Here is a 41,715-nt window from a genome sequence, read left to right on the forward strand (position 1 = left end):
GATAAAAAGATAGCGAGCGCTTACAACTATAAGTTAATCGAATTGAGTATGAGAGGCAGATCACTGACCTAAATGAGAGTAAAAATCAAACCAAAGATGGTAAATTGACGTTTATAACGATCACTTTCTACAAATTGACGTTTTTAACGGGAATTCAAATTGATAATTTTCTCTCCAAGGTGTCTTCTTACTCCTGCCAAAGGTCTACAGGCCACTCATGTTGACCAACTCCTCCGGTTTGTTAACACGCAATGAGGTAGGCCTTGGAGAGTGTTTATCAATTGATGACATTCATATCCATTAGTGAAATGAAAGCAAATAGTAAGGAACAGCTATGCTTGCCAATATTAAAAAAACAGCGCTAGCCGCTGCAGTAATCGCCGCCGCAGCGAGCCTTTCAGCTCCAGCAGCCGCACGCAGTGAGCTAACGATCGTACCTGATTTCTACCCTACAATGGTACGTAACTTTAACCCGTATCTAGCAACAAACCTACGTACGACCACTGATTTCATCTATGAACCACTGGTCATCTTCAACGAAATGCATGGTAATACACCCGTTATGCGTTTGGCTGAAGGCTTTAAAATGTCTGATGACCTAATGAGTGTTACTTTTGATATCCGTAAAGGTGTTAAATGGTCAGATGGTCAAGCATTTACAGCGGATGATGTCGTGTTCTCTTATGGCTTATTGAAAAATAAACCTGAACTCGACCAACGCGGTATCAACAAGTGGGTAACGAGCGTAGAAAAACTGAACGACTACCAAATCCGTTTCCGTTTAAGTGAAGCTAACTCAAACGTACCTTATGAAATCTCGTTAGTTCCTATCGTTGCTGAGCATGTATGGAAAGATGTGAAAGATCCAGCGACTTTCACCAACGAGAACCCTGTAGGTACTGGTCCGTTTACTGAAATCGACACCTTCACTCCACAGCTATACATCCAATGCCGTAACCCGAATTACTGGGATGCTGCAAACCTTGAGGTTGACTGTTTGCGTGTACCTCAAATTGCAAACAATGACCAATTGCTAGGTAAAATTGTTAACTCTGAACTCGATTGGACCTCTTCATTTGTTCCGGATATTGACCGTACTTATGCCGCTGCAAGCCCTAGCCACCACTACTGGTATCCGCCATCAGGCACACAAGCATTTATGGTTAACTTCAAAAACCCAGATGCAGTAAAAAATGAAGCGCTAAGCAACGTTGATTTCCGTCGCGCATTCTCTATGGCTCTTGACCGTCAAACTATTATCGATATCGCTTTCTATGGCGGCGGTACCGTTAATGACTTCGCTTCAGGCTTAGGTTATGCATTCCAAGCTTGGTCTGATGAAAACATCCACAATAAGTACAAAGGCTACAACACGTACAACGTTGAAGGCGCGAAAAAACTGCTTGCTAAAGCGGGCTTCAAAGACGTGAACAAAGACGGTTTTGTTGATACTCCATCAGGTAAATCTTTTGAGCTACTTGTTCAATCACCAAATGGCTGGACTGACTTCAACAACACAGTACAACTTGCCGTTGAACAGCTTGCCGAAGTAGGCATCAAAGCACGTGCTCGTACTCCAGAGTTTGCGGTTTATAACCAAGCAATGCTTGAAGGTACTTATGACGTCGCTTACACCAACTACTTCCACGGTGCGGACCCACATCTATACTGGAACAGTGCATACAACTCTGCACTACAGAAAGGTGAAGGTATGCCTCGTTTTGCTATGCACTTCTACAAAAACGATAAGCTAGATACTTTGCTAGACAGCTTCTACAAAACAGCGGATAAAAATGAGCAGCTAGAAATCGCTCACGGAATTCAGAAAATCATTGCTGAAAACCAAGTGACCATCCCTGTAATGTCAGGTGCTTACATGTACCAATACAACACAGCACGCTTTAGCGGCTGGTGGAACGAAGAAAATCCTAAGGGTCGTCCAAACATTTGGGCTGGTATCCCTGAGCGTCTATTACACGTACTGGACCTAAAACCAGTTAAGTAAGTAGAAGTTCATTCCTTGCGGCGTACTTCGTGCGCCGCTAAATAAAATCCCCTAAATACCTAGCAAATGTATAACGCTCGTCGTTAGGGGATTTTTCGCTCTAAATTTCGCTAGGAGCGACCTGAAACCAGGTACAGGATAAAACTGGGTGAGTAAGGTGTGAGTTATGGGTTATTTTTTAAGACGTTTGTCATTTTATTTTATCGCGTTGCTGGTTGCAGCAACATTGAACTTCATTATTCCGCGAGCCATGCCTGGAGACCCAGTGACCATGATGTTCGCAAACGCAACAACGCAAGTAACGCCAGAACGAATCGAAGCGATGAAACAGCTTCTCGGTTTCGTTGATGGTCCGTTACCCGTACAGTATTTGACCTATTTAAAAAGCATTCTAAGTTGGGAATTAGGCACGTCGATTAAGTTCTATCCGTTAAGTGTCAATGAATTACTGGGTAGTGCATTTGGTTGGTCGTTATTTCTAGCGGGTACTGCGGTTGTGATCTCGTTCTCAATCGGTTCTCTACTGGGCATTTTTGCCGCATGGAAACGAGGCAGTCGTTACGATACGTTTATTACCCCAGGGATGTTGGTTATACAAGCCGTTCCGCAAGTGGTTATTGCGATGATCGCTATGTTTACTTTTGCTATCGGCTTGCAATGGTTCCCTACGGGTTATGCCTACACTGCTGGTACGATGCCAGATTGGACAAGTTGGACATTTATTAAAGATGTGGCTTACCACGCTTTCTTGCCTCTTGTCTGTGCATCTCTAGTACAAATCGGTGGGTTTCTCGTCAACATGCGTAACAACATGATTAACCTGCTCGCTGAAGACTACATCACGATGGCGAAAGGGAAAGGGCTCAGCGAAAACCGCGTGGTTTTCCAGTACGCCGCTCGTAATGCTTTATTGCCAAGTGTCACCGCTCTATCAATGTCTTTGGGTATGGCTATCGGTGGCCAGCTCATCATTGAAATTATCTTTAACTATCCTGGCCTTGGCAGTGTTTTATTTAATGCGATCAACGCTCGTGATTACCAAGTTCTGCAAGGGCAGCTACTGATTATGACGCTCTTTATGCTGTTCTTTAACCTGTTGGCGGACATGCTTTATGTCGTACTAGACCCTCGCCTACGCAAGGGAGGTAAATAATCATGAAAGATCTCATTAAACTCATTCGCGGCAATACCGTTGCCATGGTCGGTGTCATTATTTTGGGCCTATTTTTATTCATCGCCCTTGCTGCGCCACTGATCACCAAACATGCGCCAGATAAACGTACCGGAAATCCACACGAGTACCCATCGTTCGTCGTCAAAGCCGCTAAAGCAGATCCGAATGGCTGGATTGCTGAAAACTTGGCAACTGACCGCCGTACCTTACTACTCTCAAAAGGTGAAGACCATGTGCTAGGCACCTCTCGTATGGGACGCGATGTTTGGTCACAAGTGGTGTATGGCGCACGAGTCTCACTCGCCGTGGGTTTTGGCGCAGGAATGACCGTCTGTTTTCTTGCGACTGTGATTGGTGTTTCTGCCGGTTACTTTGGCGGTAAGGTCGATGACATTCTAACCGCCGCTATGAATATCATGCTGGTGATACCGCAATATCCTCTTTTATTCGTGGTCGCGGCATTTATTGGAGAGGCCGGCCCATTAACCATTGCACTCATCATTGGCTGCACCTCCTGGGCTTGGGGCGCTAGGGTCGTACGCTCACAAACCCTCGCACTGCGTGAAAAAGAATTTGTCAGAGCGGCGGAAGTCTTGGGTGAATCATCATGGCGCATCATTTTCGTTGAGATTCTACCTAACCTCATCTCCATCGTTGGCGCTAGCTTCATCGGTTCAGTGATGTACGCCATCATGATGGAAGCCACTATCTCCTTCCTTGGTCTTGGCGATCCAAACACCATCAGTTGGGGCATCATGTTGTACAACGTTCAAACGTCCTCTTCTATGCTGATTGGCGCTTGGTGGGAACTGCTTGCTCCTTGTATTGCTTTGACTCTACTCGTTACTGGTTTGGCTTTACTGAACTTTGCGGTCGATGAAATTGCCAACCCACAACTGCGTTCACACAAAGGAATGAAGCGTTGGAAAAAACTCGCAGAGCAAGACAAGAAAGAGCGTCAGCCTGACCTGCCACCACAAAATGCACTTTGGAGCGGAGATAAATAATCATGACAAACCCACTTATTTCAATCCGTAACCTATGCGTTGACTACATCACCGACGCAGGTGATGTTCGAGCATGCAGCAACGTCAGTTTTGACATTGCACCTGGCGAAGTATTTGGCCTTGCTGGTGAATCTGGCTGTGGTAAATCAACTATCGCATTTTCACTGATGCGTCTGCATAAGCCGCCCGCGTTTATTACTGGCGGAGAAGTAATTTTTAATGGTGAAAATATCATTAAATACAGCGATGAACGCATGCAATCCTTTCGCTGGAGCCAAATGTCGATGGTGTTTCAAAGTGCGATGAACGCTTTGAACCCAGTATTGACGATGGAAGAGCAATTTTGTGACGTGATCATGCGCCATACCAACATGACTCGTGAACAAGCTAAACGCCGCGCTGAAGGTTTGTTAGAAATTGTCGATATTCACCCAAGTCGCTTAAACGATTACCCACACCAATTCTCTGGGGGTATGCGTCAACGCTTGGTGATTGCAATTGCTCTCGCGCTCAATCCTAAAATGATCATTATGGATGAGCCTACTACGGCACTTGATGTGGTTGTCCAGCGTGAAATATTGCAAAAAATCTATGCGCTGAAAGAAGAGTTTGGCTTCTCTATCTTGTTCATCACCCATGATTTGTCGTTGATGGTCGAGTTCTCCGATCGGATTGGCATCATGTATTCCGGTGAATTAATTGAAGTGGCTCCTTCTAAACAGATTCTGGAAAGCCCTTTCCACCCTTACACCAAAGGGCTGGGTAGTTCTTTCCCTCCACTGACAGGCCCTAAAACGAAGTTAACTGGAATACCAGGTAACCCGTTGAACTTATTGGATATACCTCAAGGTTGTCGTTTCCAAGCTCGTTGCGATCGCGTACATGAAGCTTGCACCAAAATTCCAACGAGTTTGCGCCAAATAGAGCTTGGACGCTTCTCCAGTTGCCACCTTTACGGTGACCCAATTGCTCAAGTGAAACTGTAGAGCACAAGCTGTATTACCAAAATTTCTGGAGACAATTATGAGCAAAAATTTCGGTGAATTACTGGTTGAGGGGAAAAATCTAGTTAAAGATTTTCCAATCAACAGTAACACCCTAAAACAACCTATGATGCGAGCGATCAACGACGTATCGTTCAAAATGTTCAAAAGCCGCGGCTTGGCTGTCGTGGGTGAATCAGGCTCTGGCAAATCAACGACCGCTAAAATGATTGCCAAAATGTACGCCCCAACATCCGGTGTAATTGAATACAAAGGACGCGATATTTTAGACATCACTTCACGCAGTGACCTGATGCACTATCGCGAAGGCGTCCAGATGGTATGGCAAGATCCGTTTGGCTCACTCAACCCAACTCATACCATTTTTCATCATATTGCTCGTCCACTGCTTATCCATAAAAAAGTGACGTCAGGTAATAAGAGAGAGTTAGAAGAACGCGTTCACGATTTACTGGAACAAGTCGGCCTTATTCCACCAAAAGAAACAGCCGAGAAATATCCGCACCAGTTGTCTGGTGGACAGCGCCAACGTGTCAACTTAGCGCGTAATATCGCGGTTGGTGCCGAAGTGGTACTGGCTGATGAACCAACCTCCATGTTGGATGTGTCGATTCGTGCGGGTGTTCTCAACCTGATGGAAGAGATGAAGTTTGAAAAGCAGATGTCGCTGCTTTATATCACGCATGACATCGCCACCGCACGCTACATCGCCGAAGACTTAGCCGTCATGTACGTCGGACATATGGTGGAATGGGGCGATACCGAAGAGATCATTCACGATCCTCAGCACCCATATACTCAACTATTGGTTTCCGCAGTACCCGATCCTAGTAAATCGATACACGAGAAGCTCAAAGGGAACAAAGGCGAAATTCCACTTTGGACCCCGGTATCAACAGGCTGTCCTTTTGCTGGTCGATGCATGCAGGCGAGTGACAAATGTCGTGAACAACTTCCAGCGGTGACTCAGTTGTCTGATAACCACTTTGTTCGTTGTTACTTATTTGAATAATCACTAACGCACACCTTAATGTATTGAAGCCGCTGACATAACCTCATCGGTTTCAATGCCTTAGGTAAAAATATAAAACAAAGTCAGCACTCGCCCCCGACGGGTTGAGTGCTGACGAGAAATCAAAGATCTGGCTTGGAGATGTTTAATGCTGCTACTGATTAACCATATTGGTTATGAGCCACAAGGGCCAAAACAGGCGATACTAATGAGTAACACGCTCCGTGTTTCTTCCGATATCGCCCTGCTTGTTTGTGCAAACAGCCATCAAACGGTGTCGACTTTCGTTGTTGAACCACAAGCTAAAGTCGCACATTGGCATTTAGGTAGCTTTTATACGATCGACTTTTCTCAATACACCACTTCAGGACAGTATTACCTGCGTTTTGAAAATACCCACTCCCCTATTTTTGAAATTGGTGAAGGGATACTGATGAAAAAAACGTTTTCTGATGTATTGCACTACTTCAAATCACAACGTTGTGGTGGCATTTTCGACCAGCAAGATAAGCTCGTACCACTGCTTGGTACATCAACCACTGCCGATGTACACGGTGGCTGGTACGACGCTTCCGGTGACGTCAGTAAGTATCTGAGTCACCTTTCTTACGCCAACTATTTAAACCCTCAACAAACCCCAATGGTGGTTTGGAATATGCTAAAGGGATTGGCACAACTAGAACACCACTCGAGTTTTGCTGCATTTTCTCGCACTCGCCTTAAGGAAGAGGCGTTATTTGGTGCTGATTTTCTGATCCGCATGCAAAACTCCGAGGGGTTCTTTTATACAACGGTCTTTGACAAATGGAGCAAGGACATTAAGCAGCGAGAGATCTGCGCCTATGCCACTCAATCTGGCCACAAGTCTGACGATTATCAAGCCGGATTTCGTCAAGGGGGAGGTGTTGCGATTGCCGCTCTTGCGGTGGCAGCACGTTTAGATGTTCACGGTGATTTCACCTCAGAACACTATTTAACAGCGGCGGAGCATGGTTACTGGCATTTAAAAGAAAATAACACGCGCTATCTCGACGATGGTCAAGAAAACATCATTGATGCCTATTGCGCTCTGCTTGCATCGGTTGAGCTCTACCGCTCAACTCATCAAGCAAATTATCTACTTGAGTGTCGTCTTTGGGCACAAAGGTTATGCGCTTATCAACACAGCGACACTAACATCGCTCATTATTGGGCAGCCAATAGTGATGCCACTCGTCCTTATTATCACGCCGCCGAAGCTGGGCTACCAGTGATTGCACTGTGCGAATATCTCGAGATTGAAACAGAAGAACACCGCAAACAATCAGTCGTTCAAGTGATTGAGAATGCTTGCCGCTTTGAGCTCACCATCACTCATCAAGTCAGTAACCCATTTGGCTACCCACGCCAATATGTAAAACCTGTGAATGGCGACAAACGCTGCGCATTTTTTGTCGCTCACGACAATGAATCCGGCTACTGGTGGCAAGGCGAAAATGCGCGTTTAGGATCGCTCGCGTGTATGGCTTATCGCGCCCAAGCGTTCGTCAACGCGGATCTGCATGCCCCTTTAACCACCTTTGCACAAAACGCATTGAACTGGATTGTCGGATTAAATCCATACGATATGTGCATGCTCGATGGGCACGGTCGCAACAATCCAGACTACCTCCCCCACCTAGGCTTTTTTAATGCCAAAGGGGGAGTGTGTAATGGCATTACAGGCGGTTTTGAAGATGAAGAAGATATCGCTTTCAACCCAGCGAAACAGAAGGATGACATGATGCAAAACTGGCGTTGGGCTGAGCAATGGATTCCTCATGGTGCTTGGTATCTGCTGGCCATCACAACCCAGTTTTGCCACTTATCAACACCAGACTTAGAGAGGCAATCATGACTTTTTATTATGTCGGTATTGATGGAGGTGGCACATCATGTCGCGCACGCATCCGCAACGAGCAAGGCGCGCTGTTAGGTGAAGCGAAAAGCGGTAGCGCCAATATTTTATTGGGTGTGGAACTTGCCATGCAGGCAATCATTGATGCAATTACTCAAGCGGCGCACCAAAGCGGGCTGACGAAAGAGAATTTTGCTCAGATGCACGTGGGTCTTGCTCTGGCTGGTGCAGAACAAAAATCCGCATGGCATGCGTTTATGTCTCAGACACATCCTTTTGCTTCACTAACGCTCAACACAGATGCTTACGGTGCCTGTATTGGTGCTCATAATGGCGACGATGGCGCAATTATGATCGCGGGAACGGGCTCTTGTGGCCTATTTTTACACGCAGGGCAGCAGCATGTGGTCGGTGGACGTGAGTTTCCCATATCCGATCAAGGCAGCGGTGCCATCATGGGGTTACGCCTAATCCAGCGCGTGTTGCTCATTGCAGATGGTATCGGCGAGCCTTCATTATTAAGCGCTCATGTGATGCAACATTTTAACCACGATGTTGATCAGATTGTCGAATGGTCAAAAACCGCACTCCCACGCGACTATGGCCAGTTCTCTCCCGTTATTTTTTCTCTAGCGCAACAAGGTGATGCGCTGGCGATCGAGCTTCTCAAACAAACTGCGGCAGACATCGAAATGTTTCTTGTCGCTCTTCATAACAAAGGAGCCAAGCGGATCTGCCTCATGGGTAGCATTGCAGAGCGTATCTTGTATTGGCTTTCTCCACCAGTACAACAGTGGATTGTTCAACCTCAATTCGACGCTATCGAAGGCGCGATTATGTTTGCCGGCAAAGCCGAGCATAATTTGTATTAAGGAATCACTATGAGCTATCGAATTGACTTTGCGGTACTCTCAGAACAGAAGCAATTTTGCCGTTTTGGTTTAACGTTCCATAACTTAAGCGATCAAGACCTACAAGACTGGTCGTTACATTTTGTGATTGATCGCTTCATTCAGCCAGACAGCATCACCCATGGCAACGTAGTGCAAATAGGCAGTTTCTGCTCATTAACGCCAGATATGACCGTGCTTGCTGCAAACTCACATTTTTACTGTGAATTTAGCATCAAAACCGCCCCTTTCCATTTTTACACTGATGGCGTAAAGCACGCTTTTGTTCAATGCAATGGTGAGCAACCGATCGAACGTCATGATGTGATCGTAACTCCGATTGCTCTCGCCTCGCCTTATCGTGAGCGCAGTGAAATACCCGCAACAGAAGCCGCGAGCCTCAGCCTCATTCCATTACCAAACAAGATTGAATCCGGCACAGGGCATTGCACCTTAACGACTTCGAGCCAGATTACCTTGCAATCCACATGCGCTGAGCAAGCTGCGACTTGGTTACAACAGGAACTCAACCGTATATTTGATTTTCAGCCCAAACCCATTGGCAGCGCTGATATTATCTACCGCACTAACCCGACCTTTGACGAGGGCGCGTATCAACTCAACGTCGATCGTACCGGCATTCGCTTAGAGGCGAGTGGTCATCAAGGCTTTATGTATGCTAGCGCGACCCTGTTGCAGTTGATTCAAGTTCAAGATCAATCGTGGTTAGTCCCCTGCGTCAAAATCAGTGATGCGCCACGCTTTAAGTACCGAGGCATGATGCTCGACTGTGCGCGCCATTTTCATGGAATCGAGACAGTTAAGCGGCTTATTAACCAATTAGCGCATTACAAATTCAATACGTTCCATTGGCATTTGACCGATGACGAAGGATGGCGTATCGAAATTAAAGCACTGCCACAACTCACCGACATCGGTGCATGGCGAGGGGTTGATGAAGTGCTCGAACCTCAATACAGCTTGTTAACGCAGCGCCACGGTGGTTTCTATACACAACAAGAGATCAAAGAGGTTATCGCATACGCTCAAGAGCGTGGTATCACAGTGATCCCTGAAATTGATGTTCCCGGACATTGCCGCGCCGCGATCAAATCTCTGCCTCATCTGCTGGCCGATGAAGAGGATCAATCACACTATCGCAGCATTCAATATTACAACGATAACGTCCTCTCCCCCGCCCTTGAAGGAACGTATGAGTTCTTAGATATCGTCTTGCAAGAAGTCTCTGAGCTATTTCCATCCCCCTTTATCCATATTGGTGCCGACGAAGTGCCCGATGGGGTCTGGATTAACAGCCCTAAATGTCAACAACTGATGGCTGATAATGGCTATACCGAGGCCAAAGAATTACAAGGACACTTACTACGTTATGCCGAACAAAAACTGCGTACGCTTGGCAAACGCATGGTCGGCTGGGAAGAAGCGCATCATGGCAATAAGGTCAGTAAAGATACTGTTATCTACTCTTGGCTTTCTGAAGCGGCGGCATTGAACTGCGCGAAACAGGGGTTTGATGTGATTTTACAACCCGGTCAGTACACGTATCTGGATATTGCTCAAGATTATGCACCAGAAGAACCGGGCGTTGACTGGGCTGGTGTCACCCCATTAGAAAAAGCCTATCGCTATGAACCCTTAGCCGAAGTGCCCGAAAACGATCCACTCCGTAAGCGAATTCTCGGTATTCAGTGCGCTTTATGGTGTGAATTAATCAATAACCCACAGCGTATGGAATACATGATTTACCCACGCTTAACTGCACTCGCCGAAGCAGGATGGACCCATAAAGTGCATCGTGATTGGCAAGATTATCTGTCACGGCTCAAAGGACATCTGCCTATGTTGGACAAGCAAGGCATCCGTTACCGAGCACCATGGAAATAAACACAACACTTGGAGTCGGCATTACCTCTCCTTGGTTTTCACTAGCATAATTTTTGGCTGCAAAAGACGCAGTTTGTTTAAAAGGAAATGACAATGAAATACGGCTATTTCGATAACGACAATCGTGAATATGTCATCACACGCCCTGACGTTCCAGCGCCTTGGACCAACTACTTAGGGACAGAAAAATTCTGCACCGTGATCTCTCATAACGCGGGCGGTTACTCTTTTTACAATTCACCAGAATATAACCGTGTTACCAAATTTCGCCCGAACGCTTCTTTTGATCGCCCGGGGCACTATGTTTACTTACGTGACGATGCAACTGGCGACTATTGGTCTATTTCTTGGCAACCCGTAGCAAAAAGCTTAGAAGAAGCGAAGTATGAAGTCCGCCACGGCCTCTCTTACTCCAAATTCAAATGTGAATACAGCGGCATTACTGCCACTAAAACTCTCTTTGTACCGAAAGGCGAAGATGCTGAAATTTGGGATGTCGTCATTAAAAACGATTCCACAGAGACTCGCACTATCAGCGCTTTTTCGTTTGTTGAATTCTCTTTTAGTCACATTCAATCCGATAACCAAAACCATCAGATGTCGCTTTACTCTGCAGGTACCGCTTATCACGCGGGTGTGATTGAGTACGATCTTTACTACAACACCAATGATTTCGAAGGCTTTTACTACTTAGCCTCGACGTTTGATCCAGACTCTTATGATGGACAACGCGATACCTTCCTTGGCTTGTATCGTGACGAAGCCAATCCCATTGCAGTAGAACGTGGTCACTGCTCGAACAGCGCGCAAACCTGCTACAACCATTGCGGTTCGCTGCACAAACAATTTGTGATCCAACCGGGTGAAGAAGTTCGCTTTGCTTATATTTTGGGAATTGGTAAAGGCAATGGCGCGCGTTTGCGTGCTAAGTACCAAGACTTGGCTAATGTCGATGCCGCTTTTGCTGGGATCAAAGCGCATTGGGATGAACGTTGTGCGAAATTCCAAGTAAAATCACCGAATGAAGGCCTTGATACCATGATCAACACTTGGACGCTTTATCAAGCGGAAACGTGTGTGGTGTGGTCTCGCTTTGCCTCTTTCATTGAAGTGGGCGGTCGTACTGGCCTTGGTTACCGTGATACGGCGCAAGATGCCATTTCAGTACCGCACGCAAACCCGAAGATGACCCGTAAACGCTTGGTTGATCTGCTTCGTGGTCAAGTCAAAGCGGGCTATGGCCTACACCTATTTGATCCTGACTGGTTTGATCCAGAAAAAGCGGATGTCAAACCATCAAAATCGCCAACCGTTGTACCAACACCAAGTGATGAAGATAAGATCCACGGCATTGAAGATACGTGTTCTGACGATCATCTCTGGCTCGTTCCAACCATCTGTAAATACGTGATGGAAACAGGTGAAACATCCTTCTTTGATGAAGTGATCCCTTACGCCGATGGTGGCAATGCAACGGTTTACGAACACATGAAGGCGGCGCTTAACTTCTCGGCAGAATACGTGGGGCAAACAGGTATCTGCAAAGGCTTACGCGCTGACTGGAACGATTGCTTGAACTTAGGTGGTGGCGAATCATCTATGGTTTCTTTCCTCCACTTTTGGGCACTGCAAGAGTTTATTGACCTTGCAAAATACCGTGACAATGCAGAGGACGTTGCGAAATACACCGAAATGGCGGCGAACGTACGTGAAGCTTGTGAAACTCACCTTTGGGATGAAGAAGGTGGCTGGTATATCCGTGGCCTAACGAAAAATGGCGACAAGATAGGAACTGCTCAGCAAACTGAAGGTCGAGTTCACCTTGAATCAAACACACTCGCCGTCTTATCGGGCGCAGTGTCGCAAGAGCGTGGTGAAAAAGCGATGGATGCCGTTGATGAGAATCTATTCTCCGAATACGGTCTACATCTGAACGCACCTTCCTTCTCAACCCCTAATGATGACATCGGTTTCGTTACTCGTGTTTATCAAGGTGTTAAAGAAAATGGCGCTATTTTCTCACATCCAAACCCTTGGGCATGGGTTGCAGAAACGAAGCTTGGCCGTGGTGATCGAGCCATGAAGTTCTACGACGCATTAAACCCTTATAACCAAAACGACATCATTGAAAAGCGCGTTGCCGAACCTTACTCATACGTGCAGTTCATTATGGGACGAGATCACCAAGATCACGGCCGTGCGAACCATCCATGGTTAACAGGTACGTCTGGTTGGGCCTACTTTGCCGTCACCAACTTCATTTTGGGTGTTCGTGTCGGTTTTGATGGCCTCGTCGTCGACCCATGCATTCCTACCAATTGGCCTGGTTTTGAAGTCACTCGCCAATGGCGCGGCGCGACTTACAACATCACAGTGCAAAACCCGAACTCCGTCAGTAAAGGGGTGAAAACAATCACAGTGAATGGCGAAGCAGTAGAAGGCGTGATTCCTGTCATGGCACAAGGCAGTGTCAACGATGTAGTGGTTATTCTCGGTTAACGCGATTTGAGCCTCAGCGCGAAGGAGCTGAGGCTCAACATTAGTCCCACAAGGATTTTATTATGATCAAATTTGGTACAGGTGGCTGGCGCGCCTTTATTGGTGAAGAGTTTACCAAAGACAACGTCTGTCTAGTGGCTCAATCACTTGCCAACATCATTAACCACGAAAATGTGGCTAACAACGGGTTCGTTATCGGCTACGACCGCCGCTTTCTTTCTGACAAAGCCGCACGTTGGTTTGCGCAAGTCTTAGCAGCGAATGGCGTGGTGGTAAGCTTTATCGATAAGTTTGTTCCCACCCCTATTGTGATGTTCAAGGCCAAAGAGATGAATTGCGCCTATTCGGCGTGTATTACGGCATCCCACAACCCTGCGGACTACAACGGCATTAAAGTGTTCATTGAAGGTGGACGAGACGCTGATGAGGTGATCACACAAAAGATTGAACAGCAAATCGCGTCACTGACGCTTGCCGATGTAAAACACGTCGAATTTGAACAAGCGCTGCAAGATAAATCGATTGTCATCATAAATCCAATGAATGAGTTTGTGGATTCAATCATCAATTTTATCGATATTGAAGCGATCAAAAAAGCCAACCTGCGTGTGTTGATTGACCCCATGTTTGGCGTCGCGAAAAATGCATTGCAGACGGTTCTGATCAATGGCCGCTGCGATGTGGATGTGATCAATGATGGCAAAAACCCCGATTTTGGCGGTTTAATGCCTTCCCCTAATGCAGCGACTCTTTATCGTCTCAAACATTTAGTGGCCGCAGAAGGTTACGATATTGGGATAGGTACCGATGGCGATGCAGACCGACTTGGTATTATTGATGAGAAAGGCAACTTCATCCATCCTAATGAAGTACTGATCCTGCTTTACTACTACCTGCTTGAATATAAGGGTTGGAAAGGATCCGTGGTGCGTAATATCGCCACCACCCACCTGCTGGATAAAATTGCCGCTGACCACGATGAGAAAAGTTTTGAAGTCCCCGTTGGCTTTAAACACATCAGCTCACAAATGGAAGCGGATGATTCACTGATTGGTGGTGAGAGCTCCGGCGGTTTAACCATTCGTGGACACATCAAAGGTAAAGATGGGGTTTTTGCATCGAGTTTGTTGGTTGAAATGATCAGCGTGACAGGTAAAAAACTCTCCGAATTACTGGGGGAAATTTACGCGAAATACGGTTACGCCTACACCGCAGAAGGTGACTGTAAATTTAAAGCCGCACAAAAAGAGTCGTTGTATAACAAAATCTACGTTGAGAAACAGTTGCCTCAATTTGAGTATGAGATTGAGAAAGTCAGTTACGAAGACGGAGCCAAAGTCTACTTTAAAAACGGCGGCTGGGTTATTGCTCGTTTCTCTGGCACTGAACCATTGCTACGCATTTTTGCCGAAATGGCGGATAAAGACACTGCAGAACGTGTTCTTCAACAGGTGAAAGATTTTCTATCGTTATAGCTTTTACCCACTTCGACTCAAATTTGAGTCGCTATACCCGCACAGTATGAAGAGGTTGTAGGTATATCGATGAAGAACACTTGCCCGGCGTCACGCCGGGCTTTTTTTAAAAAGCCAACACACCTTGCGTATCAATGCTGACTGCAACATTTTGCCCAACGCTCAACGGCTGTGAAGAACTCGCCAGCAACTTACTGCCATACGCATCAATCACATAACGGCAGTGATCGCCCATGAATTGCTGCTCTAACACGCGGACTTTGCTCTCTTGCTGCGCACTAATTTGAATGTGTTGTGGCCGCAGTAGTAATTCGCATTTGGCTTCAAGCTCAATAGGTTGCTGAGCTTTGGCGTCTACTACACCTAAATCGGTCTCAAATTGCCATTCTGAAATTCGTTTGGCGCTTAAATAACTTCCACCACCTAAGAAATCGGCCACAAATTTACTCGACGGTTGGTAGTACAGCTCTGATGCGGTGCCATATTGCTCAATCACACCGTGGTTCATTACCGCCATTTTATCAGCAAAAGCAAAAGCTTCTTCGCGGCTATGGGTCACAAAAATAGCCGTCACACCCTGCTTTTTAAAAATGTTGCGAATTTCGCCAATCAACTCATGACGAACTTGGGTATCGATATTGGAAAACGGCTCATCAAGCAGCAGTAGATCCGGTTTATACGCCAAGGAGCGAGCAATCGCCACTCGCTGCTGCTGCCCACCCGATAGTTGATGAGGATAACGATCCCCCAGCCCCGCTAAGTGCACTAATGCCAACATCTCTTCGACTTTCGCTTTGCGCTCGGTTTGAGAGAGTTGACGCAATCCAAACGCGATATTTTCCGCAACAGTTAAGTGAGGAAACAGCGCATAATCTTGGAAAATCATCCCTATGTTTCGCGCTTCCGGTGGCAACCAATGTTGACCATCATCAATCGTCACACAATTAAGGCTCATCACCCCAGAGCTGAGTGGCAACAAACCCGCAACGGCTTTCAATAAGGTCGTTTTACCACAACCACTTGCTCCTAATAAACAGACGATTTCTCCCTGTTTTACTTCCAGCGACAGTGATTGTAAAACCGTTTGGTTTTCATATTTGCAAGTCAAATCATGAATAGACAGCGCACAACTCATCAGTGATTTTGCTCCAGTGAACGGTTAACAACGATAAGCGGAATTAAACCAACCGCGACCAAGAGTATCGCAGGCAAAGCAGCCACTTCTAATTGTTCATCCGATGCGTAGTTATAAACATAGGTCGCCAAGGTTTCGAAATTGAACGGACGCAATAATAAAGCGGCATTCAGCTCTTTCATTGACTCAATAAACACCAACAACCCAGCGATAAGCGTACCACGGCGGATCAATGGCAGATGAACTCGCCACAGCATAGCGTTCGATCGATAACCCATAGTTCGAGCCGCCATATCCAAAGAAGGTGAGACTTTATTAAGACTACTTTCTATGCTACCAATCGCCACGGCCGAAAAACGCACCACTAAAGCAAAAATAATAGCAAACATCGAACCAGAAAAGATAAGACCCGGTCGCCCCCACTGCATCGCTTTAGCAACATCATTGACCCAATGATCCATAAACAGCACCGGAACCATCACACCAATCGCTAACACGGTTCCGGGAACCGCATACCCCATAGAAGACAAGCGCATAAAGGCTAAAGTCACCCCGTTGGCGTTCAACCGATGGCAAAAATTCACGACCAAAGCAATCAACACCGCCACCAGCGCGGCCGTCAACGAAACCGTTAAGCTATTGATCGCAAAGTCTTGGAACTCCGAAGTCCAACTTTTCGCAAAATAGTGATAAGCGAATGAGACCAACTGCAATAAAGGCAGCAGAAACGCGAGCGCAACTAGCCCCCAACACCAACACAAAGCGGCCCATTTTTTCCACCCTTGCAACTGATAGCGAAAATCTTCATGGCTGTTAAATTGACTTTGAAATAATTTCTGTTTACGACGGCTATAGCGCTCTGCGCTCAGTAGTAATAATACAATCACCAACATGATGGCGGATATTTTCGCTGCCGCATTCAAATTAGAATAACCGAGCCAAGTGTCATACACCGCAGTCGTTAGGGTATTAACGGCAAAGTAACTCACCGTACCAAAATCTCCCACCGTTTCCATCGCCACTAAGGAGAGGCCAACCGCCATCGCGGGCCGTGCAAGCGGCAGTGAAATAAGACGAAAACTCTGCCACGGAGAGCATTTTAATAGACGAGCGGATTGCAATAAGGAGACGTTTTGTTCCATGAATGCTGCACGGCACAGTAGGTAAACATATGGGTACAGCACCAGCGCAAGCACAATGCTTGCCCCGCCCAAACTGCGAATGTCGGGAAACCAGTAATCACCTGCGCCCCAACCCGTAATATCTCTAAGTAACACTTGCACTGGGCCTGCGTAGTCAAACCAACTGGTAAAGATGTAACCGATAATGTAGCCGGGCATCGCAAGTGGTAACACCAAAGCCCATTGTAAAATGCGTTCGGTAGGCAGCTTACACATCGCCATTAACCAAGCACTGGGAATGCCAAATAGCAAAGAAAGCCCCATCACACAGAACGTCAATACGACGGTATTAAAGGTATAGGTGGGCATCACGGTTGACATGAGATGAGCAAAAACCTCATCACTTTGTCCCGCAGCGGTAATAAAGATGGCTAAGATCGGCAAAACCAGTAGCACAGTGACACTGGCACTACTGGTTTTCCATAATGTATTTTTTTCTTTCATTGCCTAATTACAATAAGGCTTACTGACACATAAATGCGTTTGCAAATACATCTCATGCCCCTTCAATAGAATAGGGGCACTGTTATACCCCTAGAACCGATTAAAGGTCAAATTTCACTTCATCAAGCAGCTTAATTGCCGCGGCATGATTGTCGGCAATTTTTTCGAGCGGCAGTGGATCTGCTTTAAAATCGCCCCATGAAGCGACTAGTGCAGAACGCTCAACACCTGCTTTTACTGGGTATTCAAAGTTGACGTCAGCGTACATGTGCTGTGCTTTATCGCTGGTCAAAAACTCCATCAGCTTAACTGCGTTTTCTTTGTTAGGCGCGTACTTCGCCATCGCCATACCACTCACGTTAACGTGCGTGCCTTGCGCATTCTGGCCGGGGAAGTTGATGTAGACGGCTTCAGCCCATGATTTTTGCTTATCATCAGCTAACATTTTCCCTAAATAATAGCTATTACCCAATGAGACATCACACAAACCTTCTTTAATCGCTTTAACTTGGTCACGATCGTTACCTTGAGGCTTACGTGCTAAATTTGCTTTGACACCTTCAAGCCAAACTTTAGTGCTCGCTTCGCCTTGCTCTGCAATCATGGATGCAACCAGCGCCACGTTGTAAGGGTGCTTACCACTACGAGTACAGATTTTGCCTTTAAATTCAGGCTTCGCGAGGTCAGCGTAATTGAAGTCATCACCCAGCTTGCCTACGCGATCGCGTGATGAGTAGACGCTACGGGTACGTATTGTTAGTGCAAACCACTCATCTGCGCTATCGCGATATTGGGCGGGAATGTTAGTTTCAATGGTTTTGTTATCCACCGCTTGGACTAAACCTTTTTCAGATAACTCAAAAAGACGGCTAAATTCTGAGGTTAAAATCACATCAGCAGGGCTGTACTCACCCTCTTGTACCAATTTCTCAGCAATCCCTTCTTTCGCAAACTTCACATTCACTTTAATGCCCGTTTGTTGAGTGAACTCTTTAAACATCGGCTCAATCAAAAATGGTTGGCGGTATGAGTAAACGTTAACCTCCTCTGCCGCCATCGCGCTCGGAGCCATCACACTACATGCCATCGCAGACAGAGTAAGCAGTTTCTTCATTTCTAGTTCCCTTTAAAATTGGTAATGATAATGTTTATCAGTTTCGTTATTATATTGATGATAGATTGAAAAACAATTCAATCAATAAAAAAACCTGCCTTAATCGGCAGGTTTTTAGGTAGGTTATCTGTAAGGAAATATTACTTTATTGTCACGAATTCTGGGTAGGCCCCCACCCCACAGTCGTGCATATCCATCCCTTCTAATTCTTCTTCTTCCGAAACTCGAATGCCTATCGTTGCCTTCAGGATGCCCCAAACCACAAGGCTTGCACCAAATACCCAAGCGAAAATCACTGCGGCTCCAAGTAGTTGAGCGCCAAAGCTCGCATCAGTATTGCTGATTGGCACAACCATTAAACCGAACAAACCACATACGCCATGTACTGAAATTGCGCCCACAGGATCGTCAATTTTCACTTTATCAAGGGCTATAATGCTAAACACAACCAACACACCCGCTACAGCACCAATCGCTACCGCATACAGTGGTGATGGAGAGAGAGGATCAGCGGTAATAGCCACTAACCCGGCCAACGCACCGTTGAGTACCATGGTTAAATCCGCTTTACCCCAAGTGGTTTTACACACTAATAGAGCCGCGATAGAACCCGCTGCTGCAGCGGCATTGGTGTTGAGGAAAATCTGACCAACCGCTGTTGCGTTTTCAAAATCAGACAGCATTAGTTGTGAACCACCGTTAAAACCAAACCAGCCAAACCACAGGATAAATGTACCCAAAGTCGCAAGTGGCATGTTGGAGCCCGGAATAGGGTAAATTTCACCATTTTTACCGTATTTACCTTTACGTGCTCCCAACAAGATGACCCCAGCTAGCGCCGCCGATGCACCCGCTAAGTGAACAATACCAGAGCCGGCAAAATCACTGAAACCGGCAGCTGAAAGAAAGCCACCACCCCAAGTCCAATAGCCTTCCATTGGGTAAATGAATGCGGTCAAAATGACGGAAAAAATAAGGAACGACCACAATTTCATTCGCTCAGCGACAGCGCCAGAAACCACCGACATCGCGGTTGCCACAAACACCACTTGGAAGAAAAAGTCTGATTCAAGGGAGTGATCCGCGCCTTCTGCTTGGCTACCTATCAAGGAGCCGAATGAAGGCAGCCAGCCTGCTTCTGCGTTATCAACATACATAATGTTGTAACCAACCACTAAATACGTGGTACAGGCAATCGCGTACAAACAAAAGTTTTTGGTTAAAATTTCAGTGGTGTTTTTAGAACGAACTAAACCCGCCTCTAGCATGGCAAAGCCAGCCGCCATCCACATCACCAACGCACCCGAAATCAAGAAAAAAAACGTATCGAGTGCGTAACGTAGCTCTGTTACCGTTGCTGCTAATTCCATAATGGTTATCTCCAATCCTTTGAATCTTTACAGTGCTTCACTGTCCATTTCGCCAGTACGAATACGCACAGCTTGGCTGAGGTCATACACAAAAATTTTTCCGTCACCAATTTTTCCGGTGTGCGCCGCTTTGATAATCGCCTCTATCACGCGATCGACATTTTCAGCTTGTGTCGCTATTTCTAATTTCACTTTAGGCAGAAAATCGACTTGATATTCCGCGCCTCGGTAGAGCTCGGTGTGCCCTTTTTGGCGACCAAAGCCTTTCACTTCGGAAACCGTCATCCCTTCGATGCCGACATCGGCCAAAGCTTCACGCACATCGTCTAACTTAAATGGTTTAATTATCGCGTTGATCAGTTTCATTGCATCCTCTCACAAGCAGTAGTCCGTTTACGATCAATACAATCCAAGCCGCGTGCCAACTTTTTAACTTAATGATTTTAAAAGATTTGCAACCATTTCTTATGCCAAAAAGAAAAGGGTTGCACAAATAAGGTGCAACCCTTTCCCACAAATAAAGCGAAGTGTTTAATCTTCACCAGTTTTGTGCAGCGCTAAGTGAAGTCCGCAGGTGAGTAACGTACAAATTCGCACCACTGCTTGATCATCAAAGCAAAATCATCAATGCCGCAGCTTGCAGTGCTTTCACAATCGTAAAAATCAAACTCACTGTCACTATCAAGCGCTTCACCATGCGTCAAAACATTGGCCTGAACCGTGACCTCATCGGCAAGAATCATCACGCTGATTTCCTGCCCCTCAAGCGTCTGCTCTTGATTAAATGCACGTTTCGATGCTGCCATTAGCGCAATAACTTGATCTATTTTGGGAAGATCGTTGCTGATCTCCTCTTGTAGCCAACGGCCAATAATTTCGTGCCCCATCGAAAAAGAGCAGTAATAGCTCCCATCTAGGGTGTTTTTTTTAAATTCGTAGTCCATCGGGTTCTCGATATTGGTGCTTGGGGATACGGATAACTTTGTTATTATCGGTGATTATGGCTAACGAAACCACTTGAGATTATGCAGATCACAGAAACCACCGCACGCCAGATTGTAGAAAGAGCGATGAAGATCATCACTTATTCAGTCAACGTAATGGATGAAAAGGGACGCATTATTGGCTCAGGTGATCCCACTCGTTTGCACCAGAAACACGAAGGGGCGATTTTAGCCATCAATGAAAATCGAGTGGTTGAAATTGATCATGCCACCGCCAGTTACCTAAAAGGCGTTAAACCCGGCATCAATTTCCCCATCATTTATCAACAACGAGTGATCGGCGTGGTTGGAATTTCCGGTAACCCAACGGAGGTTCACCGTTATGGCGAGCTGGTCAAAATGACGGCGGAGCTTATCGTTGAACAAGCCGCACTGATGGCACAAGTACAGTGGAATAAGCGCCACCGTGAAGAGCTGCTATTACAACTAATTCAAGGTGCCACTCTCAACGAAACACAGCTCAATTCAATCGCCGAGCGATTAGGGCTCGACCTTTCCCAGCCGCGTATCGCTGCCGTGGTCAAATTGATCCCAGATAACGATACCGCCTTATCGCTAGAACACTTACAGCAGTTGGTGCATCTGCTGGAATACCCTGAACGGGACAATTTGGTGGGGATCATTTCAGTTTCTCACAACGAAGTAGTGGTTTTAAAACCCATCTCACTCACCGAAAAAGGTTGGTCACAAGAGGCCGAAACTAAACGAGTCAATCAACTGTTGAAGCGAGTGAAAAAAGAGGGCAAATTCACCATCAAAATTGCACTAGGTGATTATTTTCCAACGCTCTCTGGGCTGGCTCAATCTTATCAAACCGCCAAGTTGACGATGCAAGCCTCCCACCATAAACAGGGAGACGTCTTCTTTTATCAAGATGATAAGTTACCTGTACTGCTCAATAGCGTACAGCATGAGCCATGGAGCCGCGAGCAGTTACGCCAACCTTATACCCTGCTGGAACGGTATGATACTAAGGGAATATTAATTAAAACCCTCCGCCATTATTTTGAGCAAAACTGCGATGTTCATCAAACTTGCCAAGCACTGCATATTCACCGTAATACCTTGCGCTATAGGCTTGAAAAAATTGAGCAAGTAACCGCTTTAAAATTCAATCAGTTAAATGACATTACTCACCTTTATTTGGCTTTATCTTGCTTCAAATAAAAACATAAAATTGTGCATTTGCACAATTAATCAGTCGCGTCAAAGCCAGTAATCTGTGCAATAGACCGAAGACTCTTTTATTTTTGCTCCCTATATTGCAGCCAATCACTGATAAAAAATATGGATATAGAAGATGATTGAAGTTTCAACTCTCGGAGCTCTGGCCGCATTAGTCGTAGCTATCACGCTCATTCTAAAAAAAGTACCACCCGCCTATGGCATGATCATCGGCGCGTTGGTCGGTGGCGTGATCGGCGGTGTATCGCTGACCGACACCGTTGCTCTGATGATTGGTGGCGCACAAGGCATTGTGACCGCAGTACTACGCATTCTTGCAGCAGGTATTTTGGCTGGTGTATTGATTGAATCAGGCGCTGCCACTTCCATTGCAGAAACCATAGTGAAAAAGGTTGGAGAAACTCGCGCTTTATTTGCCTTGGCCTTAGCAACCTTAATTTTGACTGCGGTCGGCGTGTTTGTCGACGTAGCAGTAATCACCGTATCTCCTATCGCTCTGGCGATCGCTCGCCGTGCCGATCTCTCCAAGGCGGCCATTCTGCTAGCGATGATTGGCGGCGGTAAAGCGGGTAACGTAATGTCACCTAACCCTAATGCGATTGCCGCAGCCGACGCGTTTAACGTGCCACTTACTTCTGTAATGGCGGCGGGTATTATTCCTGGGATCTGCGGGCTTATTGTGGCTTACTTGATTGCCAAACGTTTAGTCAATAAAGGAAGTAAAGTCTCCGCCAGTGAAGTCGTTGCGGTGGATCATTCTAGGCTACCCCGCTTTAGCTCAGCGATCATCGCACCATTAGTGGCGATTGTGTTACTCGCACTACGCCCTATCGCTGGCATCAATGTGGATCCTTTAATTGCACTCCCATTAGGCGGGTTAGTCGGTGCGGTCGTGATGGGACGATTTGCAGACACTAACCACTTCGCGGTTTCAGGTTTAACACGCATGGCTCCGGTTGCGGTTATGCTGCTTGGTACTGGTACTTTAGCCGGCATCATCGCCAATTCAGGTCTTAAAGGCGGTTTAATCGAAGTACTGACCGCTTCTGGGTTACCTTCTTACCTGCTTGCACCGATCTCAGGTGCAATGATGTCACTGGCAACCGCTTCAACCACCGCAGGTACAGCCGTTGCCTCCAGCGTCTTTAGCTCCACTATACTCGAGCTAGGCGTACCCGCGCTGGCAGGGGCTGCCATGATCCATTCAGGTGCGACCGTACTTGATCATATGCCACACGGTAGTTTCTTCCACGCCACGGGCGGAGCGGTACATATGGACATTCGTGAGCGTCTCACCTTAATTCCTTATGAATCGGCAGTAGGTTTAGTGATTGCCTTCATTTCTGTGATGATTTTTGGCGTATTTGGTCTGTTTGTTTAACGCAGTTAAGGTGTTAAAAAATGAAAATTGTTATTGCTCCAGATTCTTATAAAGAGAGCCTAACGGCAATGGAAGTCGCCACCGCGATAGAGAATGGATTCAAACAAGTGTTACCCGATGCGCACTACATTAAGTTACCGATGGCCGATGGCGGCGAAGGGACGGTCCAATCACTGGTTGATGCCACTAATGGATCGATTGTTACCACAACGGTGACGGCGCCGCTAGGTGAGCAAGTCGAGGCTTTTTATGGCTTAATGGGTGATGGTAAAACAGCGATCATTGAGATGGCGGCCGCATCGGGCTTACACCTGGTGCCGCCAGAGCAACGCAACCCAATGAACACCACCAGCTACGGTACTGGTGAGCTGATTAAAACCGTGCTTGATCAAGGTGTTGAACACATCATCATCGGCATTGGTGGCAGTGCAACCAACGATGGTGGCCTCGGCATGGCGCAAGCCCTCGGCATTAAACTGCTTGATTCAGATGGTAATCCATTAGGCTTTGGTGGCGGTGAATTGTCAAAACTGGCCTCGATTGATCTCACACTACTGGACCCACGTTTAGCCCGCATCAAACTGGAGGTCGCCTGCGATGTCGATAATCCACTGTGCGGCGTACAAGGCGCTTCGCACGTCTTTGGCCCACAAAAAGGAGCAACACCCGAGATGGTCGCGCAACTTGATGCCAACCTTGCGCATTATGCAAACATCATCAAAACGCAATTAGGTCGTGATGTTAAAGAGATGCCGGGTGCTGGCGCGGCAGGCGGTTTAGGTGCGGCGCTGGTTGGTCTACTAGGAGCGAGCCTTCGTCCGGGCATTGAAATTGTGATGGATGCCGTGAACCTTAGCGATGTGGTAAAGGATGCCGATTTAGTCATCACTGGGGAAGGACGCATTGATAGCCAAACCATTCACGGTAAAACGCCAATCGGTGTTGCGCGCACTGCCAAACTTTTTTCCGTGCCAGTGATCGGCATTGCAGGCTGCTTGTCAGCAGACTGCGCCGTTGTTCACCCACATGGCATTGATGCGGTATTCAGTGTCGTTCCACGCTCGGTCGACTTGCCTACAGCCCTTGCCGAAGCGGCGCAAAATGTAGAAATGACCGCGCGTAATGTCGCGTGTGTTTTTAGCTTGTCTCACAGGCAATAACTATTTCGCTGAATACCATATGACGTTCACACTCATTTTAACTCCATTGACAGAACAACGTTATGAATTATGGGTCAAGTCATTGTTGGCGGAGCATTGCAGCCACCAATCGAACTTAATCTAATGTTATTTCAGCATTGAGTGAGAAGCTAGAATGGTAAAAAGCCACCGAATCGGTGGCTTTTTTATTAGGAGGTTAGCTTGGATAGCTCTTACACCGTTTGCTGGACAATCACACTGTCCGCTTTTTTAGTGTATTGCGTCATACGATGGAAGTTGAGGTAGCGATAGGTATCAGCTGCAGTTGCGTTGATCTGCTTCGCGTACTCTAGGTACTCTTCCAGTGTTGGAATGCGGCCTAAAATGGCACCCACGGCCGACAACTCTGCCGAAGCAAGGTAAACATTCGCGCCAGTCCCTAAACGGTTCGGGAAGTTACGGGTCGAAGTCGACATGACGGTCGCTTTATCGGCAACACGCGCTTGGTTACCCATGCATAACGAACATCCTGGAGTTTCAATGCGTACCCCAGCGCGGCCAAAGATGCCGTAATAGCCCTCTTCGATAAGCTGATCTTTGTCCATCTTAGTCGGTGGCGCAACCCACAAACGTGTGTCTAACTGACCATTGAACTTCTCAAGCAATTTACCTGCCGCACGGAAGTGACCAATGTTGGTCATACAAGAACCGATGAAGACTTCATCAATAGGCGTACCTTGTACATCAGAAAGTAAGCGCGCATCGTCTGGGTCATTTGGCGCACATAAAATCGGCTCTTTAATCTCAGCAAGATCAATCTCAATCACATGTGCGTATTCTGCATCACTATCCGCTTGCATCAACTCAGGATTGGCTAGCCACGCTTCCATCGCCGTAATGCGACGCTCGATAGTACGGCGGTCACCATAACCTTCGGCGATCATCCACTTCAACATAGTGATGTTAGAGTTGAGGTACTCTTCAATTGAGGCTTGTGACAATTTAACCGTACAACCCGCCGCACTGCGTTCTGCCGAGGCATCAGAAAGTTCAAACGCTTGCTCAACCGTTAAGTGCTCAACCCCTTCGATTTCTAGCACACGGCCAGAGAATTCGTTAATTTTCCCCGCTTTCGCCACTGTAAGCAGGCCTTGCTTAATCCCGTAATAAGGAATCGCGTGCACTAGATCGCGCAGCGTGATGCCCGGCTGCATTTCACCTTTGAAACGCACCAAGACAGATTCTGGCATATCCAGTGGCATCACACCCGTTGCGGCCGCAAAAGCAACCAAGCCAGAACCGGCTGGGAATGAAATGCCAAGCGGGAAGCGTGTATGCGAGTCACCACCAGTACCGACGGTATCAGGTAACAACATGCGGTTTAGCCATGAGTGAATAACGCCATCACCCGGACGCAGTGAAACACCGCCACGGTTCATGATGAAATCAGGCAAGGTATGATGGGTATTCACATCAACAGGCTTTGGATAAGCCGAGGTATGACAGAAAGATTGCATGACTAAATCAGCAGAGAAACCAAGACACGCCAAATCTTTCAATTCATCACGTGTCATCGGGCCAGTGGTATCTTGCGATCCAACCGTGGTCATTTTAGGTTCGCAGTAAGTCCCCGGGCGAACACCCGTCACGCCGCATGCTTTACCAACCATTTTCTGAGCCAGTGTATAACCTTTACCTGTATCAGCCACTGCAACTGGGCGACGAAATACTGTTGACGCTTCTAAGCCTAGTGCTTCGCGTGCTTTATCCGTTAAACCACGACCAACGATCAGTGGAATACGGCCGCCAGCGCGCACTTCATCAATCAATACGTCGGTTTTAAGCTTGAACGTAGCAAGCACTTCGCCAGTGTCGTGGTTACACACTTTGCCTTCAAATGGGTAAACATCAATCACATCACCCATGTTGAGTTTGGTAACGTCAACTTCAATCGGCAACGCGCCGGCATCTTCCATGGTGTTGAAGAAGATAGGTGCAATTTTACCGCCGAGCACGTAGCCACCCGCGCGTTTATTAGGCACAAATGGGATGTCGTCACCCATAAACCACAAAACAGAGTTAGTCGCGGATTTACGAGACGAGCCTGTACCGACCACATCACCCACATAGACTAGCTGATGGCCTTTCTCTTTTAGAGCTTCGATTTGAGTGATAGGGCCAATGCTGCCTGCTTTATCGGGTTGAATGCCTTCACGTTCATTTTTCAACATAGCCAGTGCATGCACTGGAATATCTGGGCGTGACCATGCATCTGGCGCTGGTGACAAATCATCAGTATTGGTTTCACCAGTAACTTTAAATACGGTTAGCGTGATCTTCTCTTGAAGCGCCGGTTTTGAAAGGAACCATTCCGCGTCTGCCCATGATTGCAGCACTTTTTGTGCATGTGCATTACCCGCTTTTGCTTTCTCTTCTACGTCATAGAACGCATCAAACATCAGTAGAGTACGCGATAGTGCATCAGCCGCAATCGGTGCCAGCTCAGCATCATCAAGCAATGAGACTAGCGGCTCGATGTTATAACCACCTTGCATAGTTCCGAGTAGTTGCGCAGCTTTTGCGCGGCTCACTAACGGTGAAGAGACCTCACCTTTAGTGATGGCGGTTAAAAAGCCCGCTTTAACATAAGCGGCCTCATCCACACCGGGAGGAATTCGATTTTCAAGGAGATCAAGCATGAACGCTTCTTCACCTTGAGGGGGATTTTTCAACAGTTCAACAAGTCCTGCGACTTGTTCAGCATTTAGGGGTCTAGGAACAACTCCTTCGGCAGCACGCTCTGCGACGTGTTTACGGTAGGCTTCAAGCACGACTTTTTCCTCTCATTGCGGTTTACCCCATTATTATTGACATGATGGGCAAACATCCTTGGAAACTTGGCTCTCCATTGCCAGATATTTTTATGTAATCAGCGGCAGAGAGGCCAAACTGTGGGACGAAGAATAGCAAATTTAACTTTAAATTAAAATCTTATCATTTTGACCAACATAGCAACTTAAGACTAAAGTTCTATGATTTTTGAGTCACTTACCGCCCACTTTTCAGCTCAATTCTCGCTAAAAGGTAGTGCCAATACTCAAGTATATCGAATCAAAATTATCTTCGGTTCGACCATAAGCAAACATAATAGGTCCAATCGGAGAATCAACACCGGCAAACACCGATCCCGCACCGTATAATGGGGCGGTATCAAAGCTTAGATCAGGATCAGACCATACACCGCCGTATTCTATTGATGCTCCGACATAAAATGGGGAACTGAACAGGCCAAAGTCATTATCAAACCAGCGATAACGATACACCAAACTGGTGAACGCTTTATTCTGTCCAATCAAGCTGTTACGAGGGATACCCGATAAATTTAAGAAACCACCAATGGATTTAGGGTTTATCGGCTCACTAGAATTTTTACTTTGTACCACACCGTAATCAAGATTACCGACCAAAGTATGCCTGCCAAGGCTATAAGCAGCGATCAATTCACCGGAAAATTCATACACCGTATCGTTTGATTCAAGATCGGAAGAGACGCCAGAAACTTTATCGTGCGATGCAAGATACTCAAGATCAAGATAAACACCGCGGGTAGGCAAGCTGAAGTCATCTAAGGTATCAATGCGGTAGTTAGCAAACACACCAGCACGGGTGTAATCCATATTTCCCATGGATGGCCAATTTGAGACTTCAGCCTCCCCGTCGGTATAGCGGATCCCTACCTTAAACTCTCGCCATAATTTATCTTGATAACCAAGCGACAATTCTCCAATCCATTCTAAATACGCGATCGGTAAATAATCTTTACTGGCTTCTAGACTGGTGTCATCAAACCCTTGCATTGGCTTATTACGTTTATCATTGCTAAACGTGACCAAGGCAGAGGTAAACGCTTTTTGCCCTGAGAACAGAGGAGAAAAAAGCTCCGCTTCGATGATCTTATCGGTGCCCATTTCTAGATTGAAACGTAATTCAGAACCAAACGAATTTAAGTTAGTGAAATTGGAAGAGATACCCAGCGCATACTGACTATCCGTATGAAAATCATCTTCTAAGAAAAAGCGAAAATTGAGGTAATTTGGCCCCCAAGATTTCTCTTTTACATCGATGACCAATTGGTTCTTTCCTTCAAATTCTCGGTATTCATAGGTCACTAACTCAAAGCGATCCAATGCATAGAGATTTTCGACCGTCGCTTCAATCTGCTCGGTTGATAGCGGCTGTCCTGTCTTTAAATGTAAACGGTTTTTTAACAATTGATCGCTGTAATGACTGCGGTTGTTGAGTACGATTTCATCAACCTTTACATCATCGCCATAAATTAAAGCCCTGCGGCGAGCTTGTTTTGCTTCCACATAGCGTTGATAACTAGCACTCGATAATGACAACGAAGCCAATACCGATTGGTTCGCCATTGCGATATCGTACCCTTTCCTATAAGCCGTAGGCATTTTATCAAATTCAGTGGTTTCCATACTGCCGACATCAGGGCGTAAAAATACATCTCGCTCATTCAATAAACGTGCTTGTTTTTGAGTGCTTCTTTGTACGAGATAGTTGGAAAGCTGATCGGCTACCGTCAAAAAGGTGGTGAAAGCTTCTTGGTTTTTGTAATCGGTACTGATATCTATCGCGATAACAATATCAGCCCCTAAGGCACGTGCAACATCAACAGGCATGTTATTGGTCACACCGCCATCGACTAACCAACGACCATTAACTTCGTAAGGTGGCAGTGCTCCGGGTACTGACATACTCGCCATCATCGCATCCACTAAATAGCCACGATCCAACACTACTTCCTCAAGAGCAATGATATCAGTGGCTACCGCGCGATAAGGGATAGGCAGTTGGTCAAAGGACTGAAATTCAGAGAGATTGCCCGACGTTTCTCGCAAAATACGCAACATATTCTGCCCTTGCACCACACCGCGTGGTGCGCGGATCTCCCCCCAACGCAGTCCAAGGTCGGTGGTCAGTTGATAGCGGTCTTCGTACTCTTTATCCCGAACACGACGTTGGCTACGGTTGACCCGGTCACGATAACCTTCATTCCAATCTACGCTGTAAATTAAACTTTCAATTTCATCGGCGCTCATACCACTGGCATAGAGGCCGCCCACATAAGCGCCCATGCTGGTACCAGTAATGAAATCAACGGGGATGCGCATCTCTTCCAGCGCTTTGAGAACGCCAATGTGCGCTGCACCTTTTGCTCCGCCACCAGCAAGTACCACAGCAATCTTGGGGCGCGCAGCACTGTCCAGCATAGGTTTTTCAGCTTGTGGCTCATCAGCCACCGCGAAAGTCGCAGGAAACATGAATACCAAGAACAATAAGTTACTTAAAAACTGTTTCACGACTCTTCCTTAAATCCCTTTGAAATCAATTTAATATAAACTCCCCCAGCTACCACTGAAAGAGATTTTTTAACCATTGTCCTGGTTGTTTATCACAGCTCTGTTTCAATGCGCCGCTTTTATCCCACATAGGCAGTTTAAATTCGTTGTGACAATCTTGGACTAATTCACCCTCGGCACTGGTTTTAAAGCCAATCGTGGTAATGCCTTGCGGCCAAGGAAGAAGTAATTTTTCTGGGATCCGATGTTGTAAATATTCCGCGTACACCCGTAATGCACCACTCGAACCCGTAAGTTTGATCGGCTGATTATCATCGCGGCCAAGCCAAACCGTGGTGACTTCACGACCATCCACCCCGACAAACCAACTGTCGCGGCTATCGTTAGTGGTACCAGTTTTCCCCGCCAATGCCGCCCAAGCGAACTGATTATTGAGATAGCGCCCGGTCCCTTCAAGTACTCCTCGCTTCATCGCATAAGTTGTAAGCCACGCCGCTTGCTGCTCAACGGCTTGGGATACTTTGGGAATTGATTGATAGAGCACATTGCCCTCTAAATCCAATACCGAGCGCAGCGCCGATAAGGGCGCTTTTTTACCCGAGTTGGTTAAGGTTTGGTACATCTGCGCCACTTGATAAGGCGTCAGAGAGAACGCGCCAAGAAACATCGACGGTACAGGACGGATCTCCTCTTTGTTGACACCAAGCCGCACCAAAGTGTCAGAAACTTGTTCAATCCCAAGCTGCATGCCCAATTGTACCGTGGGCACATTCAGTGATTTAGCTAACGCGAGATACAACGGCACTTCACCACGGAACTGACGATCAAAATTGCGTGGTGACCACACTTCGCCTTTATTCCCTTTGAGTGTGATGGGTTTATCGATAAGCGTGCTGGCTAAGTTATATTTATCTGGCTGTGCGAGTGCGGTGAGATAGACCGCTGGTTTGACTAACGAGCCGATAGGACGGCTTGCATTTAAAGCTCGGTTAAAGCCGTCATAACCGGTCTGTTTACCGCCAACCATGGCACGGATTTCACCACTGGTTCGATCAACAGCGATTGCTGCGGCTTCTAAGTTTTTCCCCGCCGTTTTGGAAAGCACTGGAATTTGTCGATCAATCGCCAGCTCCAATTTGACTTGCGAAACAGGATCGAGCGAGGTAAAAACGCGCAAGCCAGTATCCGCTTTGAAGGCGTCGCCCACTTTCTCTTTCAGTTCAATTTTTAACTGCTGAAAATACGCTGGCTGCCGGCTGGCAATGTGAGGATGCTTTTGCACATCTAACGGTCGACTGGCCGCTTGTTCAAACTGTTTAGCCGTCAAAATATCTTGCTGCATCATCAGCTTTAAAACCAAGTCGCGACGCTCTTTAGCACGTTCAGGGTAACGCGTAGGGTTATAATAAGAAGGCCCTTTAACCATGCCCACCAACAACGCTAATTGATCAATGCGCAATTCTTGCAATGGTTGACCGAAATAAAGCCGTGAGGCGAGGCCGAAACCGTGAATCGCCTCACCGCCACTTTGCCCCAAATAAACCTCGTTTAGGTAGGCTTCTAAAATGCGATCTTTACTGTAGCGATAGTCGATGATAAGCGCCATATAGGCTTCGCGAACTTTACGCCATAAGGTTCGATCACTGGATAAGAAAATATTTTTTGCCAGCTGTTGAGTTAACGTGCTGCCGCCTTGCACAGTGCGCCCTGCCTTGATATTGGCCATTAAAGCACGGGCAATCGCAAACGGAGAGATGCCATCATGTTGATAAAAATAGCGATCTTCGGTCGCAAGTAGCGCATCCACCATCACTTCAGGAAACTGATCACGACGTAAAAATAGCCGCTGCTCATCGTTGCCTTTTTCAAGCATGCCGAGCATTTTGGGCTCAATACGCAAGTAACCTAAATCCCCTTTTTGCTCAAGAGATTGGATACGAACTAAACCGCTGTCATTAAAATGGAGCATCACATGGCGGTCAGGCTCAGGGCCATCGGCAAACTCAAAAGGGCGGCGGATGATCTCAATTTTGCTTGATGATGAAGAGTACTCGCCAGCATAGCGTGGCTGGTTCACTTTGCGATAGTTGAGTACATCAAGCTCATTGCGCAGCTCTTGCAGCGGGATGTAATCACCGGGTGCTAAATTCAAAATGCGCGCATACACGACGGTCGGTAAATCAAAAAGCTGACCTTCGAAGCGTTGTTTAACCACGCTATTTAAGTAAATACCAACAAACAACAGCACCGCAGCCAGTGCAAGGCTCAGTTTCCAGCCAATACCCCACACAATTTTCCACCATGCTTTGCGTGGAGGTGAAGGCTTCTTGGCCGGGCGACGTGAAGGTTTTTTTACGCTATTTTTTTGAGTGCCCGTAGGCTTTTTCTGGGTTGTCATTGTGCTAATTGCCGCTTAGTTTTCGTCGTCGCTATGTGGTTGGCAGGATCATCAGGCCAAACGTGTTTTGGGTAACGCCCTTTCATCTCTTTTTGTACTTCTTTATAAGCGCCCTGCCAGAAACCGGCGAGATCTTGAGTTACCTGCAAAGGCCGCTGCGCAGGTGAGAGCAGTTCCATCACCACTTTTTTGCGCCCTTGAGCGATGGTGGGGGAATCTTGCTCGCCAAACATCTCCTGCATACGAACCGACAACATCGGCTCCGCGCCCAGTTGATAGCGAATGGCGGCTCGATTACCTGTGGGTAGCGGGTGGTGAGTTGGAAGCCAGCGATCAATCTCTTGGTTTAATGGCCAGCCTAAATAGGCATTGAGTGCATCAAGAAGCGGTACTTTCGCTAACGCTTTGACCGATTTTACTCCGACTAAATAGGGGGCTAACCAAATTTCAAGATCATCAAGCAGCGCTTGTTCCTCTACAGCAGGCCACGCCGCTTCCGGTAGCCATTGCGCAGCGCAACGTATGCGCGTTAATAAAGCGCTCGCCGCTTCGCTCCACTGTAATACCGATAGCCCCTTGCGACGGACATAATTGAGCAAGGCTTGCGTCATGTTTTCATGAGCAGGCTCTGGCAGCGCTTCACGCTCAATGACCAATTTACCGCACAGGGTTAGCCTTTCCGCGCACAGTTTCCCCGCTTTCTCATCCCAATCGACTCGTTCTTGTGTACTAAATAGCTCTGGAAAATGGGCTTGCAGCGCATCAATATCCAACTCTGTCGCAACAAAGATTTGACTCGCTTGTGAACCGCTGCGCATTAAATCCACCACCACTAAATAGTGCGCGCCCGCGAGGCGTTCATCATCACGCATTTGCGCGCCGTGACCATTCGCCAGTAAAAACTGCCCCCGTTGCGACTCGCTGCGGCGCTGAGCAATGCGATCGGGAAAAGCCAAACTCAGCACTAACGCCAGCAATGATTCATCCACTTTTTTTAGCTGAAATTGGCCACCGAGGGCGCGCGCAAGCGTCGTGGCACGCTGATGTAAGTTTTGTGTTTTAGGGTGAGTCGCTTGCTGCCAACGCATTAAGCTATGTTGTAAATCCAGCACATTACGCTCAGGCTCTTCCAATAAAGCGGTCACAGCGAGCGCCGTATTTAGCATTGAATTACTCGTTTGATGGGCTTTGAGCAACATACTCACCAGCCTTGGTTCCACACCGAGTGACTGCGCTTTTTTACCCAATGCGCTGAGCTGCTGTTTGCTGTCCATCAAACCAAGCGTATGTAATAGACTCCAAGCTTGCTGCATCGCTGCTGGTGGTGGAGTATCTAGCCAAGGCAAATCGTTAACCGACACCACACCCCACTGCGCAAGCTCCATCGCCAAAGGCGCTAAGTCACTGTGCAATATTTCCGCGCTCGGTACATTGGGTTGCTGCTTATATTGTGCTTCGCTGTAAAGGCGCAAACAGATGCCGGGTTCTAGGCGTCCGGCGCGCCCCGTGCGTTGCTGCGCCGATGACTGGGCAATTTTCACTTGCTCTAAACGAGTGATGCCCGTTTTAAGATCAAACTTCGCTATCCGCTCTAGCCCTGCATCCACCACTAAGCGTATCCCCTCAATGGTCAGCGATGTTTCGGCAATATTAGTCGCTAGCACAATTTTCCGTTTGCCGGCTACTGCAGGCGCAATCGCTTTTTGCTGCGCTTGTAGACTCAACTGCCCGTATAAAGGACAAATATCAAACTCATCGGCTAAGTGTGCGAGCTGCTGTTCAAGCTGTTTAATGGCTAAAACGCCAGGTAAAAATGCCAGCAGAGAGCCACTTTCAGCTCGCATCAAGCCTTCAATCTGTTTGCTCATCGTCGGCACAAGATAATCATTGGCTCGCAGCGGTGCATAGCGCACTTCAACTGGATAAGCACGACCTTCAGATTGCACATAAAGCGCTTGGGGTAATAATGACTGTAATGCCAGTTGATCTAAGGTTGCCGACATTACGACGATTTTAAGATCTTCTCGCAGCGCTGATTGCACTTCCAAACTCAATGCGAGAGCCGTATCCGCGTGAATACTCCGCTCGTGATACTCATCGAAGATCAAGAGATCGATTCCGCTTAGCTCAGGATCGGTTTGGATCATACGTGTCATGATCCCTTCTGTCACAATTTCAAGCTGTGTCGCTGCGCTGACTTTACTCTCACCACGCATACGATAGCCGACAGTTTGCCCAACACTCTCACCTAATTGCTGTGCTAAATAGCAAGCAATACTGCGCGCCGCCAAACGACGCGGTTCAAGCATGATGATCTTACCCGTGAATAATTGCGCTTTTAATAGCTGTAACGGGAAATGGGTCGACTTACCCGCGCCAGGAGCGGCTTTGACAATCATCTGTGGGTGAGCTTGTACTCCCGCCAGCAGCTCGGGCATCACAGCTTGAATGGGCAATTGTGACAATGTGCAATCCTTATGGTTAAATGGCGGCAACATTGTACATAAAAACAGTAGATAAATGCAGTTCAATCCTCCACTTCGATCCGCGACCTTGCTCAAACGCTACAAGCGTTTTTTGGCCGACATTGAGTTTGCCGATGGTCAACAAGAGACTATTCACTGCGCCAATACTGGCGCGATGACGGGCTGCGCCGAGGCGGGTAATCGTGTCTGGTTCTCCACCTCGGACAACCCTAAACGTAAATACCCACACAGTTGGGAGCTGACTGAAACCCAGCAAGGCCACTGCATTTGCGTCAACACGGCTCGGGCGAATACGCTGGCAGTAGAAGCGATTCAAAACGGCATCATCAAAGAGCTGCAAGGGTATGAGCAATTACAAACTGAAGTGCGCTACGGCCAAGAAAATAGCCGAATTGATATCTTGCTCAAATCACCCTCTAAACCGACGTGCTATATAGAAGTGAAAAGCGTCACCTTATTGGATGAGCGTTACTCTCCACACGACGATGTCGCCTGCAATTCAGGGCAAGGTTATTTCCCCGATGCCGTCACAACGCGTGGACAAAAGCATTTGCGTGAATTAACGGAAATGGCAAAAAGTGGAAGCAGAGCAGTACTTTTGTTTGCTGTTTTGCATTCAGGGATTGAAAAAGTCTCGCCTGCACTCCATATAGACGCAAACTATTCACTATTATTGAAACAAGCGCAAAAAGAAGGGGTGGAAGTACTGTGCTACAAGGCTGTACTTTCAAGGAATGAAATCAAGCTCGTTAACACTGTAGAATTCGCCCATTAGTGACAAAAAATTGATGGCGCCTTCACATTGACAATAAGTTTACGATTGAGTGTTTGCCTCCTATAGATCTTTTTGCTATAGATACCCGCCTAAAATTAGCTGCTCGCGCAGTTGACTAGGTGTTAGTAGGAGATGCTGCATGCCGGAATTAAAGAAAAAAGCGATAGGCATCCTAGCCATTGCAGGTGTTGAGCCGTATCAGGAAAAGCCAGGTGAAGAGTATATGTCACCTGAGCAAATAGCTCACTTTACAAAAATTTTAAGTGCTTGGCGCAACCAACTTCGTGAAGAAGTTGAGCGTACCGTTCACCATATGCAAGATGAAGCCGCAAACTTTCCCGATCCCGTTGATCGCGCTTCTCAAGAAGAAGAATTCAGCTTGGAATTGCGTAACCGTGACCGTGAACGTCGCTTGATCAAGAAAATTGAAAAAACATTAAGCAAAATTGAAGAAGATGATTTTGGTTTTTGTGAATCTTGTGGCGTGGAAATCGGCGTTCGTCGCTTAGAAGCTCGACCAACAGCGGACCTTTGCATTGACTGCAAAACGCTAGCCGAACTTAAAGAAAAACAGATGCAAGGTTAATCTTACCTTTTGTTTGTGTTAAAAAAGGGAGCTAAAGCTCCCTTTTTGTTTTCACTCGATACCCAAATAACTTGTAACTTGGATGAATCGCAATGCACTATATTGGCCGATTTGCCCCATCACCTTCAGGCCCACTTCATTTTGGTTCTTTGATCGCTGCACTTGGCAGCTACTTTCAAGCAAAATCACAGCAAGGTAAGTGGTTGGTTCGCATCGAAGATTTAGATCCGCCAAGGGAAATGCCAGGAGCCTCCACCCTGATACTTCAAGCCATCGAAGCCTATGGTTTGCATTGGGATGACGAGGTGGTTTATCAAAGCCAGCGCCACACTTTATACCAAGATCAAATTGAGGCTTGGCTTGAATCAGGGCAAGCCTATTATTGTGATTGCACGCGTAAACAAATTAAACAGATAGGTGGCTTTTATCCCGGTACATGCCGCTATAAAAAACCAACATTAACCGAAGATTGCGCGGTTAGGTTGCGTGTTGATACACCGGTAGAGTCATTTTTCGACCAAAAACATGGCGAAATTCACATTCCTAAAGCATTAGCACAGGAAGACTTCATCATTAAGCGACGTGACGGTTTATTTGCTTATAATCTTGCCGTAGTGCTCGATGATATCGATCAAGGAGTGACGGAAGTGGTACGGGGAGCCGATTTAATTGAACCAACAGGACGACAAATCAGCTTGTATCATTGCTTACATAAAACTCCGGTAAGCTACCTTCACCTGCCGCTCGCGATGGATGGTAATGGCAATAAATTATCCAAACAGAATCATGCCACAGCCATTGATATTCAAAACCCTAAACCTACCTTGCTTAAGGCAATGCGCTTTTTAGGGTTTGAGATAAAACAAGAGATTAGCGACGCTTCCATCGATGAAATTATCTTTTGGGGCAGTCAGAATTGGCACGTTGAACAACTCCCTCGGGAGACCGAGATCACACCGTGATTCTCAAAAGGCTATCCTTACGCTATGATTAGCCGCAAAATCGTCCCGAACGGGCACTTTAAATAACAAAAGCAAGGTTGGCAAAAACCAATTATTGCCAGATGCACATGAATAAAAACGACTATACACCACGCGAAAATCGCGTTTACCAAGACTTAGCTCTAAATATTATCACTCGTGATGAACACAATATTTCGCGCAAGCAAATCAGCGATAATGCGCTCAAGGTGCTATACCGACTTCATGGCGCAGGTTTTGACGCCTATTTAGTCGGTGGTGGAGTACGCGACCTACTATTAGGTGAGACACCAAAAGATTTTGATATCGCCACTAATGCAACACCAGAGCAAATACGCCAACAGTTTCGCAATTGCCGCTTGATCGGCCGTCGCTTTCGCTTAGCGCACATCATGTTTGGCCGCGACGTAGTGGAAGTGGCGACTTTCCGTGGACACCATCAAGAGCCGAGCCAAAACGTCTCAGCACAATCTGAAGCGGGTATGCTGCTTCGTGATAACGTCTACGGCACCATTGATGAAGATGCTGAACGCCGTGACTTCACGATTAACGCCATGTATTACAACATCGGTGATTACAGCATTCATGATTATGCTGGCGGCATGGACGACTTAGAAGATAAGCTCATCCGCTTAATTGGCGATCCTGAAACGCGCTACCGTGAAGACCCAGTGCGCATGTTGCGTGCGATTCGTTTTGCGGCCAAGCTCGATTTCGATATCGAAGAAGAGACTGCCGACCCAATCGAACATCTTGCTCCTTTACTGCAAGATATTCCTGCGGCACGTTTGTACGAAGAATCGCTAAAGATGCTGCAAACCGGCCACGGTTTAGAAACCTACCACTTAATGCGTGAGTACAACCTGTTCCAGCAGTTGTTCCCTGTGATAGCTCAAGAGTTCACTCCAGACTACGACTCGCACACAGAACAGATGTTGGATCTGGTCTTAGACTCAACCGACCTGCGTATTGAAGAAGGTAAACGCATCAACCCAGCCTTCATGTTTGCGGCCATGTTCTGGTACCCGACAGTGAAACTGGCTGATGCGTTAATGCAGCAGCGTAATTTCGCCTATTACGACGCCGTCATGGAAGCGAGTAACCTCATCCTTGACCAAGTGGTGAAAACCCTTGCCATACCTCGTCGTCATACCGCGACAATTCGCGAAATTTGGCAATTGCAGTTGCGCTTACCACGTCGCAATGGGAAACGCGCCTTCCGCCTTATGGAGCTCAACAAATTCCGAGCGGGTTTTGATTTTCTACAAATGCGTGGCGAGATCGAAGGCGGAGAAACGAAGAAGCTGGCTGACTGGTGGACAACGTTTGAAAGCGCCGGGCGGGATATGCGCCAAGCGATGGCAAATGATTTGGAAAGTGGCGCAAGTAACAAACCCAATGTACGCCGCCGCAGAAGCCCACGTAATAAAAAGAGCCGCCCAGAATCATGATTCTCGTTTATATTGCTGTTGGCAGTAATTTAGGCGACCCAATCGCGCAAGCTGAGCAGGCCATTGAAGCCTTGAAATGTTTGCCACACTCTCGATTTTTAAGCGCCTCATCCTTGTACAGTAGTACACCGATGGGGCCACAAAACCAGCCCGATTACATCAATGCGGTGGTTGCGATAGAAACCGATTTAACGCCACTTGAGCTGCTCGATTGCACACAAAATATCGAGTTAGAGCAAGGGCGAGTTCGCAAAGAAGAACGTTGGGGGCCAAGAACGCTCGATCTGGATATTCTTCTTTACGGCAATGAGGTGATCGATTCCGAGCGATTGACCATTCCTCACTACGGAATGAAAGTACGTGAATTCGTGCTCTACCCGCTCGCCGAAATCGCACCAAGTTTACAACTCCCTGATGGGACTGAGCTCAATCAACTGTTACCGCTCGTCGAACGTAACGGGCTCGGTATTTGGCACTCGCCAGCGCCTCGTAAGGACATTTAATGAAAAAAATCACCATAAACGATCTGATCCAATGGAAACAACAAGGTCGTAAATTTGCAACCGTCACCGCGTATGACGCAAGCTTTGCTCAGCTTTTTGAAAGCCAAGAGATGCCTGTATTATTAGTGGGCGATTCTCTGGGCATGGTGCTACAAGGTCACACAGATACCCTACCCGTCACCGTTGAAGAGATTGCCTACCACACACGCAGCGTGCGTGCTGGTAGCCCTAACTGTTTATTGATGGCTGATATGCCTTTTATGAGCTACGCCACACCACAACAAGCCTGTGAAAGCGCCGCTAAATTGATGCAAGCGGGTGCAAATATGGTCAAAATCGAAGGTGGTGATTGGCTGGTCGAGACGGTGAAAATGCTGACTGAACGCGCGGTTCCGGTTTGCGCACACCTTGGTTTAACTCCACAATCGGTCAATATTTTTGGTGGCTATAAAGTACAAGGCCGCGACCAAGAAAAAGCAGATCGAATGGTCAAAGACGCGTTGGCGCTCCAAGAAGCGGGCGCACAAATTGTGTTATTAGAGTGTGTACCGGCCAGCCTAGCAGCGCGAATTACCGAAGTGCTTGATGTGCCAGTGATTGGCATTGGCGCAGGTAACGTGACCGATGGACAAATTCTAGTAATGCACGATATGTTCGGAATTTCGGCGAATTACATGCCAAAATTCTCGAAAAACTTTCTTGCTGAAACAGGGGATATGCGTAAAGCCGTCGCAAAATACATCGCAGATGTAGAAAGTGCCGCTTTCCCTGATGACGCTCATACCATCGCCTAAAGGAGATATTCATGCAAACTTTTGCTGACATTTCAGCTCTTCGCGAGCAGATCAAACAGTATAAGCGTGAAGGCCGCCGAGTCGCTTTTGTGCCGACCATGGGCAATTTACATGAAGGCCACTTAACCCTAGTGCGTAAAGCACGTGAAGAGGGCAATGTGGTCGTGGTCAGTATTTTTGTTAACCCGATGCAATTTGACCGCGCGGATGACTTAAATAACTACCCGAGAACACTGGATGAAGACTTAAGTAAACTCAACGCGGAAGCGGTTGATTTGGTCTTTACCCCAACCCCAGAAATAATGTACCCGCAAGGATTAGAAAAACAGACCTTTGTTGAAGTACCGGGGCTTTCTCATATGCTCGAAGGCGCATCAAGACCAGGGCATTTCCGTGGCGTTGCAACCATAGTTGCTAAGCTGTTCAACATAGTGCAGCCGAATGTTGCCTGTTTTGGTGAAAAAGATTTTCAACAGTTAGCGGTGATCCGCCAAATGGTCAGCGATCTTTGTATGGATATCGAGATTGTCGGCGTCCCTACCGTCCGTGAAATGGATGGCTTGGCGATGAGTTCACGTAACGGGCTGCTGACGTTAGATGAACGCCAACGTGCTCCTGTCCTTGCTCGCACCATGCGTTGGATAAGCAGTGCACTGCGTGGTGGCCGCGACGATTACGCGTCGATCATTGAAGATGCCAGTGATCAACTGCGCGCCGCAGGTCTGCACCCTGATGAGCTATTTATTCGCGATGCGAAAACGCTGCAATTGATCTCGAACGAGACCACACAAGCGGTAATCTTAGTGTCTGCATTTCTGGGTAAAGTACGCTTAATCGACAACCAAGTGTTGGAATTTAGCGCCGAAACGAAAGCGGACCCTGAAGAAGAGTAATTGCTATTTCAAGTGATGAAGTGATGACTCATTCTCACTTCAAAACCGTATATTGAAAAGGTCGCCCATAAGGAGCGACCTTTTTTGTCTCGTTATTTAACTGAGGTTAACGCGATTGTCGGAGAACAATATAGTTTGATCATTTTTGAGGTTTGTTACTACTACTGAGATTAATGAAATGACAATAAATAGAGATTAATTTCTAGCTCATTTTTGGACAAAAACTGTTTCAGCAAGCCACGTCGATCATCATTAATGGCTTACTCCCAACGATCACAAACTAATTCCCTCCCCCTAAAAGGGGGAGGAACAGAACCGTTATGAGCTTCTACTTTAAAGCATTAAGTGGCAAAAACTGTTTTAGCAAACCACATCTATCATCATAAATAGCTTACTCCCAACGCTCACAAAACTAATTCCCTCCCCTTCAAGGGGAGGGTTAGGGTCTGTCTCTTATACACAAATCCCCAAGCCTCTGCTTGGGGATTTTTTTGAACTAATTTTATGTTTCATGATCTGATCATCTAAGCAATAACAAGGATGATTAGAATGACTTATATAGAACCAACCCTCTGGGCACAAAAGCAATTTGGTCAAGCTCACCTCAATGACCCAAGACGTACTCAAAGACTCGTTGCCCTAGCTGCCTCTCTGGCCGAGCAACCTGGCGTACC

At 46.9% G+C, this 41,715-nt stretch carries 31 protein-coding genes; 21 read left to right on the plus strand and 10 right to left on the minus strand.

What is annotated here, in order from left to right; translation table 11 throughout:
• The first annotated feature begins 334 nt into the window (after positions 1-334).
• From AACT18_RS09290 to AACT18_RS09335, 10 genes are all read left to right on the plus strand, one after another.
• Positions 335-2,005, plus strand: coding sequence for an ABC transporter substrate-binding protein (locus tag AACT18_RS09290; RefSeq protein WP_013857639.1), 1,671 nt, complete (start codon positions 335-337; stop codon positions 2,003-2,005).
• Positions 2,006-2,171: 166 nt separating this feature from the next.
• Positions 2,172-3,158, plus strand: coding sequence for an ABC transporter permease (locus AACT18_RS09295; RefSeq protein WP_017043028.1), 987 nt, complete (start codon positions 2,172-2,174; stop codon positions 3,156-3,158).
• A 2-nt stretch (positions 3,159-3,160) separates the two neighbouring features.
• On the plus strand, positions 3,161-4,186 hold the full coding sequence (locus AACT18_RS09300; RefSeq protein ID WP_013857641.1) for an ABC transporter permease: 1,026 nt from the start codon (positions 3,161-3,163) through the stop codon (positions 4,184-4,186).
• Positions 4,187-4,188: 2 nt separating this feature from the next.
• The gene (locus AACT18_RS09305; protein ID WP_013857642.1) at positions 4,189-5,172 is read left to right on the plus strand and encodes an ABC transporter ATP-binding protein; all 984 of its coding nucleotides are present in this window, start codon (positions 4,189-4,191) and stop codon (positions 5,170-5,172) included.
• Between the two features lie 37 nt (positions 5,173-5,209).
• Complete coding sequence (locus tag AACT18_RS09310; protein WP_094124380.1) at positions 5,210-6,202, plus strand: ABC transporter ATP-binding protein; 993 nt, start codon at positions 5,210-5,212, stop codon at positions 6,200-6,202.
• Positions 6,203-6,350: 148 nt separating this feature from the next.
• Positions 6,351-8,078, plus strand: a complete 1,728-nt coding sequence (locus AACT18_RS09315; RefSeq protein ID WP_094124379.1) for a glycoside hydrolase family 9 protein — start codon at positions 6,351-6,353, stop codon at positions 8,076-8,078.
• On the plus strand, positions 8,075-8,950 hold the full coding sequence (locus AACT18_RS09320) for an N-acetylglucosamine kinase (protein WP_064624438.1): 876 nt from the start codon (positions 8,075-8,077) through the stop codon (positions 8,948-8,950). Before AACT18_RS09315 ends, AACT18_RS09320 begins: the two co-directional genes overlap by 4 nt.
• 9 nt (positions 8,951-8,959) lie before the next feature.
• A complete protein-coding gene (locus AACT18_RS09325; RefSeq protein WP_094125594.1) occupies positions 8,960-10,873 on the plus strand; it encodes a beta-N-acetylhexosaminidase in 1,914 nt (637 codons plus the stop codon).
• Positions 10,874-10,966: 93 nt separating this feature from the next.
• A complete protein-coding gene (locus AACT18_RS09330) occupies positions 10,967-13,372 on the plus strand; it encodes a GH36-type glycosyl hydrolase domain-containing protein (RefSeq protein WP_029189900.1) in 2,406 nt (801 codons plus the stop codon).
• Between the two features lie 62 nt (positions 13,373-13,434).
• Complete coding sequence (locus tag AACT18_RS09335) at positions 13,435-14,847, plus strand: phosphoglucomutase/phosphomannomutase family protein (RefSeq protein WP_013857648.1); 1,413 nt, start codon at positions 13,435-13,437, stop codon at positions 14,845-14,847.
• Between the two features lie 106 nt (positions 14,848-14,953).
• Here AACT18_RS09335 and AACT18_RS09340 read toward each other — a convergent pair whose 3' ends face one another.
• From AACT18_RS09340 to AACT18_RS09365, 6 genes are all read right to left on the minus strand, one after another.
• Entirely contained in the window at positions 14,954-15,982 is a 1,029-nt protein-coding gene (locus AACT18_RS09340; RefSeq protein WP_094124377.1) for an ABC transporter ATP-binding protein, read from the minus strand.
• Entirely contained in the window at positions 15,982-17,607 is a 1,626-nt protein-coding gene (locus AACT18_RS09345) for an ABC transporter permease (protein ID WP_094124376.1), read from the minus strand. Before AACT18_RS09345 ends, AACT18_RS09340 begins: the two co-directional genes overlap by 1 nt.
• 100 nt (positions 17,608-17,707) lie before the next feature.
• Complete coding sequence (locus AACT18_RS09350; protein WP_088720897.1) at positions 17,708-18,721, minus strand: Fe(3+) ABC transporter substrate-binding protein; 1,014 nt, start codon at positions 18,719-18,721, stop codon at positions 17,708-17,710.
• Between the two features lie 140 nt (positions 18,722-18,861).
• Positions 18,862-20,091 carry an ammonium transporter gene (locus tag AACT18_RS09355; protein WP_026029024.1) on the minus strand — a complete coding sequence of 410 codons (1,230 nt, stop codon included), beginning with the start codon at positions 20,089-20,091 and terminating at the stop codon, positions 18,862-18,864.
• Positions 20,092-20,118: 27 nt separating this feature from the next.
• Positions 20,119-20,457: a P-II family nitrogen regulator gene (locus AACT18_RS09360; protein WP_010317537.1), complete on the minus strand. Its 339-nt coding sequence runs from the start codon at positions 20,455-20,457 to the stop codon at positions 20,119-20,121.
• Positions 20,458-20,648: 191 nt separating this feature from the next.
• Positions 20,649-21,035: a YacL family protein gene (locus AACT18_RS09365; protein ID WP_010317535.1), complete on the minus strand. Its 387-nt coding sequence runs from the start codon at positions 21,033-21,035 to the stop codon at positions 20,649-20,651.
• 81 nt (positions 21,036-21,116) lie between these two features.
• Between AACT18_RS09365 and AACT18_RS09370 the strand changes: the two genes are divergently transcribed.
• The 3 genes from AACT18_RS09370 to AACT18_RS09380 all read left to right on the plus strand — a co-directional run bounded on the left by AACT18_RS09370 (position 21,117) and on the right by AACT18_RS09380 (position 24,821).
• Positions 21,117-22,262 (plus strand): sugar diacid recognition domain-containing protein, encoded by a 1,146-nt coding sequence (locus AACT18_RS09370; protein ID WP_017048371.1) that lies wholly within the window; start codon positions 21,117-21,119, stop codon positions 22,260-22,262.
• 133 nt (positions 22,263-22,395) lie between these two features.
• The gene (locus tag AACT18_RS09375) at positions 22,396-23,661 is read left to right on the plus strand and encodes a GntP family permease (protein WP_013857655.1); all 1,266 of its coding nucleotides are present in this window, start codon (positions 22,396-22,398) and stop codon (positions 23,659-23,661) included.
• Positions 23,662-23,681: 20 nt separating this feature from the next.
• The gene (locus AACT18_RS09380; protein WP_094124412.1) at positions 23,682-24,821 is read left to right on the plus strand and encodes a glycerate kinase; all 1,140 of its coding nucleotides are present in this window, start codon (positions 23,682-23,684) and stop codon (positions 24,819-24,821) included.
• A gap of 212 nt (positions 24,822-25,033) precedes the next feature.
• Here the strand turns inward: AACT18_RS09380 and acnB are convergent, their stop codons facing one another.
• The 4 genes from acnB to hrpB all read right to left on the minus strand — a co-directional run bounded on the left by acnB (position 25,034) and on the right by hrpB (position 35,038).
• Positions 25,034-27,631, minus strand: coding sequence for a bifunctional aconitate hydratase 2/2-methylisocitrate dehydratase (acnB, locus tag AACT18_RS09385; protein WP_094124663.1), 2,598 nt, complete (start codon positions 27,629-27,631; stop codon positions 25,034-25,036).
• A gap of 246 nt (positions 27,632-27,877) precedes the next feature.
• Positions 27,878-30,136, minus strand: a complete 2,259-nt coding sequence (locus AACT18_RS09390; protein WP_176428311.1) for a patatin-like phospholipase family protein — start codon at positions 30,134-30,136, stop codon at positions 27,878-27,880.
• 88 nt (positions 30,137-30,224) lie between these two features.
• The gene (gene mrcB, locus AACT18_RS09395) at positions 30,225-32,573 is read right to left on the minus strand and encodes a penicillin-binding protein 1B (protein ID WP_094125447.1); all 2,349 of its coding nucleotides are present in this window, start codon (positions 32,571-32,573) and stop codon (positions 30,225-30,227) included.
• Positions 32,570-35,038: an ATP-dependent helicase HrpB gene (hrpB, locus tag AACT18_RS09400; protein ID WP_094125448.1), complete on the minus strand. Its 2,469-nt coding sequence runs from the start codon at positions 35,036-35,038 to the stop codon at positions 32,570-32,572. Before hrpB ends, mrcB begins: the two co-directional genes overlap by 4 nt.
• 55 nt (positions 35,039-35,093) lie before the next feature.
• Between hrpB and sfsA the strand changes: the two genes are divergently transcribed.
• The 8 genes from sfsA to AACT18_RS09440 form a co-directional block, all read left to right on the plus strand.
• Positions 35,094-35,834, plus strand: a complete 741-nt coding sequence (gene sfsA, locus AACT18_RS09405; RefSeq protein WP_017049757.1) for a DNA/RNA nuclease SfsA — start codon at positions 35,094-35,096, stop codon at positions 35,832-35,834.
• 139 nt (positions 35,835-35,973) lie between these two features.
• Positions 35,974-36,420: an RNA polymerase-binding protein DksA gene (gene dksA / locus AACT18_RS09410; RefSeq protein WP_013857662.1), complete on the plus strand. Its 447-nt coding sequence runs from the start codon at positions 35,974-35,976 to the stop codon at positions 36,418-36,420.
• Between the two features lie 92 nt (positions 36,421-36,512).
• Entirely contained in the window at positions 36,513-37,382 is an 870-nt protein-coding gene (gene gluQRS, locus AACT18_RS09415; RefSeq protein ID WP_017043010.1) for a tRNA glutamyl-Q(34) synthetase GluQRS, read from the plus strand.
• 107 nt (positions 37,383-37,489) lie between these two features.
• Entirely contained in the window at positions 37,490-38,851 is a 1,362-nt protein-coding gene (gene pcnB, locus AACT18_RS09420; RefSeq protein WP_026028232.1) for a polynucleotide adenylyltransferase PcnB, read from the plus strand.
• Positions 38,848-39,354: a 2-amino-4-hydroxy-6-hydroxymethyldihydropteridine diphosphokinase gene (gene folK, locus AACT18_RS09425; protein ID WP_094125449.1), complete on the plus strand. Its 507-nt coding sequence runs from the start codon at positions 38,848-38,850 to the stop codon at positions 39,352-39,354. The genes pcnB and folK overlap by 4 nt, the downstream gene beginning before the upstream one ends.
• Positions 39,354-40,148 (plus strand): 3-methyl-2-oxobutanoate hydroxymethyltransferase, encoded by a 795-nt coding sequence (gene panB, locus AACT18_RS09430; RefSeq protein ID WP_010319550.1) that lies wholly within the window; start codon positions 39,354-39,356, stop codon positions 40,146-40,148. Before folK ends, panB begins: the two co-directional genes overlap by 1 nt.
• Before the next feature lie 11 nt (positions 40,149-40,159).
• Positions 40,160-41,041, plus strand: coding sequence for a pantoate--beta-alanine ligase (panC, locus tag AACT18_RS09435; RefSeq protein WP_094125450.1), 882 nt, complete (start codon positions 40,160-40,162; stop codon positions 41,039-41,041).
• A 558-nt stretch (positions 41,042-41,599) separates the two neighbouring features.
• Positions 41,600-41,715 (plus strand): IS4/Tn5 family transposase DNA-binding protein (locus AACT18_RS09440; RefSeq protein WP_176428319.1); only part of this gene is annotated, 116 nt, incomplete at its 3' end.

The sequence above is a fragment of the Vibrio sp. V04_P4A5T148 genome (assembly GCF_963875605.1).
GTDB lineage: Bacteria > Pseudomonadota > Gammaproteobacteria > Enterobacterales > Vibrionaceae > Vibrio > Vibrio anguillarum.

What these genes read in the sequence shown, in the direction of transcription:
- AACT18_RS09355 (WP_026029024.1), bottom strand. Translation starts at nt 20,091, where the DNA reads ATGGAATTAGCAGCAACGGTAACAGAGCTACGTTACGCACTCGATACG.
- AACT18_RS09345 (WP_094124376.1), bottom strand. Translation starts at nt 17,607, where the DNA reads ATGAAAGAAAAAAATACATTATGGAAAACCAGTAGTGCCAGTGTCACT.
- AACT18_RS09350 (WP_088720897.1), bottom strand. Translation starts at nt 18,721, where the DNA reads ATGAAGAAACTGCTTACTCTGTCTGCGATGGCATGTAGTGTGATGGCT.
- AACT18_RS09295 (WP_017043028.1), top strand. Translation starts at nt 2,172, where the DNA reads ATGGGTTATTTTTTAAGACGTTTGTCATTTTATTTTATCGCGTTGCTG.
- AACT18_RS09330 (WP_029189900.1), top strand. Translation starts at nt 10,967, where the DNA reads ATGAAATACGGCTATTTCGATAACGACAATCGTGAATATGTCATCACA.
- AACT18_RS09325 (WP_094125594.1), top strand. Translation starts at nt 8,960, where the DNA reads ATGAGCTATCGAATTGACTTTGCGGTACTCTCAGAACAGAAGCAATTT.
- pcnB (WP_026028232.1), top strand. Translation starts at nt 37,490, where the DNA reads ATGAATAAAAACGACTATACACCACGCGAAAATCGCGTTTACCAAGAC.
- AACT18_RS09305 (WP_013857642.1), top strand. Translation starts at nt 4,189, where the DNA reads ATGACAAACCCACTTATTTCAATCCGTAACCTATGCGTTGACTACATC.
- folK (WP_094125449.1), top strand. Translation starts at nt 38,848, where the DNA reads ATGATTCTCGTTTATATTGCTGTTGGCAGTAATTTAGGCGACCCAATC.
- AACT18_RS09375 (WP_013857655.1), top strand. Translation starts at nt 22,396, where the DNA reads ATGATTGAAGTTTCAACTCTCGGAGCTCTGGCCGCATTAGTCGTAGCT.
- AACT18_RS09290 (WP_013857639.1), top strand. Translation starts at nt 335, where the DNA reads ATGCTTGCCAATATTAAAAAAACAGCGCTAGCCGCTGCAGTAATCGCC.
- AACT18_RS09390 (WP_176428311.1), bottom strand. Translation starts at nt 30,136, where the DNA reads ATGTTTCCTGCGACTTTCGCGGTGGCTGATGAGCCACAAGCTGAAAAA.
- AACT18_RS09365 (WP_010317535.1), bottom strand. Translation starts at nt 21,035, where the DNA reads ATGGACTACGAATTTAAAAAAAACACCCTAGATGGGAGCTATTACTGC.
- AACT18_RS09320 (WP_064624438.1), top strand. Translation starts at nt 8,075, where the DNA reads ATGACTTTTTATTATGTCGGTATTGATGGAGGTGGCACATCATGTCGC.
- dksA (WP_013857662.1), top strand. Translation starts at nt 35,974, where the DNA reads ATGCCGGAATTAAAGAAAAAAGCGATAGGCATCCTAGCCATTGCAGGT.
- mrcB (WP_094125447.1), bottom strand. Translation starts at nt 32,573, where the DNA reads ATGACAACCCAGAAAAAGCCTACGGGCACTCAAAAAAATAGCGTAAAA.
- AACT18_RS09310 (WP_094124380.1), top strand. Translation starts at nt 5,210, where the DNA reads ATGAGCAAAAATTTCGGTGAATTACTGGTTGAGGGGAAAAATCTAGTT.
- AACT18_RS09335 (WP_013857648.1), top strand. Translation starts at nt 13,435, where the DNA reads ATGATCAAATTTGGTACAGGTGGCTGGCGCGCCTTTATTGGTGAAGAG.
- AACT18_RS09360 (WP_010317537.1), bottom strand. Translation starts at nt 20,457, where the DNA reads ATGAAACTGATCAACGCGATAATTAAACCATTTAAGTTAGACGATGTG.
- AACT18_RS09315 (WP_094124379.1), top strand. Translation starts at nt 6,351, where the DNA reads ATGCTGCTACTGATTAACCATATTGGTTATGAGCCACAAGGGCCAAAA.
- gluQRS (WP_017043010.1), top strand. Translation starts at nt 36,513, where the DNA reads ATGCACTATATTGGCCGATTTGCCCCATCACCTTCAGGCCCACTTCAT.
- AACT18_RS09380 (WP_094124412.1), top strand. Translation starts at nt 23,682, where the DNA reads ATGAAAATTGTTATTGCTCCAGATTCTTATAAAGAGAGCCTAACGGCA.
- sfsA (WP_017049757.1), top strand. Translation starts at nt 35,094, where the DNA reads ATGCAGTTCAATCCTCCACTTCGATCCGCGACCTTGCTCAAACGCTAC.
- AACT18_RS09370 (WP_017048371.1), top strand. Translation starts at nt 21,117, where the DNA reads ATGCAGATCACAGAAACCACCGCACGCCAGATTGTAGAAAGAGCGATG.
- AACT18_RS09300 (WP_013857641.1), top strand. Translation starts at nt 3,161, where the DNA reads ATGAAAGATCTCATTAAACTCATTCGCGGCAATACCGTTGCCATGGTC.
- panB (WP_010319550.1), top strand. Translation starts at nt 39,354, where the DNA reads ATGAAAAAAATCACCATAAACGATCTGATCCAATGGAAACAACAAGGT.
- AACT18_RS09340 (WP_094124377.1), bottom strand. Translation starts at nt 15,982, where the DNA reads ATGAGTTGTGCGCTGTCTATTCATGATTTGACTTGCAAATATGAAAAC.
- panC (WP_094125450.1), top strand. Translation starts at nt 40,160, where the DNA reads ATGCAAACTTTTGCTGACATTTCAGCTCTTCGCGAGCAGATCAAACAG.